General features: G+C 74.7%; 46 protein-coding genes and 4 tRNA genes. 36 read left to right on the plus strand and 14 right to left on the minus strand.

Annotated elements, in window-relative coordinates:
• The 9 genes from EBM89_RS03995 to pyk all read left to right on the plus strand — a co-directional run.
• The coding region (locus EBM89_RS03995; protein ID WP_233571522.1) for a DUF2752 domain-containing protein at window positions 1-401 on the plus strand (401 nt) is incomplete at its 5' end.
• A gap of 123 nt (window positions 402-524) precedes the next feature.
• Window positions 525-1,241, plus strand: a complete 717-nt coding sequence (locus EBM89_RS04000) for a DUF4190 domain-containing protein (protein WP_122148174.1) — start codon at window positions 525-527, stop codon at window positions 1,239-1,241.
• Between the two features lie 218 nt (window positions 1,242-1,459).
• On the plus strand, window positions 1,460-2,275 hold the full coding sequence (trpC, locus tag EBM89_RS04005; protein ID WP_122148211.1) for an indole-3-glycerol phosphate synthase TrpC: 816 nt from the start codon (window positions 1,460-1,462) through the stop codon (window positions 2,273-2,275).
• A 61-nt stretch (window positions 2,276-2,336) separates the two neighbouring features.
• Window positions 2,337-3,620 carry a tryptophan synthase subunit beta gene (trpB, locus tag EBM89_RS04010; protein WP_233571526.1) on the plus strand — a complete coding sequence of 428 codons (1,284 nt, stop codon included), beginning with the start codon at window positions 2,337-2,339 and terminating at the stop codon, window positions 3,618-3,620.
• Window positions 3,617-4,456, plus strand: a complete 840-nt coding sequence (gene trpA / locus EBM89_RS04015; RefSeq protein WP_122148175.1) for a tryptophan synthase subunit alpha — start codon at window positions 3,617-3,619, stop codon at window positions 4,454-4,456. Before trpB ends, trpA begins: the two co-directional genes overlap by 4 nt.
• 366 nt (window positions 4,457-4,822) lie before the next feature.
• A complete protein-coding gene (lgt, locus tag EBM89_RS04020; protein ID WP_122148176.1) occupies window positions 4,823-5,791 on the plus strand; it encodes a prolipoprotein diacylglyceryl transferase in 969 nt (322 codons plus the stop codon).
• Window positions 5,792-5,952: 161 nt separating this feature from the next.
• The gene (gene gltB / locus EBM89_RS04025; protein WP_122148177.1) at window positions 5,953-10,521 is read left to right on the plus strand and encodes a glutamate synthase large subunit; all 4,569 of its coding nucleotides are present in this window, start codon (window positions 5,953-5,955) and stop codon (window positions 10,519-10,521) included.
• The gene (locus tag EBM89_RS04030) at window positions 10,514-11,995 is read left to right on the plus strand and encodes a glutamate synthase subunit beta (protein ID WP_122148178.1); all 1,482 of its coding nucleotides are present in this window, start codon (window positions 10,514-10,516) and stop codon (window positions 11,993-11,995) included. Before gltB ends, EBM89_RS04030 begins: the two co-directional genes overlap by 8 nt.
• 320 nt (window positions 11,996-12,315) lie before the next feature.
• Window positions 12,316-13,752, plus strand: coding sequence for a pyruvate kinase (pyk, locus tag EBM89_RS04035; RefSeq protein ID WP_122148179.1), 1,437 nt, complete (start codon window positions 12,316-12,318; stop codon window positions 13,750-13,752).
• 72 nt (window positions 13,753-13,824) lie between these two features.
• On the opposite strand, the gene EBM89_RS04040 is transcribed toward pyk, so the two are convergent.
• Complete coding sequence (locus EBM89_RS04040) at window positions 13,825-14,205, minus strand: SHOCT domain-containing protein (protein ID WP_233571523.1); 381 nt, start codon at window positions 14,203-14,205, stop codon at window positions 13,825-13,827.
• A 178-nt stretch (window positions 14,206-14,383) separates the two neighbouring features.
• Here EBM89_RS04040 and EBM89_RS04045 point away from each other — a divergent pair, with 178 nt between their 5' ends.
• From EBM89_RS04045 to EBM89_RS04060, 4 genes are all read left to right on the plus strand, one after another.
• Window positions 14,384-15,022: an SRPBCC family protein gene (locus EBM89_RS04045; RefSeq protein ID WP_122148214.1), complete on the plus strand. Its 639-nt coding sequence runs from the start codon at window positions 14,384-14,386 to the stop codon at window positions 15,020-15,022.
• A 10-nt stretch (window positions 15,023-15,032) separates the two neighbouring features.
• A complete protein-coding gene (locus EBM89_RS04050; protein WP_122148215.1) occupies window positions 15,033-15,539 on the plus strand; it encodes a mycothiol transferase in 507 nt (168 codons plus the stop codon).
• 17 nt (window positions 15,540-15,556) lie between these two features.
• Entirely contained in the window at window positions 15,557-16,174 is a 618-nt protein-coding gene (locus tag EBM89_RS04055) for a nucleoside/nucleotide kinase family protein (RefSeq protein WP_122148180.1), read from the plus strand.
• A 174-nt stretch (window positions 16,175-16,348) separates the two neighbouring features.
• Window positions 16,349-17,329 carry a hypothetical protein gene (locus tag EBM89_RS04060; protein WP_122148181.1) on the plus strand — a complete coding sequence of 327 codons (981 nt, stop codon included), beginning with the start codon at window positions 16,349-16,351 and terminating at the stop codon, window positions 17,327-17,329.
• Between the two features lie 36 nt (window positions 17,330-17,365).
• On the opposite strand, the gene EBM89_RS04065 is transcribed toward EBM89_RS04060, so the two are convergent.
• On the minus strand, window positions 17,366-17,584 hold the full coding sequence (locus EBM89_RS04065) for a hypothetical protein (RefSeq protein ID WP_439647158.1): 219 nt from the start codon (window positions 17,582-17,584) through the stop codon (window positions 17,366-17,368).
• 68 nt (window positions 17,585-17,652) lie between these two features.
• Here EBM89_RS04065 and EBM89_RS04070 point away from each other — a divergent pair, with 68 nt between their 5' ends.
• Window positions 17,653-18,270: a M23 family metallopeptidase gene (locus EBM89_RS04070; protein ID WP_122148182.1), complete on the plus strand. Its 618-nt coding sequence runs from the start codon at window positions 17,653-17,655 to the stop codon at window positions 18,268-18,270.
• Window positions 18,271-18,273: 3 nt separating this feature from the next.
• On the opposite strand, the gene EBM89_RS04075 is transcribed toward EBM89_RS04070, so the two are convergent.
• The 4 genes from EBM89_RS04075 to EBM89_RS04090 form a co-directional block, all read right to left on the minus strand.
• Window positions 18,274-19,080: a class I SAM-dependent methyltransferase gene (locus EBM89_RS04075; RefSeq protein ID WP_122148183.1), complete on the minus strand. Its 807-nt coding sequence runs from the start codon at window positions 19,078-19,080 to the stop codon at window positions 18,274-18,276.
• A 136-nt stretch (window positions 19,081-19,216) separates the two neighbouring features.
• A tRNA-Val gene (locus EBM89_RS04080) sits at window positions 19,217-19,288 on the minus strand.
• Between the two features lie 18 nt (window positions 19,289-19,306).
• Window positions 19,307-19,377 (minus strand) — tRNA-Cys (locus EBM89_RS04085).
• A 57-nt stretch (window positions 19,378-19,434) separates the two neighbouring features.
• A tRNA-Gly gene (locus EBM89_RS04090) sits at window positions 19,435-19,506 on the minus strand.
• A gap of 226 nt (window positions 19,507-19,732) precedes the next feature.
• Here EBM89_RS04090 and EBM89_RS04095 point away from each other — a divergent pair.
• Window positions 19,733-20,869: a chorismate-binding protein gene (locus EBM89_RS04095; RefSeq protein ID WP_122148184.1), complete on the plus strand. Its 1,137-nt coding sequence runs from the start codon at window positions 19,733-19,735 to the stop codon at window positions 20,867-20,869.
• A 5-nt stretch (window positions 20,870-20,874) separates the two neighbouring features.
• Window positions 20,875-21,711 carry an aminotransferase class IV gene (locus tag EBM89_RS04100; protein WP_439647159.1) on the plus strand — a complete coding sequence of 279 codons (837 nt, stop codon included), beginning with the start codon at window positions 20,875-20,877 and terminating at the stop codon, window positions 21,709-21,711.
• 93 nt (window positions 21,712-21,804) lie between these two features.
• Here the strand turns inward: EBM89_RS04100 and EBM89_RS04105 are convergent, their stop codons facing one another.
• On the minus strand, window positions 21,805-22,233 hold the full coding sequence (locus EBM89_RS04105) for an SsgA family sporulation/cell division regulator (protein ID WP_122148186.1): 429 nt from the start codon (window positions 22,231-22,233) through the stop codon (window positions 21,805-21,807).
• A 227-nt stretch (window positions 22,234-22,460) separates the two neighbouring features.
• On the opposite strand from EBM89_RS04105, the gene EBM89_RS04110 reads away from it, so the two are divergent.
• The 20 genes from EBM89_RS04110 to EBM89_RS04205 all read left to right on the plus strand — a co-directional run bounded on the left by EBM89_RS04110 (window position 22,461) and on the right by EBM89_RS04205 (window position 42,516).
• Window positions 22,461-22,532, plus strand: a tRNA-Val gene (locus tag EBM89_RS04110).
• A 184-nt stretch (window positions 22,533-22,716) separates the two neighbouring features.
• Window positions 22,717-24,738, plus strand: coding sequence for a threonine--tRNA ligase (gene thrS / locus EBM89_RS04115; RefSeq protein WP_122148187.1), 2,022 nt, complete (start codon window positions 22,717-22,719; stop codon window positions 24,736-24,738).
• 7 nt (window positions 24,739-24,745) lie between these two features.
• Complete coding sequence (locus EBM89_RS04120; protein WP_199731969.1) at window positions 24,746-25,345, plus strand: HIT family protein; 600 nt, start codon at window positions 24,746-24,748, stop codon at window positions 25,343-25,345.
• A gap of 7 nt (window positions 25,346-25,352) precedes the next feature.
• Window positions 25,353-25,961, plus strand: coding sequence for a phosphatidylinositol phosphate synthase (gene pgsA, locus EBM89_RS04125; RefSeq protein ID WP_122148188.1), 609 nt, complete (start codon window positions 25,353-25,355; stop codon window positions 25,959-25,961).
• On the plus strand, window positions 25,958-26,938 hold the full coding sequence (locus tag EBM89_RS04130; protein WP_122148189.1) for a phosphatidylinositol mannoside acyltransferase: 981 nt from the start codon (window positions 25,958-25,960) through the stop codon (window positions 26,936-26,938). The genes pgsA and EBM89_RS04130 overlap by 4 nt, the downstream gene beginning before the upstream one ends.
• 20 nt (window positions 26,939-26,958) lie before the next feature.
• A complete protein-coding gene (locus EBM89_RS04135; RefSeq protein WP_199731970.1) occupies window positions 26,959-28,152 on the plus strand; it encodes a glycosyltransferase family 4 protein in 1,194 nt (397 codons plus the stop codon).
• Window positions 28,149-28,790 carry a hypothetical protein gene (locus EBM89_RS04140; protein ID WP_122148191.1) on the plus strand — a complete coding sequence of 214 codons (642 nt, stop codon included), beginning with the start codon at window positions 28,149-28,151 and terminating at the stop codon, window positions 28,788-28,790. Before EBM89_RS04135 ends, EBM89_RS04140 begins: the two co-directional genes overlap by 4 nt.
• Before the next feature lie 91 nt (window positions 28,791-28,881).
• Window positions 28,882-29,802: a pyridoxal 5'-phosphate synthase lyase subunit PdxS gene (gene pdxS / locus EBM89_RS04145; protein ID WP_122148192.1), complete on the plus strand. Its 921-nt coding sequence runs from the start codon at window positions 28,882-28,884 to the stop codon at window positions 29,800-29,802.
• The gene (locus EBM89_RS04150; RefSeq protein ID WP_439647160.1) at window positions 29,799-30,458 is read left to right on the plus strand and encodes an NUDIX hydrolase; all 660 of its coding nucleotides are present in this window, start codon (window positions 29,799-29,801) and stop codon (window positions 30,456-30,458) included. The genes pdxS and EBM89_RS04150 overlap by 4 nt, the downstream gene beginning before the upstream one ends.
• A 33-nt stretch (window positions 30,459-30,491) precedes the next feature.
• Window positions 30,492-31,679 (plus strand): pyridoxal phosphate-dependent aminotransferase, encoded by a 1,188-nt coding sequence (locus tag EBM89_RS04155; RefSeq protein ID WP_233571524.1) that lies wholly within the window; start codon window positions 30,492-30,494, stop codon window positions 31,677-31,679.
• Window positions 31,680-31,713: 34 nt separating this feature from the next.
• Window positions 31,714-32,337, plus strand: a complete 624-nt coding sequence (gene pdxT / locus EBM89_RS04160) for a pyridoxal 5'-phosphate synthase glutaminase subunit PdxT (RefSeq protein ID WP_122148194.1) — start codon at window positions 31,714-31,716, stop codon at window positions 32,335-32,337.
• A gap of 89 nt (window positions 32,338-32,426) precedes the next feature.
• Complete coding sequence (locus EBM89_RS04165) at window positions 32,427-33,182, plus strand: YebC/PmpR family DNA-binding transcriptional regulator (RefSeq protein ID WP_122148195.1); 756 nt, start codon at window positions 32,427-32,429, stop codon at window positions 33,180-33,182.
• An 86-nt stretch (window positions 33,183-33,268) separates the two neighbouring features.
• Window positions 33,269-33,832 carry a crossover junction endodeoxyribonuclease RuvC gene (gene ruvC / locus EBM89_RS04170; protein WP_122148196.1) on the plus strand — a complete coding sequence of 188 codons (564 nt, stop codon included), beginning with the start codon at window positions 33,269-33,271 and terminating at the stop codon, window positions 33,830-33,832.
• A gap of 128 nt (window positions 33,833-33,960) precedes the next feature.
• Window positions 33,961-34,581, plus strand: a complete 621-nt coding sequence (gene ruvA, locus EBM89_RS04175; RefSeq protein WP_122148197.1) for a Holliday junction branch migration protein RuvA — start codon at window positions 33,961-33,963, stop codon at window positions 34,579-34,581.
• Window positions 34,574-35,611 (plus strand): Holliday junction branch migration DNA helicase RuvB, encoded by a 1,038-nt coding sequence (gene ruvB / locus EBM89_RS04180; protein ID WP_122148198.1) that lies wholly within the window; start codon window positions 34,574-34,576, stop codon window positions 35,609-35,611. Before ruvA ends, ruvB begins: the two co-directional genes overlap by 8 nt.
• A gap of 129 nt (window positions 35,612-35,740) precedes the next feature.
• Window positions 35,741-36,154, plus strand: a complete 414-nt coding sequence (gene yajC / locus EBM89_RS04185; RefSeq protein WP_122148199.1) for a preprotein translocase subunit YajC — start codon at window positions 35,741-35,743, stop codon at window positions 36,152-36,154.
• Between the two features lie 99 nt (window positions 36,155-36,253).
• The gene (secD, locus tag EBM89_RS04190) at window positions 36,254-38,278 is read left to right on the plus strand and encodes a protein translocase subunit SecD (protein WP_122148200.1); all 2,025 of its coding nucleotides are present in this window, start codon (window positions 36,254-36,256) and stop codon (window positions 38,276-38,278) included.
• Window positions 38,278-39,390, plus strand: coding sequence for a protein translocase subunit SecF (secF, locus tag EBM89_RS04195; protein WP_122148201.1), 1,113 nt, complete (start codon window positions 38,278-38,280; stop codon window positions 39,388-39,390). The genes secD and secF overlap by 1 nt, the downstream gene beginning before the upstream one ends.
• A complete protein-coding gene (locus EBM89_RS04200; protein ID WP_122148202.1) occupies window positions 39,387-39,968 on the plus strand; it encodes an adenine phosphoribosyltransferase in 582 nt (193 codons plus the stop codon). Before secF ends, EBM89_RS04200 begins: the two co-directional genes overlap by 4 nt.
• 217 nt (window positions 39,969-40,185) lie before the next feature.
• Window positions 40,186-42,516, plus strand: coding sequence for a RelA/SpoT family protein (locus tag EBM89_RS04205; RefSeq protein ID WP_233571525.1), 2,331 nt, complete (start codon window positions 40,186-40,188; stop codon window positions 42,514-42,516).
• Between the two features lie 21 nt (window positions 42,517-42,537).
• Here the strand turns inward: EBM89_RS04205 and EBM89_RS04210 are convergent, their stop codons facing one another.
• The 7 genes from EBM89_RS04210 to EBM89_RS04240 all read right to left on the minus strand — a co-directional run.
• Window positions 42,538-43,635: an FtsX-like permease family protein gene (locus EBM89_RS04210; protein WP_147463443.1), complete on the minus strand. Its 1,098-nt coding sequence runs from the start codon at window positions 43,633-43,635 to the stop codon at window positions 42,538-42,540.
• A gap of 32 nt (window positions 43,636-43,667) precedes the next feature.
• Entirely contained in the window at window positions 43,668-44,315 is a 648-nt protein-coding gene (locus EBM89_RS04215; protein WP_122148205.1) for an ABC transporter ATP-binding protein, read from the minus strand.
• Window positions 44,312-45,355, minus strand: coding sequence for a peptidoglycan-binding domain-containing protein (locus EBM89_RS04220; RefSeq protein ID WP_122148206.1), 1,044 nt, complete (start codon window positions 45,353-45,355; stop codon window positions 44,312-44,314). Before EBM89_RS04220 ends, EBM89_RS04215 begins: the two co-directional genes overlap by 4 nt.
• Window positions 45,356-45,396: 41 nt before the next feature.
• Window positions 45,397-45,975, minus strand: a complete 579-nt coding sequence (locus EBM89_RS04225) for a hypothetical protein (protein WP_122148207.1) — start codon at window positions 45,973-45,975, stop codon at window positions 45,397-45,399.
• Window positions 45,975-46,304 carry a hypothetical protein gene (locus EBM89_RS04230; protein WP_147463444.1) on the minus strand — a complete coding sequence of 110 codons (330 nt, stop codon included), beginning with the start codon at window positions 46,302-46,304 and terminating at the stop codon, window positions 45,975-45,977. The genes EBM89_RS04225 and EBM89_RS04230 overlap by 1 nt, the downstream gene beginning before the upstream one ends.
• A 177-nt stretch (window positions 46,305-46,481) precedes the next feature.
• The gene (locus EBM89_RS04235; RefSeq protein WP_122148209.1) at window positions 46,482-47,069 is read right to left on the minus strand and encodes a hypothetical protein; all 588 of its coding nucleotides are present in this window, start codon (window positions 47,067-47,069) and stop codon (window positions 46,482-46,484) included.
• A 64-nt stretch (window positions 47,070-47,133) separates the two neighbouring features.
• On the minus strand, window positions 47,134-48,475 hold a 1,342-nt coding region (locus EBM89_RS04240), incomplete at its 5' end, for a DUF349 domain-containing protein (RefSeq protein WP_122148218.1).

A 48,475-nucleotide genomic window follows, 5' to 3' on the forward strand; every position in this document is an offset into this window, starting at 1 on the left:
CCCGGCTCCGTGCCGCGCGCGGGCCGCTCGCGGTCGCGGGCGCGGCGGCCGTCGCGGGAGCCGCGCTCGTCCTGCGCGACCCCCACGGCACCGGGTCGTGGGGCGTCTGCCCGCTGTACGCGCTGACCGGGCTGTACTGCGCGGGCTGCGGCGGGCTGCGGGCCACCCACGACCTGCTCGTCGGCGACCTCGCCGGCGCCTGGGCCATGAACCCCCTGTGGGTGCTGCTCGTCCCCGTCCTCCTCGGGCTGTGGGCCTGGTGGCTGACCCGGGCCGTCCGCACCGGCGGACCGGCCCGCGGGCCTTCCGTCACCGTGGCCCTCGTGGGGGCCGCCGTCGTGGTGCTGTACTCCGTCGCCCGCAACGTCCCGGCCTGGGCCGGGCTGCTGGCCCCGGTCTGATGCGCTCGCCCGCGTAGGTGGGTGAACCGGCTGGTGGGCGCCGCCCGCGCCGCCCGGCGCGCCCTAGGATGCGGGGCGGCGCACCGTCGCCCGCCGCCGCCAGACCCGCCCGCAGGAGGACCCATGAGCACGCCCGACCAGCCCACGGACCCCGCCCGCGACCCGTACGCCCCGCAGGGCGGCCAGCCGTCCCCGTACGGCCAGCCGTCGCCCTACGGCCAGCAGTACCCGTACGGCCAGGCCGGGCCGGGCGAGCAGGCGTCGCCCTACGGTCAGGCACCGGGGTACGACGAGCCGTCGCCCTCCGGGCAGCCGTCGCCGTACGGCGAGGCGTCGCCCTACGGCCAGCCCTCCCCGTACGGCCAGCCGCCGGCGTACGGCCAGCCGCCCGTCTACGGCGAGCAGGCCGCCTACGGCCAGGCGCCCTCCGGACCGGCCCCCGCGTACGGGCAGGGCTCGGCGTACGGGCAGGTGCCCGCCTACGGCCAGCCCCCGGCGTACGGGCAGCCCGCAGGCTACGACGCGTCCGGCTACGCCCAGCCGTACGGCGCGGCGCCGTACGCCCCGGCGTTCTACCCGAAGAACTCGCTCGGCATCTGGTCGCTCGTGCTGGGTCTCGTCGGCCTGCTCCTGTGCGGTGCGCTGACCGGCATCCCCGCGATCATCACCGGCGTGCTGTCCCGGCAGGCGGTGGGCCGCGGCGAGGCGAACAACGGCGGGCTGGCCCTGGCGGGGATCATCGTCGGGGCCCTGGGCACGGCGTGGGGGCTGCTGTTCTTCGTGTTCGCCTTCATGCCGGGCTTCGTCGACGGGTTCAACACCGGGTACTACGGGTACTGACCCCCGCTGCCCGGCTCGCGTCCCGCGCGTCGGCGCCGGGCGCCCGGGTGTCCACCGGCTGGCCGCGTGGTCAGGGGCGCCCGCGGGTCCCCGTACGATGGCCGAGGCGGACCGACGGCCGAGGTCACCCGTACGGGTGACGTGGTCGTCGCCGAGGAGCCCCGGGCTCCCGCGCCCCGGTGCGCGCCGCCGTCGACCTCGGGGGAGATGAGACGCCGATGGGCACCGTGCTGGACGACATCGTGGCGGGTGTGCGCGAGGACCTCGCGGTCCGCGAGGCCGCCACGCCCCTGGCCGTGCTCAAGGAGCGCGCCGCCCGGATGCCGGGCGCCAAGGACTGCGTCTCCCGCCTGCGGGTGGCGGACGCCGTGACCGTGATCGCCGAGGTGAAGCGGTCGAGCCCGTCCAAGGGCGCGCTCGCCACGATCACCGACCCGGCCGCGCTGGCCGCGGAGTACGAGAAGGGCGGCGCGTCCGTCATCTCGGTGCTGACCGAGCAGCGCCGGTTCAAGGGCTCCCTCGCGGACCTGGACAGCGTGCGCGCGGCCGTGGACATCCCGGTGCTCCGCAAGGACTTCGTCGTCACGCCCTACCAGGTGTGGGAGGCGCGGGCGCACGGCGCGGACCTGGTGCTGCTGATCGTGGCGGCGCTGGAGCAGACCGTGCTGACCTCGCTGGTCGAGCGCGTGCACTCCCTGGGCATGACGGCCCTGGTCGAGGTGCACGACACCGAGGAGGCCGTGCGCGCCGTGGACGCGGGCGCCCGGGTCATCGGCGTCAACGCGCGGGACCTCAAGACCCTGGAGGTCGACCGCGGCACGTTCGCGCGGGTCGCCCCGGCGATCCCGGCCGACGTGGTCAAGGTCGCCGAGTCGGGCGTGCGCGGGCCGCACGACGTCATGGAGTACGCCCGGGCGGGCGCGGACGCCGTGCTGGTCGGCGAGGCGCTGGTGACGGACGACGCGCCGCGGCAGTCGGTCGCGGACCTGGTGGCGGCGGGCTCGCACCCGTCGCTGCGCGCGGTCCGGCAGTGACCGGCGCGCACGGACGAGGGACGAGGAGCAGCAGGTGACGACGGGACGCACGGGTCCGCAGGTGCCCGCGGGGCAGCCGACGGAGGGCGGCCCGCTGGCCACCCACCAGGGGCCGTACTTCGGCGACTTCGGCGGGCGGTTCGTGCCCGAGGCGCTGATCGCGGCGCTGGACGAGCTCGAGGCGGAGTTCCGCAAGGCGCAGGCGGACCCGGAGTTCGGCGCCGACCTGTCCCGGCTGCACCGCACGTACACCGGGCGTCCGAGCCCGCTGACCGAGGTGCCGCGGTTCGCCGCGCACGTCGCGCCCGGCGTGCGGGTGTTCCTCAAGCGCGAGGACCTCAACCACACGGGGTCGCACAAGATCAACAACGTGCTCGGCCAGGCGCTGCTCGTGAAGCGCATGGGCAAGACGCGCCTGATCGCGGAGACCGGCGCCGGGCAGCACGGCGTCGCCACCGCGACCGCCGCCGCGCTGCTCGGCCTCGAGTGCGTCGTGTACATGGGCGAGGAGGACACCCGCCGGCAGGCCCTGAACGTGGCGCGCATGCAGCTGCTCGGCGCGACTGTCGTCCCGGTCGCCATCGGGTCCCGGACCCTGAAGGACGCGATCAACGAGGCGTTCCGCGACTGGGTCGCCAACGTCGAGTCGACGCACTACCTGCTGGGCACCGTGACGGGTCCGGCGCCGTTCCCGGAGATGGTGCGCGACTTCCACAAGATCATCGGCGAGGAGGCGAAGGCCCAGCTCGCCGAGGAGGTCGGTCGGCTGCCCGACGCCGTCGCCGCGTGCGTCGGCGGCGGGTCCAACGCCATGGGCGCCTTCAACGCGTTCCTCGACGACCCGTCGGTGCGGCTGTTTGGCTTCGAGGCCGGCGGCGAGGGCATCTCCTCCGGGCGGCACGCGGCGCGGTTCAGCGGCGGCTCGCCCGGCGTGCTCCAGGGCACCAAGTCGTACCTGCTGCAGGACGAGGACGGGCAGACCCTGCCCAGCCACTCGGTGTCCGCGGGCCTCGACTACCCGAGCGTCGGCCCCGAGCACGCCTGGCTGCACGACATCGGTCGCGCGCAGTACCGCCCGGTCACGGACGACGAGGCCATGGAGGCGTTCCGCCTGCTGTGCCGCACCGAGGGCATCATCCCGGCCATCGAGTCCGCGCACGCCCTCGCCGGGGCGATCCAGCTCGGCGCCGAGGTCGCGACGTGGGACGTCCCCGCGGGGCAGGAGCCGGTGATCCTGGTGAACCTGTCCGGTCGCGGTGACAAGGACGTGGCCACGGCCGCGGCTTGGTTCGACCTGATCGAGGACAAGCCGGTGGTCGACGCCGACGAGGGGGAGCAGCTGTGAGCGGCACGGACCAGGCGACGGGCTCGCGCACCGGGGCGACGCTGGACCGGCTGCGCGCCGGGACCGACGGCGGTCCGGGGCGCGCGGCGCTGGTCGGCTACCTGCCGCTGGGCTTCCCGGACGTCGCGGCGTCCGTGCGCGCGGCGACGACGATGGTCGAGGCCGGGGTGGACGTCGTCGAGATCGGCCTGCCGTACTCCGACCCCGGCATGGACGGCCCCGTCATCCAGGCCGCGGTGGACCACGCCCTCGCGGGCGGCACGCGCGTGCGCGACGTCTTCGGTGCCGTCGAGCAGATCGCCGCGACCGGCGCGCCCGTGCTCGTCATGACCTACTGGAACCCCGTGCTGCGCTACGGCGTCGACGCCTTCGCCCGCGACCTCGCCGCCGCCGGGGGTGCCGGGCTCATCACGCCGGACCTCATCCCCGACGAGGGCGCCGACTGGGTCGCCGCGTCGGACGCGCACGACCTGGACCGGGTCTTCCTCGTGGCGCCGTCGTCGACCCCCGAGCGTCTCGCCATGACGTCCGCCGCCTCGCGCGGGTTCGTCTACGCGGCGTCGACCATGGGCGTGACGGGGGAGCGGACCACCGTCGGCGCCCGCGCCGAGCAGCTCGTCGCGGACACCCGCGCCGCCGGGGCCGAGCACGTGTGCGTCGGGCTCGGCGTGTCCCGGCCGGAACAGGCGCGCGACATCGCCCGGTACGCCGACGGCGTCATCGTGGGCTCGGCGTTCGTGCGCGCGCTCAGCGGTGCCGCGTCGGAGTCGGCGGGGCTGGACGCGCTGGCCGACGTCGCAGCCGGGCTGGCGGAGGGCATCCGCACGGCGCGCTGACGCGGACGCCGCGCCGTGGGCGCGGGGGAGCGACCCGCCCGTGCCTGCCCCTCGACTCCGGCTGCGCCGACGTCCGCGGACCCGCACATGCGTGCCCCTCGACTCCGGCTGCGCCGACGTCCGCGCTCCCGACGTCGGCTGCGCCGCGTCACCCCCCCCGGGGCCACCGGGGCCGCACCCTGGGGCGCCCCCGGTCGCCCGGGGCGCTCCCGCGGCCTCGACGTCGTCACTCGTCGGCGAGGTCGTCACTCCTGACGGACGACCTCGACGACGAGTGACGGCCTCGGTGTCCCGGAACGGGAGCGGCGTCCTGCCCGTGGGCGGGCGGTCCGGTTCGCCCGGGATGTCGCCTAGGCTGCCGGTGTGATGATCCCCGCCGCGATCCCGAGCCCGCCCCAGGGCGTCTGGTACCTGGGCCCCGTGCCGCTGCGCGCCTACGCGCTGGCGATCCTCCTCGGCATCGTCGTCGCCGTCATCATGACGCAGCGGCGGTGGAAGGCCCGGGGTGGCGATCCGGAGCAGGTCCTGGACATCACGTTCTGGGCGGTGCCGTTCGGCATCGTCGGCGGGCGGCTCTACCACGTGATCAGCTCGCCGGACGCGTACTTCGGCGCGGGCGGCGACCCCGTGCGCGCCCTGTACATCTGGGAGGGCGGCCTCGGCATCTGGGGTGCGGTCGCGCTCGGTGCGGTCGGTGCGTACATCGGCTGCCGCCGGGCCGGGGTGTCGTTCCCGGTGTTCGCGGACGCGCTCGCGCCGGGGCTGCTGGTCGCGCAGGCGGTCGGGCGGCTGGGCAACTGGTTCAACCAGGAGCTGTTCGGCGGTCCGACGACGTTGCCGTGGGGTCTGCGCATCGACGACGCGCACCTGCCCGCGGGTTTCGACTCAGGGACGCTGTTCCACCCGACGTTCCTGTACGAGCTGCTGTGGAACCTCGCCGGTGCCGCGCTGCTCATCTGGCTGGACCGCCGCTTCCGGCTGGGTCACGGCCGCGTGTTCTGGTTGTACGTGGTCGTGTACACGACCGGGCGGCTGTGGATCGAGCTGCTGCGGATCGACCCGGCGGAGATGGTCGGCCCGTTCCGGCTCAACGTGTGGACGTCGATCATCGTCGGCCTCGGGGCGCTGGTAGCGTTCGTCCTCGTCGGACGTCGCCATCCTGGACGCGAGACCACACCCCTCCTGGCCGGGGCTGATGCGGCACCCTCCGCAGAACCCGCGACCCCCACGGATCCCGTCGTGACCGAGGCGCCCACAGCGCGGACGGCCACCGGCGAGGACGACGGACCCGCAGGCCAGGACGACGAGGTGGCGGAGCACGACCCCGCCCGCTGACCGCGGCGCCCCCGCCGTGTGACCCACCTCACTTTCTCGCGATGTGAGCACCTGTGTTTCCGGCAGGTATCGTCGCCACACTTGTAGCCCGGGCCGACGACGTCCCAGCCTCCCCCCAACGCTCTACCCGGCCCGCTCGCGGGTCCGTGAGGACGGTGCTGATGCCCGCGTCGCCTGTGCGTCCCGGTGCTTCTCCCGTGCAGCAGCACGGTCTGTACGACCCTGCCGCCGAGCACGACGCCTGCGGTTTCGCGTTCGTCGCGACGCTGCGGGGTACCCCCGGCCGCGACATCGTGGACGCCGGTCTGACCGCCCTGCTCAACCTCGACCACCGCGGTGCGGTCGGTGCGGAGGAGAACAGCGGGGACGGCGCCGGCATCCTCACGCAGATCCCGGACGCGTTCCTGCGCGACGTGGTCGACGCCGAGCTGCCCCCGGCGGGCCGCTACGCGATCGGCATGGCGTTCCTGCCGCAGGACGACGAGGAGCGCACCGTCGCGGTGCGGGCCGTCGAGGCCATCGCCGCGGAGGAGAAGCTCGACGTCCTGGCGTGGCGCGACGTCGCCGTCACCGCCGACCTGGTCGGCCCGACCGCGCGCTCGTCCATGCCGGTGTTCCGGCAGCTCGTCGTGGCGGACCCGTCGCGCGAGCTCGCGGGCGTCGACCTGGACCGCCGCGCGTTCCGGCTGCGCAAGCGCGCCGAGCGCGAGCTCGGCATCTACTTCGCCTCGCTGTCGGCCCGCACGCTCACCTACAAGGGCATGCTCACGACGGGTCAGCTCGAGCCGTTCTTCGCCGACCTGTCGGACCCGCGGTACGCGTCCGAGCTCGCGCTCGTGCACTCCCGGTTCTCCACCAACACCTTCCCGTCGTGGCCGCTGGCGCAGCCGTTCCGGATGGTCGCCCACAACGGCGAGATCAACACGGTGCGCGGCAACCGCAACTGGGTGGCCGCCCGCGAGGGCACGCTGCGTTCCGAGGTGCTGGGCGACCTCGCCCCGCTGCTGCCGGTGTGCACGCCGGGCGGGTCGGACTCCGGCTCGTTCGACGAGGTGCTGGAGCTGCTGCACCTGGGCGGCCGCTCCCTGCCGCACGCGATCATGATGATGATCCCGGAGGCGTGGGAGAACCACCAGCAGATGGACCCCGCCCGCCGGGCGTTCTACGAGTACCACGCCTCGCTGATGGAGCCCTGGGACGGGCCCGCCGCGATGACGTTCACCGACGGCACCCTGATCGGCTCGGTGCAGGACCGCAACGGCCTGCGCCCCGGTCGGTACTGGGTGACCGAGGACGGCCTCGTCGTCATGGGCTCCGAGGCGGGCGTGCTCGACCTCGACCCCGCGACGGTCGTCCGCAAGGGCCGCCTGGAGCCGGGCCGGATGTTCCTGGTGGACACCGGGCAGGGCCGCATCGTCGAGGACGACGAGATCAAGGCGCAGCTCGCCGCCCAGCGCCCGTACGCGCAGTGGGTGCGGGAGAACTCCGTCTACCTGGAGCAGCTGCCCGAGCGCGAGCACATCGCGCACTCGTCGGCGTCGGTCCGCCGCCGGCAGCGGACGTTCGGGTACACCGAGGAGGAGCTGAAGATCCTCCTGACGCCCATGGGCGCGACCGGCGCGGAGCCGCTGGGCGCCATGGGCTCGGACACCCCGGTCGCGGTGCTCTCGGAGCGCCCCCGGATGCTGTTCGACTACTTCACGCAGATGTTCGCGCAGGTGACGAACCCGCCGCTGGACGCGATCCGCGAGGAGATGGTCACGTCCATCGGCGGGGCCATCGGCCCGGAGCCGAACCTGCTCGAGGACACGCCGCTGCACGCGCGCAAGCTCGTGCTGCCGTTCCCGGTGCTGGACAACGACGGCCTCGCGAAGATCGTCAAGATCCACAAGGACCCCGCCATGGCGGGCGTGTTCCGGTCGACCATCGTCCGCGGCCTGTACAAGGTCGACGGCGGCGGTGCGGCGCTGGAGCAGCGCCTGGAGGAGATCTTCGCGGAGTGCGACCGCGCGGTCGCCGACGGCGTGAGCTTCCTCGTGCTGTCCGACCGCAACTCCGACGCCGACCAGGCGCCGATCCCGTCGCTGCTGCTGCTGTCGGCCGTGCACCACCACCTGCTGCGCCGGCACACCCGCACCCAGGTGTCGCTGGTCGTCGAGGCCGGCGACGTCCGCGAGGTGCACCACGTCGCGCTCCTGATCGGGTACGGCGCCGCCGCGGTGAACCCGTACCTGGCGATGGAGACCGTCGAGGACCTGGCGACCGGCGGCTACCTGCCGGGCGTCGCGCCGCAGACCGCGGTCAAGAACCTCATCAAGGCGCTCGGCAAGGGCGTCCTGAAGGTCATGTCGAAGATGGGCATCTCCACCATCGCGTCGTACCGCGGCGCGCAGGTGTTCGAGGCCATCGGCCTGTCCCAGCCGCTCGTGGACCGGTACTTCACCGGCACCACCAGCCGGCTCGGCGGCATCGGCCTGGACGTCATCGCGGCCGAGGTCGCGGCGCGGCACGCCGACGCGTACCCGTCCAACGGCAACCGGCTGGCGCACCGCCGCCTGGCGACCGGTGGCGAGTACCAGTGGCGTCGCGACGGCGAGGACCACCTGTTCGACCCCGAGACGGTGTTCCGCCTGCAGCACTCGACCAAGACGCGCCAGATGGACGTCTTCCGGTCGTACACGAACCGCGTCAACGAGCAGTCCAGCCGGCTGATGACGCTGCGCGGGCTGCTCGAGCTGAAGACCGGCGAGCGCACCCCCGTGCCGGTCGACGAGGTCGAGCCCGTCAGCGAGATCGTCAAGCGGTTCTCCACCGGCGCGATGTCCTACGGCTCCATCTCGGCGGAGGCGCACGAGACCCTCGCCATCGCCATGAACCGGCTCGGCGCGAAGTCGAACACCGGTGAGGGCGGCGAGGACCCGGAGCGCCTGCACGACCCCGAGCGGCGCTCGGCGATCAAGCAGATCGCGTCGGGCCGGTTCGGAGTGACGTCGGAGTACCTGACGTTCGCGGACGACATCCAGATCAAGCTCGCCCAGGGCGCGAAGCCCGGTGAGGGCGGCCAGCTGCCCGGCCCGAAGGTGTACCCGTGGGTCGCCAAGACCCGGCACTCCACGCCGGGCGTCGGCCTGATCTCCCCGCCGCCGCACCACGACATCTACTCCATCGAGGACCTGGCGCAGCTGATCCACGACGCCAAGAACGCGAACCCGCGCGCCCGGATCCACACCAAGCTCGTCAGCGAGTTCGGCGTGGGCACGGTCGCGGCGGGCGTCGCGAAGGCGCACTCCGACGTGGTGCTCATCTCGGGCCACGACGGCGGCACCGGCGCGTCCCCGCTGACCAGCCTCAAGCACGCGGGCACGCCGTGGGAGATCGGCCTGGCCGAGGCCCAGCAGACGCTCGTGCTCAACGACCTGCGCGACCGCGTCGTGGTGCAGGTGGACGGCCAGCTCAAGACCGGGCGGGACGTCATCATCGGCGCGCTGCTCGGCGCCGAGGAGTTCGGCTTCGCCACGGCCCCGCTGGTGGTCTCGGGCTGCATCATGATGCGTGTCTGCCACCAGGACACCTGCCCGGTCGGCGTCGCGACGCAGAACCCGGAGCTGCGCGAGCGGTTCACCGGCAAGCCGGAGTTCGTCGTCACGTTCTTCGAGTTCATCGCGCAGGAGGTCCGCGAGCTGCTCGCCGAGCTCGGGTTCCGCAGCATCGAGGAGGCCGTCGGCCGCGTCGAGCTGCTGGACACCCGCAAGGCCGTCTCGCACTGGAAGGCCCAGGGCCTCGACCTGTCGCCGGTCCTCGCGCTGCCCGAGCCGCTGCCGGGCTCCGCGCTGCACCACGTGCGCGACCAGGACCACGGCCTGGACCGCGCGCTGGACAACCAGTTCATCGCCCTGGCGTCCGACGCGCTGGAGGACGCCCGCCCGGTCGTCATCGAGCTGCCGGTCCGCAACGTCAACCGCACCGTCGGCACGATGCTCGGCCACGAGGTCACCCGCCGCTACGGCGGCGCGGGCCTGCCGGACGGCACCATCCAGGTGCGGCTGACCGGCTCGGCCGGGCAGTCGTTCGGCGCGTTCGTGCCGCGCGGCGTCGAGCTGCGCCTCGAGGGCGACGCCAACGACTACGTCGGCAAGGGCCTGTCCGGCGGCCGCATCGTCGTCCGCCCGGACCGCAACGCCGTCCTCAGCGGCGAGCACAACGTCATCGCGGGCAACGTCATCGGCTACGGCGCGACGTCGGGGGAGATGTTCCTCCGGGGTGTCGTCGGCGAGCGGTTCGGCGTCCGGAACTCCGGCGCGACCCTGGTCGTGGAGGGCGTGGGCGACCACGGCTGCGAGTACATGACCGGCGGCACCGTCCTGGTGCTCGGCCGCACCGGCCGCAACTTCGCGGCGGGCATGTCCGGCGGCACGGCGTACGTCCTCGACCTCAAGACCGAGCGCGTCAACGTCCAGGCGGTCGCGGCCGCCGAGATCGGGCTCGACCCGCTCGACGACGAGGACGCCGCCCTGGTGCTCGACCTGCTGCGCACGCACGCCGACGAGACGGGCTCGCCGGTCGCCGCCGAGCTGCTGGCCGACCCGCAGGCCACCCGCGCCCGGTTCACCCGGGTGCGCCCGACCGAGTACTCGCGCGTCCGCGCGGCGCTGGCGAAGGCCGAGGCCGACGGCCTCGACCCGAGCGCGCCCGGCGTGTGGGAGAACATCCTGGAGGTGGCTCGTGGCTGACCCCCGTGGCTTCTTGAAGGTGCGGGAGCGCGAGCTCCCCGCCAACCGTCCCGTCGCGCTGCGGCTCATGGACTGGCGCGAGGTGCACGAGCACCGCAGCGTCGCCGACGACCCGCAGTCCGCCACGCTGATCACCCAGCAGGCGGGCCGCTGCATGGACTGCGGCGTGCCGTTCTGCCACAACGGGTGCCCGCTGGGGAACCTCATCCCCGAGTGGAACGACCTGGTGTGGCGCGGCCAGTGGGCCGACGCCATCGAGCGGCTGCACGCGACCAACAACTTCCCGGAGTTCACCGGTCGCATCTGCCCGGCGCCCTGCGAGTCGGCGTGCGTGCTCGGCATCAACCAGCCCGCCGTGACGATCAAGAACGTCGAGGTCTCGATCATCGACGAGGCGTTCGACCGCGGCTACGTGCTGCCGCAGGTGCCGCAGCGCCTCACCGGGCACACCGTGGCCGTCGTCGGCTCCGGCCCGGCGGGTCTCGCGGCCGCCCAGCAGCTCACCCGCGCCGGGCACACCGTCGCGGTGTACGAGCGCGACGACGAGATCGGCGGCCTGCTGCGCTACGGCGTCCCGGACTTCAAGCTCGAGAAGAAGCACATCGACCGCCGTCTGGCGCAGATGGAGGCCGAGGGCACCCGGTTCCGCGCGGGCGTCGAGATCGGCCGGGACATCACCTGGGCGCAGCTGCGCGCCCGGTACGACGCCGTCGTGGTCGCCACGGGCTCGACCGTGCCGCGCGAGCTGCCGCTGCCCGGGCGCGAGCTCGACGGCATCCACCCGGCGATGGACTACCTGCACCAGTCGAACGCGCTGGTCGCGGGCAAGGTCGTCGCCGAGCCCATCGACGCGGCGGGCAAGCACGTCGTCGTCATCGGCGGCGGCGACACCGGCTCGGACTGCGTCGGCACCGCCCTGCGCCAGGGCGCGGCGTCCGTGACGACGCTGGCCATCGGCAAGCAGCCGCCCACCGAGCGGCCCGCCGGTCAGCCCTGGCCGACCGATCCGGTGCTGTTCGAGGTGTCGTCCTCGCACGAGGAGGGCGGCGAGCGCACGTTCCTCGCGTCCACCGTGGCGTTCCTCGGCGACGAGGAGGGCGGCGTGCGGCACTTGCGGCTCGCGACCACCGAGTACCTGCCGGACGGGCGCCGCGTGCCCACCGAGGGCACCGAGCGGGACATCCCGGCGGACCTGGTCCTCATCGCGATGGGCTTCACCGGCCCGGAGACCGAGGACCTGGTCGCGCAGGCGGGCGTCGAGCTCACCGCGCGCGGCGCCGTCGCCCGGTCGGACGACTTCGCCACCAACGTCCCGGGCGTGTTCGTCGCCGGGGACGCGGGGCGCGGGCAGTCGCTCATCGTGTGGGCCATCGCCGAGGGCCGTGCGGCCGCGGCGTCGGTGGACACGTTCCTGTCGGGCAGCACCGAGCTCCCGGCGCCGGTGACGGCGGGGACGGTGGCGCTGCGCGCCTGAGGGCGCGTGTGAGCACGGGACGACGGGCGGTCGGACGTCCGGTGAACTCTGGGACCTCGGTCCCGGGCGCACCGGTCCGGCCGCCCGTCGTCGTCGGTGCGGGGCCACGGTCGCCCGGCGCGCCCGGGGGTCGCGCGCGGGCGGGGTCCCGCGACCCCCGTAGGATTGGTCCCGTGCGGCTCGTGCTGCCCGCCCACCGGCCCCGGCCGGCCGACGGTGCGCCGACCCGCCGACCGTCAACCGCGCACGTCCCGGCAGGCCCGAGCCCGACCAGGACGTTCGGTCCGAACCGTCAGCCACGAAAGGCCTAGGCTTTCCCCATGCGTAGAGCGAAGATCGTCTGCACCATCGGCCCCGCCACGGAGTCCGCCGAGCAGATCCAGGCCCTTGTCGACGCCGGCATGGACGTGGCGCGGCTGAACCGCAGCCACGGCGACACCGAGGTGCACGAGCGCGTGTACAACAACGTGCGCGCCGCCGCGAAGGCCTCCGGCCGCTCGGTCGCCGTGCTGGTCGACCTCCAGGGCCCCAAGATCCGCCTCGGCCGGTTCTCCGACACCGACTCCAAGCACTACCTCAACGAGGGTGACGTCTTCACGATCACCACCGAGGACGTCCCGGGCACCAAGGAGCTCGTCTCCACCACCCACAAGGGCCTGCCCGACGACGCCCGCGTGGGCGACCCGCTGCTCATCGACGACGGCCGCGTGCTGGTCCGCGTCACCGCCGTCGAGGGCCCGCGCGTCATCACCCGCGTCGAGGTCGCCGGCCCCGTCTCGAACAACAAGGGCATCAACCTGCCCGGCGTCGCCGTCTCCGTCCCCGCCATGAGCGACAAGGACGAGGAGGACCTGCGCTGGGCCCTGCGCATCGGCGCGGACATCATCGCCCTGTCCTTCGTCCGCAACGCCGCCGACTACGACGACGTCCGCCGGATCATGGAGGAGGAGGGCCGGGTCGTCCCGGTCATCGCCAAGGTCGAGAAGCCGCAGGCCGTCGAGGCCCTGGCCGAGATCGTCGACGCGTTCGACGGCATCATGGTCGCCCGCGGCGACCTCGGCGTCGAGCTGCCGCTGGAGCAGGTGCCGCTCGTCCAGAAGCGCGCCGTCGAGATGGCCCGCCGCATGGCCAAGCCGGTCATCGTCGCCACCCAGGTGCTCGAGTCCATGACCAACTCCCCGCGCCCGACGCGCGCCGAGACCTCCGACTGCGCCAACGCGGTGCTCGACGGGGCCGACGCGGTCATGCTGTCCGGCGAGACCTCGGTCGGCGAGTACCCGATCGAGACCGTCCGCACCATGGCGCGCATCATCGAGGCCACCGAGGAGATGGGTCGCGAGCGCATCGCGCCCCTCGGCTCCACCCCGCACACCCGCGGTGGCGCCATCACCCGCGCGGCCGCCGAGATCGGCGACGCCCTGGGCGTGAAGTACCTCGTGACCTTCACGCAGTCCGGTGACTCGGCGCGTCGCATGTCGCGCCTGCGCTCGTCCATCCCGCTGCTGGCGTTCACCCCGCAGACCTCGGTCCGCAACACCCTGTCGCTGAGCTGGGGCGTGCAGACGTACGAGGTGCCGCAGGTCGAGCACACCGACGCGATGGTCCAGCAGGTGGAGTCCACCCTGCGCGCCCAGGGCCTGGCCGAGGTCGGCGACTACGTCGTCGTCGTCGCGGGCACCCCGGTCGGCGAGGTCGGCTCGACCAACACGGTCGTCGTGCACAAGATCGGTGACGACGCCGCGGGCCGCGTCGCCTGACGCACCGCAGCACCCGTCGAGGGGCCCCGCAGCCACGTGCTGCGGGGCCCCTCGCGTGTGCGGGACCGGGGTTCAGCCCGCCAGAGCGCGCTGCTTGAGCGTGCCGAACTCGTCAGCGCTGATCGCACCCGAGTCGAGGAGCGCCTTCGCGCGGGCGATCTCGTCGGCGGGGGAGCGCCCCGCCGTCTCGCGGATGTACTCCTCGGTCCGCTCGCGGGCCTGCTCCCGCGCCGTCGCGTGCCGGGCGGTCATGCCGCGGCCGCGTGCGATGACGTACACCAGGATCGACAGGTAGGGCAGCACGATCAGCGCGACGATCCACGCCGCCTTCGCCCACCCGCCGAGCCGCGTGTCGCGGAACAGGTCGCCGCACACGTGCCACAGCAGCACCAGGTACGTGAGGAACACGAACCACCACACCATCAGACCGAACCAGTCCCAGAACGAGTCCACGGCTCCACCTCCGCGCGCGGCCGGCGCGGTCGCCGGCTGCTGACCACGGTCCTCGCCCGCGGGCCCCGTGCCCTCATCCGCACGGAGTGAGCGCGTCGCCCCTCGCGCGTGCGGGGCCGCGCACGCCTGGGACCGACGGCCCTGGTGCGTGCCGGGGCGTGGTGGTTGCGTGGGCGGCATGGCGCGGACGGGTCGGGTTCTGGTCGGTGCGGCGGTCGCCGCCGCGGGTGGACTGGTGCTGCGCGACGCCGCGCTGCACCTCGGGGCGACGCAGGTCGAGCGCTCCGTGGCGCTGCCCGGTGACGGGCTGCTGCCGGACGCGCACGTGCAGGCGACCCGGGGCATCACCATCCCCGTGGAGCCCGCCGCGGTGTGGCCGTGGCTGGTGCAGATCGGCTGGCAGCGCGGCGGGTTCTACTCCTACGACGCGCTGGAGAACCTCGTCGGCCTCGACATCCGCTCCGCCGACGAGGTCGTGCCCGCCTGGCAGCACCTCGCGCTGGGCGACCACGTGCACCTGGCCCCGGAGGTCGCGCTGGAGGTGGTCGTGCTCGAGCCCGCGCAGGCGCTCGTGATCGCCGCGACCACGCCGCCGGGGGAGAACGGCCCCGCGCCCTACGACTGCACGTGGGCGTTCGTGCTGCGGTCCGGTCCCGACGTGGGCACGACCCGCCTCGTGACCCGGGAGCGGTACGTCTCGCGTGGCCCGGGCGGGCGCGCGCTGATCGAGGCGGTGTCGGCCGTCAGCACGCTCATGAGCGAGCGGATGCTCCGCGGCATCCGCGACCGGGCTGCAGGTCAGGCGCGCGACGCCTAGCGTGGAGGGCATGAACGGCATCGACGTGCTGACCGAGGGCTTCGGCCGCCTGGACGACCTGGTGGCGACTGCGACGTCCGACCTCACCGAGGACCAGCTCGCGGAGCGGGTCGGACCGGAGGCGAACACGGTCGCGTGGCTGGTGTGGCACCTCGCGCGGGAGCAGGACGCGCAGGTCGCCGCGCTCGGCGGGACCGAGGAGGTGTGGACGGCGGACGGCTGGGCGGAGAAGCTCGCGCTGCCGCTGGACCCGTCCGACAACGGCTACGGGAACACCCCGGAGCAGGTCGCCCAGGTCCGGGCCTCGGCGGACCTGCTCGTCGGCTACGCCCGCGCCTCCACCGCGGCGTCGCTCGCGTACCTGCGCGGCCTGTCGGACGCCGATCTGGACGACGTCGTGGACCCCGGCTGGGACCCGCCCGTCACGCGCGGCGTGCGGCTGCTGAGCGTCCTCGACGACGCCGTGCAGCACGCCGGTCAGGCGGCGTTCGTGCGCGGCCTGCTGCTCGACCGCTGAGCCCCGGACCGTCCGGCGTGCGGGTCGAACCCGTCAGCCCCGCCGTGGTGCGGGACCGGCTGGTCGAGCGGGTGCTCGCCGCGGGACCGCGGCCCCGGGTGCTGCTCGACGGCTGGGCCACCGCCGACCCCGAGGCGCTGGCGACGTCCCTGGTCGAGCCGCTGCGCGCCGAGGGGCGCCCCGCCGTCGTCGTCCGGGCGGCGGACTTCCTGCGTCCGGGCGGCGTGCGGTTCGAGTACGGGCGCGAGGACCCCGATGCGCTGCTCGACCTCGCCCTCGACACCGGCGCGCTCATCCGCGAGGTCCTCGACCCGTGGGAGTCCGGGACGGCGTACCTCCCCGCCCTCTGGGACGCCGAGCACGACCGGTCCGCCCGGCGGCGCACCGAGCCCGTCCCTGACGGCGGCGTGCTGCTGCTCGCCGGGGAGCTGCTGCTCGGCCGGTGGCTGCCCGCCGACCTCACGGTGCACCTCGCGCTGCGCCCCGACACGCTCGCCCGGCGCTGGGGAGACGCGGGGCGGTGGCGGCTGCCGGCGGACGCCCGGTACCGCGACGAGGCCGACCCCGAGGGCACGGCCGACGTGGTCGTGCGCCTCGACCACGCCGACCGGCCGGGCTGGGTCGTGTCCCGCTGACCCGGTCGCGGCGTGCGTGGGGGGAGGGCGGCGCGCCCCTCGCGCGGTGGACGGGCAGGCAGCGGCCGTGCCGGCCGGGTGGTGCCACGTCGCGGCGCTGGTCACCCTGCTCCTGCGGGTGCATGCTGGACGGGTCGCGCGCACGGGTGCCGCGACGGGACCGGGAGGCGGACGATGGCGGCGGCGACCGAGCGACGGGGCAGGGACGACGGGGCCCGTGGTGGAGCGACCGGCGCGACCACGCCCGAGTTCGACGCGTTCGGCCCGTGGGTCGACCCCGTGCGCGAGCCGGACGACGTGCCGCCGCTGTACCGGGACCACCCCGTCGACCTGGCATCGAGCCGTCTCGTCCTCAAGGTGCCGCGCGACATCCTGCGCCGGGACGCCACCCCGGACATGGACCTCTACGACCACCTGCTCGTCCTCGGCCCCGACCGGCTCACCGTCCTCAGCCGCCGCACGGGGCCGGTCGCGCGCGGGTACGACGTCCGGGAGGTCCCGTACGACCGGGTCGCGGCCGTGCGCACCAGCGTCGAGCTGCTGGACGGGCGCCTCGACGTCCTCCCGCTCACCGGTGAGGCGCTGACGATCCGGTTCAGCGGGTCCTCGGCGGACGTGGTCGCCGGGTTCGTCGACCTGCTGCGGGTGCTCGCCTGGCCGGTCCCGACCTCCGGCGACCCCGCACCCCGCGACCCGACCCTGCGGCACCGCGCCCTCGGCCGCCTCGACCGACGGGCGCTCGGCGAGAAGGAGATCGGCCTGGTCTCCGCCTACCGGGAGGTCGCCGACCACGAGCCCGGCCTGCGGGCCCTCGCGGCGCACCCCCGCGCCGTCGTCGTGCCCGGCGGGGGCGCGCTCGCCCGCGTGGCGCACCTGCTGCGCCCGATGACCGTGCACGCCGCGATCGTCGCCTCCGACGGGCGCGAGCTGCAGGTGTTCGGGCGCCGCGCCTGGCTCGCCCGGGGGCGGACCCCGGTGCACTCCGAGAGCCGCCTCGTGCTGCCGCTCGACCGGCTCACCACCGCGACCGCGACCCCGCACCCGGCGTACCCGGACGTCACCGTGGTCACGCTGCGTGCCGCGGACGCGACGTTCGACCTCCCGGTCCCGGCCGGTGCGGCGGCGGCCGAGATCCTGGCGACGCTCGCCCGCTGACCGGACGCGCCCCGGACGCCGGGCGGGCGCCCCGGGTCAGCGGCCGTCCGCCCAGCGCAGCACCCGCAGCGCCCACGCTCCACCCGCCCAGAGCCCGTCCGGGTCGCGCGCGGCCAGCAGGCGGGCACCCCAGCCCTCGTGCGCCACGCGGGTACGCTCGGCGGCGACCTCGTCGGCGGGTGCGTCGGCGAGGTCGCGCAGGGTCTGCCAGCGGATCGCCGGGTCCCCGTCGAGCAGCCACGCGACGACGTCCACGCCGCCCAGGCTCGGCCTACCCTGGCCGCGTGGCGCGGGCTCGCGAGGATCACGGACGGGAGGGGCCGGTGGACGACGCCCTGGACCTGCGGTACCCGTTCGACGGCCGGTGGCAGGTGCGCAACAGCCCGGCGGACCGGGTGCCGAGCCACGGCACCGGGGTCCTGGCGAGCGCGTACGCGATCGACTTCGTCCCCGTGGACGCCGCCGGGCGCTCGGGGTGGGTCACCGTCGCGACACTGTTCCTGGCGGAGCCGCCCGAGCGGTTCGTGGGCTTCGGTCGGCCGGTGCTCGCACCGCTGGCCGGTGTGGTGCTCGCGACGCGGGACGCGGTGCCGGACCACGCCGCGCGCCGCGGACTGCTCTCGTTGGCCGACGCGCTCGGTCAGCGGCGGCGGCTGGCCGGGGGGTGGCAGGCGCTGGCGGGCAACCACGTGCTCCTCGGCCACGACGGTGTGGTCGTCGCGCTGTGCCACCTCCAGCGCGGCAGCGTGTCCGTCCGGCCGGGGCAGGTCGTCGCGGCGGGGGACGTCGTGGGCCGGTGCGGGTGCTCGGGCAACAGCACCGAGCCGCACCTGCACCTGCAGGCCCTGGACGACCCGGACCCCGCGCGGGCGCGGGCGGTGCCGGTCACGTTCGGCGGTCGGCTGCCGCGCGGCGGCGAGGTCGTGGAACCCGCGCCCTGAGCGTCAGGGGCGCCGGAACAGCCCCGCCCACAGGAAGTCCTCGCCGAACGTCGGGACGTCGCCGTCGGTCGACGGGCGCATCCGCCGCAGGTCGACCTCGGTCAGCCACCCGAACGCCCGCCGCAGGTCGTCCGCCGCGTACGCGAGCCCGCCCCCGAGGTGGCCGTCCCGGTACAGGTCGAGGTCGTCGGCCTCGGTCCCGCTGCGCTCGTCGGCACCCTCGGCGGGGTCGTCCCCGGTCGCGAAGCACGCGAGCCCGAACCGGCCGCCGGGGCGCAGCGTCCGCTCCAGCAGCGCCCGGTAGGACACCCGGCGGTGCGGCGGCAGGTGGTGGAAGCAGCCCGAGTCGTAGACCAGGTCGTACGGCTCGGTGGGCGGCTGCCAGCGGAAGATGTCGGCGCGGGTGAACTGGACCTCCACCCCGGCGGCGGACGCGCGCTCGGCTCCCCACGCGACCGCGGTCGCGGACAGGTCGAGGGCGTCGACCTGGCAACCCTGCTGCGCGAGCCACACCGCGTTGCGACCGGGGCCGCAGCCGAGCTCCAGCACGCGGGCCCCCGGACCCAGCGGGAGCGTCCCCGCGGCGTGCCACGCGACCAGGCTCTCGTCCGGGGCCCAGCGGAAGAACGGCACCGGACGGTCCCGATCGGCGTAGAAGCCGTCCCAGAAGTCCGCGCCGCCGCGGTCGGACCACCGGTCGGCCCGCTCGGCGAACAGGTGGTCGAGCAGGGCGAGGACGTCGGTGACCGTGTGCACGGAGCGACCGCGACCGACAGGTGCGTCGGCGGGCTCCGGGGCATCGGGGAACATGGCTGACCTGCACCTCCGTCGGCGGGAGCCTCCAGGCTAGGGCCCCCGGCCCGGCGCCGGGCGGGACCTCTGGCCAGGGGCGCGGGGATCCCGGGAACGACGAAGGCCCCAGGTCCGGGGACCTGGGGCCTTGCTGTGGGCGATACTGGGATCGAACCAGTGACCTCTTCCGTGTCAGGGAAGCGCGCTACCGCTGCGCCAATCGCCCGTGGTGCTACTTACTACGAGGTGGAGACGGGATTCGAACCCGTGTATACGGCTTTGCAGGCCGCTGCCTCGCCTCTCGGCCACTCCACCCTGAGACTTACGTCCGCAGCGACCGAACTGACGGTCGGCCGGGAGTGTCTGCCTCCGAGCGGACGACGGGATTCGAACCCGCGACCCTCACCTTGGCAAGGTGATGCTCTACCACTGAGCCACGTCCGCACGCCTTGTCCCACCGGTTCTCACCGGCGTTCCTTGGTGCGTCGAGAACATTAGCCGACTTCCGAGGCGAGAGTCCAATTGGCTCCCGGTGGGGGTGCGGACCCGCGTGATCACGCGGATCCGCACCTCGTGACCGGCGTGCGTGCGGGGGTATCCGTGCAGATCAGCGGGTGTGACCTGCGCCGCACCGCACATTCCCGGGAGCGGGCCTGGCTACCGTGGGCGGGTGCCGAGCCCCCTGTCCGCGTCCCCGAGCGCCGTCGCATGGTCCGGCGGACGCGTGCTGCGGGACGTGGTCGAGCACGTCCCGGACGTCGCCCGCGAGCCGGGACGACTGCGCGCGCCGGGGCACTGGGTGCTGGTGGGGGACTTCGAGGGCACCGTGGCGGCGTGGCGGTTCCGCACGGCCGAGCCCGCTCCGGCCCCCGGGTCGGGGACCGCGTGGCAGGGCCCCGCCGCCGACGCCTGGGAGTCGTCCCTCGACGAGGCGGGCTACGTCGCCGCCGTCCGGGCGGTCCGGGAGGCCGTCCGGCAGGGCGAGGTCTACCAGGCGAACGTCTGCCGGGTGCTCGCGGCCCCGCTGCCGGCGCGGGACGGCCGGGAGCCCGACGCCCGGGCGCTCGGCGCGCTGCTGGCGGCGGGGAACCCCGCGCCGTACGCCGCGGGCGTGCACGTCCCGGCCGGGGGAGCGGTGCCGCCGGTGTGGGTGGTGAGCGCGTCCCCGGAGCTGTACCTGCGGGTCGCGGACGGGTGGGTCACCTCCGCGCCGATCAAGGGCACCGCCGTCACGGCTGCCGGTCTCACCGCGAAGGACCGCGCCGAGAACGTGATGATCACCGACCTCGTGCGCAACGACCTGCAGCGGGTGTGCGAGCCCGGCACGGTCGAGGTGACGACTCTGCTGGGCGTGGAGGAGCACCCCGGTCTCGTGCACCTGGTCTCGACCGTGCGCGGGCGCCTGGCGCCGGAGGTGCGGGACGCCGCGGACCTGTGGGCGCGGCTCCTGGGGGCGACGTTCCCGCCGGGATCGGTGTCGGGGGCCCCGAAGGTCGCGGCGCTCGACCTGATCCGGCGCCTGGAGCCGGTGCCGCGCGGACCGTACTGCGGCGCGGTCGGGTGGGTGGACGTGGACCCGGACGGGACCACCCGGGCGGAGCTCGCCGTGGGGATCCGGACGTTCGTCTGGTCGGACGGGGTGCTGCGCTTCGGGACCGGCGCCGGGATCACGTGGGGGAGCGACCCGGACGCCGAGTGGGCGGAGACCGAGCTCAAGGCCCGGCGGCTGGTCGGGCTCGCCTCGTCGGGGCACCTCGGGCGGGGTGCGGGCGGGGGCGGTCCTTCCACGTCGTGGGTGGCACGATGACGGGCGTGGACGTCCTGTGGGCCGGTGGGTGGCTGCGCGACCCGGCCGAACCGGTGCTGCGCGGCGACGACGCCGGCTTCGCGACCGGGCTCGGCGTGTTCGAGACCTGCGCGGTCGTCGGCGGGCGCGCGTTCGCGCTCACCCGGCACCTGCACCGCCTGGCCGCGTCCCTGGCGGCGCTCGGGCTGCCGCCGGTCGACCTCGACGAGGTGCGCGCGGCGGTCGCGGCGGTGCTGGATGCGGGGGGCGACGGCCTCGGACGGCTCCGGGTGACCGTCAGCCCGGGCGCGCCCGGCGGGCACGCCCGTCCGTCGCTGGTGGTCACCGGCGGGCCTGCTCCCGTGCGCGGTGCCCCGCACGTCGTCCGCTCGCCCTGGGTGCGCAACGAGCGCTCCCCGCTGGCGGGGCACAAGTCCACGTCCTACGCCGCGGACGCCCTCGCGCTCGCCGCGGCCGTCCGGGTGGGCGGCAACGAGGCGCTGCTCGCCGACACCCGCGGCGCGCTGTGCGAGGGCACGGGCTCGAACGTCTTCGTGGAGCGCGACGGCGAGCTCCTGACCCCCGGGCTGGCGACGGGCTGCCTGCCGGGCGTCACCCGTGCGCTCGTCCTGGCCTGGTCCGCAGAGGCCGGGCTCCCCGTGCGCGAGGCGGGCCCGGACGAGCTGCCGTGGACCGTGGTCGAGGACGCCCGCCAGGGCCGCGTCGGACTCGCGCTGACGGGGTCGCTGCGCGGCGTCGTCGGTGTCGAGGTCGTCGAGGGCGTGGCCGTGCCGGTCGGGCCGCTGACGGCGGAGGTCGCGCGCCGGTTCCGGGCGCGCGCGGCCGACGACCTCGACCCGTAGCTCCGGGCGGGCCCGGGTCCGGGGCGGACCCAGGTCCGGACGTGCGACGGCCGCCGCGCCCCGGAGGGTGCGGCGGCCGTGGTGTCGCTCGGGTCAGGCGGTGAGGAGCGCCGCGATGAGCGCGGCGATCTCCCCCTCCATGCGCTCGCTCTCGGTGCCGAGCGCGACGAGCTGCTCGGTGGCGGTGAGGAACCGCTCGAGGGGCTCCGACGGCGAGGCGAGCAGCGCGCTGCCCTCGATGCCGGTGAGGGAGACCAGGGTGAACATGGGGTCCTCGTCCCGCCACACCTGCACGTCGCCGCTGCCGGCCGGGTCCTCGGCGTCGGCGAGCATGCCCTGGAGCAGCAGCTCGCGGCCGAGCAGCCAGACCGACGTGGACTGGGGGCTGGTGAAGACGGCACGGACCGTGTAGGGGTCGCTCACGCGGTACGACAGCTCGGCGGTGACCGGCAGGACGCTGGCATCGGAGCTGATGAGCTGCATGGCGACGGACTCGACGACGTCGTACGAGCGCTGGGTCACCGCATCCTCCTTCACACACATCTCGCGAGAAGACCACTATGACAGTCGGGACGCCAGGTGCCGAGGTCGGGGAGCGACTTTCACCCGGTGGGACGCATCCCTCCTCCGGGAGCGCCGTCGGCGCTCGTCGGCGGCGCCACCCCGACGGTGCAGGTGGGGCGGTGGCGAGGCCGATCCGGGGGCCGTTTTCGCGTCCGGGCTCCGGTCGGGTAATGTCTTCCCCTGCCGGGCGATTGGCGCAGTGGTAGCGCGCTTCGTTCACACCGAAGAGGTCACTGGTTCGAACCCAGTATCGCCCACCGGCACGCAGGCCCTCGGTCCCCTCCGGACCGGGGGCCTCCGTCGTCCCCGGGGCCGGTGCGCCCCCCCGTCGACGCCTGCCGACGCGACCTGCGCCGCCGTGGGTCCCCGCGGCGGGTGAACCGGTCGGTAGCATCGTCGGCGGACCCCGAGCGCGAGGCGCGGGACCGACCCGAGGAGACCATGCACGTGTCCGAGCTCATCACCCTCACCGTCGACGGCACCAGCACCACGGCCGAGGCGGGGACCACGGGCACGGACCTGTTCGCCGCGCGTCGCGAGGTGGTCGTGGTCCGGGTCGACGGCGAGCTGTGGGACCTGTCCCGTCCGCTGCCCGACGGCGCCGTCGTCGAGGCCGTCACCATCGACTCGCCCGACGGCCTGGCCGTCCTGCGCCACTCCGCCGCGCACGTGCTCGCGCAGGCGGTGCAGGAGGTCAACCCGAAGGCGAAGCTCGGCATCGGGCCGCCGGTGACCGACGGCTTCTACTACGACTTCGACGTCGAGACCCCGTTCACCCCCGAGGACCTCAAGGCCCTCGAGAAGGTGATGACCCGCATCGTCAAGGAGGGCCAGACCTTCCGACGCGTCGAGGTGACCGACGACGAGGCGCGCGCGCTGGCGGCCGACGAGCCGTACAAGCTGGAGCTCATCGGCCTGAAGTCCACCGCGGACAGCGCCGGTGAGGGCGCGTCGGTCGAGGTCGGCCAGGGCGGGCTCACGTACTACCAGAACGTGCGCGGCGCGGGTCGGGAGACCGAGACGGTCGTCTGGCAGGACCTGTGCCGCGGCCCGCACCTGCCCAGCACCAAGCTGCTCGGCAACGGCTTCCAGCTGACCCGCTCGGCCGCCGCGTACTGGCGCGGGTCCGAGAAGAACCCGCAGCTGCAGCGCGTCTACGGCACGGCGTGGCCGACCAAGGACGAGCTCAAGGCGTACCTGGAGCGCGTGGCCGAGGCCGAGCGCCGCGACCACCGCCGCCTGGGCACGGAGCTCGACCTGTTCTCGTTCCCGGACGAGATCGGCTCGGGCCTGGCGGTGTTCCACCCCAAGGGCGGCATCATCCGGATGGAGATGGAGGAGTACTCGCGGCGCAAGCACGTCGAGGCGGGCTACTCGTTCGTCAACACCCCGCACATCACCAAGCAGCAGCTGTTCGAGATCTCCGGGCACCTGGACTGGTACGCCGACGGCATGTACCCGCCCATGCAGCTGGACGAGGAGCGCGACGCCGCGGGCAACGTCACCAAGCAGGGGCAGAACTACTACCTCAAGCCGATGAACTGCCCGATGCACAACCTGGTCTTCGACTCCCGGGGGCGCTCGTACCGCGAGCTGCCGCTGCGGCTGTTCGAGTTCGGCACGGTGTACCGGTACGAGAAGTCCGGCGTGGTGCACGGCATGACCCGCGCGCGCGGCTTCACGCAGGACGACGCGCACATCTACTGCACCCGCGACCAGATGAAGGACGAGCTCACCAGCCTGCTGACGTTCGTCCTCGACCTGCTCAAGGACTACGGCCTGGACGACTTCTACCTGGAGCTGTCCACCCGCAACCCGGAGAAGTCGGTCGGCGAGGACTCCGCCTGGGAGGAGGCCACCGAGACGCTGCGGCAGGTCGCCACGGAGTCCGGTCTGGACCTGGTCCCGGACCCGGGCGGCGCCGCGTTCTACGGCCCGAAGATCTCCGTGCAGGCGAAGGACGCGATCGGCCGCACCTGGCAGATGTCGACCATCCAGCTGGACTTCAACCTGCCGGAGCGGTTCGACCTGCAGTACACGGCCGCCGACGGCACCCGGCAGCGCCCGGTGATGATCCACCGCGCGCTGTTCGGCTCGATCGAGCGGTTCTTCGCGGTGCTGACCGAGCACTACGCGGGTGCGTTCCCGGCCTGGCTCGCGCCGGTGCAGGTGCTCGCGGTGCCCGTCGCGGAGCCGTTCGAGCCGTACCTCGAGGAGGTCGTGCAGCAGCTGCGGGCGCAGGGCATCCGCGCCGAGCTCGACCGCTCCAGCGACCGGTTCGGCAAGAAGATCCGCAACGCCAGCACGCAGAAGATCCCGTTCGTGCTCATCGCCGGTGGCGAGGACGCGGAGGCCGGGGCGGTCTCGTTCCGGTACCGCGACGGCCGCCAGGAGAACGGCGTGCCGGTGGCCGAGGCCGTGCAGCGCGTCGTGACCGCGGTGCGCGAGCACGCGCAGGTCTGAGCGCCGCGTGACCGACGACCACGACGACCCCGCGGGGCCGGCGGCCGAGGAGGCCGCCGGCTTCGCGGGGGTGCCCGACGGGTTCGGCCGGCTGTGGACGCCGCACCGGATGGCGTACATCGGCGGGGAGAACAAGCCCACGGGCTCCGGCCCCGGCGACGGCTGCCCGTTCTGCCGGGTGCCGACGCTGTCCGACGAGGAGGGTCTGGTCGTCGCGCGCGGCGCCGTCGCGTACGTGGTGCTCAACCTGTACCCGTACAACGGCGGGCACGTCCTCGTGGTGCCGTACCGGCACGTCGCGGACTACACCGACCTCACGGACGCCGAGGTGGCCGAGGTCGCGGACCTGACGCGGACCGCCATGCGGGTGCTGCGAGCGGTGTCCGGACCGCAGGGCTTCAACCTCGGGATGAACCAGGGCGAGGTGGCGGGCGCCGGGATCGCCGCGCACCTGCACCAGCACGTCGTGCCCCGCTGGGGTGGCGACAGCAACTTCCTGCCGGTCGTGGGGCGCACGCGCGCGCTGCCGGAGCTGCTCGCGGACACCCGCGCGCGGCTCGCGGCGGCGTGGCCGGCGACGACGTCGGCGGGGGACCAGAAGGGATGACCGGCAGGTGCTGAACCGACTGCGCGGGGCGATGACGCGGATCTTCACGCCCGTCGCCGACGCGCTGCTCAAGCGCGGCGTGTCGCCGGACGCGGTGACGATCACCGGGACGGTGGCCGTCGTCGCCACGGCGCTGTGGCTGCTGCCGACGGGGCACTTCCTCGCCGCGGCGCTGGTCATCGCGTTCTTCGCGCTCACCGACAGTCTGGACGGGGTCATGGCGCGCCGCGCCGGGCGCTCCGGGCCGTGGGGGGCGTTCCTCGACTCGACGCTGGACCGGTTCGGCGACGCGGCGATCTTCACCGGCCTGGTGCTGTGGTTCGCGGGCGAGGGCGACTCGACCTGGGGGCTGGGCGCCGCGCTGGCGTGCCTGGTGCTCGGGTCCGTCGTGCCCTACGCCCGGGCGCGCGCCGAGGGCCTGGGCATGACCGCGCAGGTCGGCATCGCGGAGCGCGCGGACCGGCTGGCCGCGGTGCTGGTCGCGACGGCGGCGGTCGGCGCGGGCCTGCCGCAGGTCGTGCTCGTGGTCGTGCTCGTGCTGCTCGCGGTCGCGTCGCTCGTCACGGTCGTGCAGCGGATGGTCACCGTGCGGCGGCAGGCGGTGGGCGCGGCGTGAGGCGCCCCGAGATCGACCTCGCGCGGTTGTTCGCCTTCGCGTGGCGGGTGGTCGGCAAGATCCCCGACCCGGTGGTGCGCGGGCTGTTCCGCCTGGTCGGCGACGTGCTGTGGCTGCTGCGCGGCGCGGGCGTCCGCCAGCTCGAGGCGAACCTGCGCCGGGTGCGCCCGCAGGCCCGCCCGGAGGAGGTCCGCCGGCTGTCGCTGCTGGGCATGCGCTCCTACATGCGGTACTACGGCGAGTCGTTCGCGCTGGTCGGCGCCGCGCCGGACCAGATCGACGCCCGCGTGCGGCTCGTCAACGAGGACGGCGTGCGCGCGACCATCGCCGACGGCCGCATGGTCGTCATGGCGCTCGGCCACCTGGGGAACTGGGACCTCGCCGGGGCGTGGGCCACCCGCAACCTCGGCCGCACCGTGACGGTCGCCGAGCGGCTGAAGCCGGAGGCGCTGTTCCAGGAGTTCCTGGCGTTCCGCGAGTCCCTGGGCCTGGAGATCATCGCGCTGGACGGCGCGGGCGGCGGCGGGGTGTTCCGTGAGCTCGTCCGGGCGGTCAAGCAGCCGACCGGCGGGTTGGTGCCGCTGCTCGCCGACCGCGACCTCACGGCGCGCGGCGTCGAGGTCGACCTGTTCGGCGAGCGCGCCCGCGTCGCGGCGGGCCCGGCGGCGCTGGCCGTCGCGACCGGCGCCCCGCTGTGCGCGACGACCATCACCTACGAGCGGCTGCACGGCGAGCGCCGCCGCGCCGCGGGGACGGCGTGGGGGATCGTCATCGAGTTCGGCCGCGTGCTGACCGTCCCGGACGACGTGCCCCGCGCCCAGCGGGTCGCCGTCCTCACCCAGGCGTGGGTGGACGACCTCGGCGCGGGCATCGCCCGCGCCCCCCAGGACTGGCACATGCTGCAGAAGGTGTTCGTCGCGGACCTGGACCCGGAGCGGTACGCCCGGACCCGCGCGGCGGCTGGGGAGGACGCGTGACCGCCGCGCCGGAGCGCCCGCTGCGGGTCGGCATCGTCTGCCCGTACTCGTTCGACGTGCCGGGCGGCGTGCAGTTCCACGTCCGGGACCTCGCGGAGGCCCTGATCGCGCGCGGGCACAGCGTGTCCGTGCTCGCCCCCGCCGACGACGAGACGCCCATCCCGGAGTACATGACGTCCGCCGGCAAGGCCGTGCCCGTCCGGTACAACGGCTCGGTGGCGCGGCTCGCGTTCGGGCCGATCACGGCCGCGAAGGTGCGCCGCTGGCTGGAGGCCGGGCAGTTCGACGTGCTGCACCTGCACGAGCCCGCGACGCCGTCGCTGAGCATGCTCGCGCTGTGGATCGCCGACGGCCCCGTGGTCGCGACGTTCCACTCGTCGCTGGTGCGGTCGCGGTCGCTGCAGATCGCGTACCCGCTGGTCCGGCAGTCGCTGGAGAAGATCGGTGCGCGCATCGCGGTGTCCGAGGACGCCCGGCGCACCCTGGTCGAGCACCTGGGCGGCGACGCCGTCGTCATCCCCAACGGCGTGTACGTGGACGCGTTCGCCGCCGCCGAGCCCGACCCGCGCTGGACGGGCACCCCCGACGCCCCGACCGTGGTGTTCCTGGGGCGCCTGGACGAGCCCCGCAAGGGCCTGCCCGTGCTGCTGGACGCCGTGCCCGCGCTGCGGCAGGCGTTCCCGGGCATCCGGGTCCTCGTCGCCGGGCGCGGCGAGACCGGCCCCGAGGAGGCCCGCGCGCTGCTCGGCGACGACGCGGTCGCCGTGGAGTTCCTCGGTGGGCTCAGCGACGAGGACAAGGGGCGGCTGCTCGCGTCCGCGGACGTGTACGTCGCCCCGCAGACCGGCGGCGAGTCGTTCGGGATCGTGCTGGTCGAGGCGATGAGCGCGGGCACGGCGGTGCTGGCCTCGGACCTCGGCGCGTTCAGCCGGGTGCTGGACGACGGCGAGGCGGGCGTGCTGTTCCGCACCGGCGACGCCGCCGACCTGGCGCGCACGCTGACCGACCTGCTGCGGGACCCCGAGCGGCGCGCGCGGGTCGCGGCCGCCGGTGCGGCCGCGGTGCACCGCTACGACTGGTCGACCGTGACGCACCAGGTGCTGACCGTGTACGAGATGGCGGTCGAGGGCAGCGCGACGCCCGTGGGCGAGGACCCGTCCTCGCGCCGCGGCGGCCGGCTGCCCGGGCTGCGACGCCTGCGAGGTGACGTGTGAGCTGGTCCGAGACCGCGGTGATCGTCGTGGCGGTCGCGCTGCTCGTGCTGTGGTGGTCCTGGGTGGCCGCGTCCCGCATCGACCGGCTGCACCGCAAGGTCGCCGCGTCCCGCGCGGTCGTGGACACCCAGCTGCTGCGGCGTGCCTCGGCCGCGTCGACGCTCGCCGCGTCCGGCGTGCTCGACCCCGTGAGCTCCGTGCTGGTCGGCGAGGCGTCCTGGGCGTCCATCGCCGCCGGGGACCCGCAGGTCGGCGGCATGGCGCGGCTCCCCGAGGAGCTGCGCGGCGCGGGGCGGGCGCGCGGGGCGTCGGGTGCGGGGGAGGACCGCGGGCTCGTGGAGAGCGAGCTCTCCTCGACCCTGCGCGAGGCGCTGGACGACGCCGAGGAGGTCGCCGCGCTGCGCGAGGAGCCCGGCGCCGCCGAGCTGCTCGACGCCCTCGGGGACGCCTGGTACCGGGTGCAGCTCGCCCGCCGGTTCCACAACGAGGCCGTCGCCCAGGCGCAGCGGATGCGGCGCGGCTGGGCCGTGCGCACCCTGCGGCTCGCCGGGCGCGCCCCCATGCCGCAGACGCTCGAGCTCGACGACTCCTGGCCGCCCGCCCTGGGCCGCCCGGGGCAGCCGCCGACCGCCGCCTGACGGCTGTGGACGAGGCGACCGGGCGGTCGCCGCGCGTGACTACGATGGCGGTGGAACCCGTCCCCCTCAGGACCGAGATGCGAGGCACCCCGTGACCAGCGAGACCAGCCAGCCCACCCCCTCCGACGCGCCCGCGGTCGGCACCGCCCGCGTCAAGCGCGGCATGGCGGAGATGCTCAAGGGCGGCGTCATCATGGACGTCGTCACCGCCGAGCAGGCGAAGATCGCCGAGGACGCCGGGGCCGTCGCGGTCATGGCCCTCGAGCGGGTGCCCGCCGACATCCGGGCCCAGGGCGGCGTCGCGCGGATGAGCGACCCCGACCTCATCGACGGCATCGTCAGCACCGTGTCGATCCCGGTCATGGCGAAGGCCCGCATCGGCCACTTCGTCGAGGCGCAGGTGCTGCAGAGCCTCGGCGTGGACTACGTGGACGAGTCCGAGGTGCTGACCCCGGCCGACTACGCGCACCACATCGACAAGTGGCAGTTCACCGTGCCGTTCGTCTGCGGGGCGACCAACCTCGGCGAGGCGCTGCGCCGCATCACCGAGGGCGCGGCGATGATCCGCTCCAAGGGCGAGGCCGGCACGGGCGACGTCTCCAACGCGACGACGCACATGCGCACCATCCGCGACGAGATCCGCCGCCTGTCCTCCCTGCCCGAGGACGAGCTGTTCCTCGCCGCGAAGGAGCTCCAGGCGCCGTACGACCTCGTGGTCGAGGTCGCCCGCGCGGGCAAGCTGCCGGTCGTGCTGTTCACCGCCGGTGGCATCGCCACCCCCGCCGACGCGGCGATGATGCGCCAGCTCGGCGCCGAGGGCGTGTTCGTCGGCTCCGGCATCTTCAAGTCCGGCAACCCCGCCGAGCGTGCCGCGGCCATCGTCAAGGCCACGACGTTCTACGACGACCCGGACGTCATCGCGAAGGTCTCCCGCGGCCTGGGCGAGGCGATGGTCGGCATCAACGTGGACGACGTCCCGGTGCCGCACCGCCTGGCCGAGCGCGGCTGGTGACGCTGCCCCTGCCGACCGACGGCCCGCCGACCCCGACCGGGGTGGGCGGGCCGTCGCCGTCCGTCCCCGGGTCGCCGTCCGACGCCGCCGCCGGCGTGCTCGGCGACGGCTGGGTGCTCGGCGACGACGGCCTGCGGTACCGCCGCGCCGCGCGGGTGCTGCTGCTGGACGCGGACGACCGGCTGCTGCTGGTGCGCGGGCACGACGTCGACCAGCCGGAGCGGTCGTGGTGGTTCACGGTCGGCGGCGGCATCGACCCGGGGGAGTCCGCCCCGGACGCCGCCCTGCGCGAGGTCCGCGAGGAGACCGGGCTCGTCCTGGACCCCGGCGCGCTCGTCGGCCCGGTGCTCACCCGGACGGGGATCTTCGACTTCTACGCCCAGCGCTGCCGCCAGGACGAGGAGTTCTTCCTCGCCCGCGTGGACCACGCGCTCGACACCGACGCGGTGGACCGGGTCGGCTGGACGGCGCTGGAGCAGGACGTGCTGGACGAGCTGCGGTGGTGGGACCTCGCCGAGCTCGACGTCGAGGGGGAGACCCGTGAGGTGTTCCCCGAGGGTCTCGCGGACCTCGTCCGGGGGCTGCTGACGGGCTGGGACGGGGTCGTCCGGCACCTCGGCGACCAGGTGGACGACGCCGGGGTTACCGGGGAGTAACGTCCGGGCGCCGTTCTCCGTTATGGTCTGCCGGTGCCCATCTCGACGTCGCCCGCCACCCGCATCCACCGCTCCGGCATCCGCACGCTCATGGAGCTCGCGATGCGCGACCCGGAGGCGATCCGGCTGGAGATCGGCGAGCCCGACGTCCCGACGCCCGCGCACGTCGTCGCGGCCGCGGGCCGGGACGCCGCCGCCGGGCACACCGGCTACACGTCCAGCACCGGCACCCCCGAGCTGCGGGCGGCGCTGGCGGAGAAGGTCCGCCGGGTCAACGGCCTGGAGGTGACCGCGGAGGACGTCGTCGTCACCCACGGCGCCATGCACGGCCTCGCCATGGCCATCGCCGCGCTCGCCGGCCCGGGTGACGCCGTCCTGCTGCCGGACCCCGAGTTCCCGAACTGGCGGATGGCGGCCGTCGCCGCGGGGGTCGACGTGACGACCTACCCGGCGCACGCCGCGAACGGCTTCGTCCCCACGCTCGCCGACATCGAGGCCGCGATCACCCCGCAGACGCGGGTGCTCGTCGTCTGCTCGCCGAACAACCCCACCGGCGCGATGTACCCCGCGGACCTGCTCGCGGGCGTCGTCGAGCTCGCGCGCCGCCACGACCTGTGGGTGTTCTCGGACGAGTGCTACGAGGCCATCACCTTCGACGCGCCGCACGTCAGCCCGGCGTCGTTCGACACCGACGGGCGCGTGGTGACCTTCTTCAGCTTCTCCAAGACCTACGCCATGACCGGCTGGCGCCTGGGCTACGTCGTCTCCCGGGACGCCGGCGTCGTGGACCTGCTCGGCCAGGTCGCGGAGGCCACCGTCGCCTGCCCGTCCTCGGTCAGCCAGCGCGCGGCCCTCGCCGCCGTCACCGGCCCGCAGGACGACGTCCGGACCGCCGTCGCGTCGTACCAGGAGCGCCGGGACGCGGCTGTCGCGCTGCTCGCGGCGCGCGGGGTGCCGTGCGTGCGTCCCGCCGGGGCGTTCTACCTCATGGTCGACGTGTCCGCCGCGACCACCGACTCCGAGGCGTTCGCGCTGCGGCTGCTGGACGAGCGGCACGTCGCCGTGTCGCCCGGCAGCGCGTTCGGCGCGGCGGGTGAGGGCATGGTCCGCGTCTCGCTGGCCGCCGAGCGCGGCGCGCTGCTCGAGGGCCTGGGTCGGCTCGCCGACCTCGTCGGCGCGTGGGGCGAGGTCGCGGTGCCCGCGGCGGTCGCCACGCCGTGACCGACCGGTCCCACGGCATTCGTAGGATGAACGGGTGAGCACCTCCAGCGCACCCACCGTCGGCGTCCTCGCCCTGCAGGGCGACGTCCGCGAGCACCTGGCCGCCCTCGACGCCACCGGCGCGCGCGCCGTCCCGGTCCGCCGGGCGTCCGAGCTCGACGCCGTCGACGCCCTCGTCCTGCCGGGCGGCGAGTCGACCACCATCGACAAGCTGCTGCGCGCCTTCGAGCTCGACGGCCCCGTGCGCGAGCGCCTGGCCGCCGGGATGCCCGCCTACGGGTCCTGCGCCGGGATGATCCTGCTCGCGGACCGCATCGTGGGCGGCATCGACGGCCAGCGGACGCTCGGCGGGCTCGACGTCACCGTGCGGCGCAACGCCTTCGGGCGGCAGGTCGACTCGTTCGAGACGGACCTGCGGATCGACGGGGTGCCGGACAGCGAGCGGACCCCGGTGCACGCCGTGTTCATCCGCGCGCCCTGGGTCGACGAGGTCGGGCCCGCCGCCACGGCCCTGGCCCGCGTGGAGTCCGGGCCCGCCGCCGGTAGGATCGTCGCGGTGCGCCAGGGCTCGTTGCTCGCGACGTCCTTCCACCCGGAGGTGACGGGCGACACGCGGGTGCACCGGCTGTTCGTCGAGATCGTCCGCGACGCCCGGTAGGGGCGGGAGCGCGCGGCCCGCTGCCGGGACGCGCACGACACCCGCCACCGGGACGGACCGGGGCGTCCGCGGGAAACGAGAGGGAAGCGATGTCGGGTCACTCCAAGTGGGCCACCACCAAGCACAAGAAGGCCGCGATCGACGCGAAGCGCGGCAAGCTCTTCGCCAAGCTGATCAAGAACATCGAGGTCGCCGCGCGCACCGGCGGCGGTGACCCCGCGGGCAACCCGACGCTGTTCGACGCCATCCAGAAGGCGAAGAAGACCTCGGTCCCCAACGACAACATCGAGCGCGCCGTCAAGCGCGGCTCCGGTGCCGAGGCCGGCGGGGCCGACTACCAGACGATCCTCTACGAGGGCTACGGCCCCGGCGGCGTCGCCTTCCTCGTCGAGTGCCTCACCGACAACCGGAACCGCGCCGCCGCGGACGTGCGCGTCGCGTTCACGCGCAGCGGCGGCCAGATGGCCGACCCCGGCTCGGTCGCGTACCTGTTCTCCCGCAAGGGCGTCGTCATGGTCCCCCAGGAGGGGACCAGCGAGGACGCCGTGATGGAGGCCGTGCTCGAGGCCGGTGCCGAGGAGGTCAACGACGCGGGCGACCAGTTCGAGGTCCTGTCCGAGGCGACCGACCTCGTGCCCGTGCGCACGGCCCTGCAGGAGGCCGGCATCGAGTACGACTCCGCGGACGTCGTGTTCTACCCGGCCACGCAGATCGAGGTGGACGCCGAGGGTGCCCGCAAGATCCTGCGCCTGATCGACGCGCTCGAGGACTCCGACGACGTGCAGAACGTCTACGCGAACTTCGACGCCTCCGACGAGGTCATGGCGGAGCTCGAGGACGACTGACCCTCACGCGCCCTGACGCCCCGCCGCCCGACCCCGGGCGGCGGGGCGTCGTCGTGCACGGGCCGCCGCCTGGGAGGATGGACGGCATGCGCGTGCTGGGGGTGGATCCGGGGCTGACACGGTGCGGGCTCGGGGTGGTCGACGGGCTGCCCGGCCGGAAGGTCCAGATGGTCGCCGTCGGCGTCGCCCAGAGCGCCCCCACCGCGGACATCGACCAGCGGCTGCTGCTCATCGCCGGGCAGATCGACGAGTGGCTCGAGGAGCACGCCCCCGACGCGCTCGCCGTCGAGCGGGTGTTCGCGCAGCACAACGTCAGCACCGTGATGGGCACGGCCCAGGTCGCGGGCATCGCGATGCTCGCCGCCGCACGCCGCCGCATCCCGGTGGCGATGCACACCCCGTCCGAGGTCAAGGCCGCCGTGACCGGCAACGGACGTGCGGAGAAGGTCCAGGTGCAGACGATGGTCGCCCGGCTGCTGTCGCTGGACGCCCTGCCGAAGCCCGCGGACGCCGCCGACGCGCTCGCCCTGGCGATCTGCCACCTGTGGCGGCCCGCCGGCGCCGTGGGTGCGCCGCAGCGCGCCCCGGGGTCGATGACGGCCGCGCAGCGGGCGTGGGCGGCGGCGGAGCAGGCGTCCCGCCGCCGCTGAGCGGCCGCTGAGTCGGCACCGTCCGCCAGAGGCGAGTCGGGGGCCCGGGGCGGGCGGGCGTGTCGCGTTCGTACAGGTGTTCGGGGGCGTGGCAGACTGGCGCGCGTCGTCGACCGGAAGGACCCTCTGTGATCGCCTCGGTGCACGGGACCGTGCAGGCCGTGCGGCTGGACGCCGCGGTGGTGGAGGTCGGCGGGGTGGGCATGCTCGTGCAGGCCACCCCCGCGACGCTCGCCGGGCTGCGCGTCGGCCAGACCGCCACCCTGCACACCTCGCTGGTGGTGCGGGAGGAGTCGCTGACGCTGTTCGGCTTCGCCGACGACGACGAGCGCGAGGTGTTCGAGGTCCTGCAGTCCGTCAGCGGCGTCGGGCCGCGGCTCGCGCTGGCGATGCTCGCGGTGCACACCCCGGACGGGCTGCGGCGCGCGGTCGCGGGGGAGGACCTGGCGGCGCTGAAGCGGGTGCCGGGCATCGGGCAGAAGGGCGCGCAGCGCATCGTGCTGGAGCTCGCGGACCGCCTCGGCGCGCCCGCCCCCGTCGGCGTGCCCGGCTCGGGCGGCGGCGCCGCGGCGCCCGCCGACCGCCGTGACCAGGTCGTCGAGGCGCTGGTCGGTCTCGGCTGGAACCAGAAGGCCGCCCAGGACGCCGTCGCGACGGTGCTCGACGGCAGCGACGAGCCCGTGGGCGAGGCCGAGGTCGCGGGCGTGCTGCGCGCGGCCCTGCGCGAGCTCGGCGGCGGCCGTGGCTGACGAGGCGCTGGACGCCGAGTCCGTCGTCCGGCCCGGCGCGGACGAGCTGGAGCGCGCCGCCGAGGCGGCCCTGCGCCCGCGGCACCTGGACGAGTTCGTCGGCCAGAAGGTGGTCCGCGAGCAGCTGTCGCTGGTGCTGGAGGCCGCGGTCGGCCGCGGGCGCGCGCCCGACCACGTGCTGCTGTCCGGCCCGCCCGGGCTCGGCAAGACGACGCTCGCCATGATCATCGCCGCGGAGCTCGGCACGTCGCTGCGCGTGACCAGCGGCCCGGCGATCCAGCACGCGGGCGACCTCGCCGCGATCCTGTCCTCCCTGGAGGAGGGCGAGGTGCTGTTCCTGGACGAGATCCACCGGCTCGCCCGGCCCGCCGAGGAGCTGCTGTACGTCGCGATGGAGGACTTCCGGGTCGACGTCGTGGTGGGCAAGGGCGCGGGTGCGAGCGCGATCCCGCTGGCGCTGCCGCCGTTCACCGTCGTCGGCGCGACGACCCGGGCTGGACTGCTGCCCGCGCCGCTGCGGGACCGGTTCGGCTTCACCGGGCACCTCGACTTCTACGCCGACGACGAGCTCGAGAAGGTGCTGCTGCGCTCCGCCGGGCTGCTCGGGGTGCCGCTGGCGCACGAGGCGGCCGCGGAGATCGCCTCGCGGTCGCGCGGGACGCCCCGCATCGCCAACCGGCTGCTGCGCCGGGTGCGGGACTGGGCGCAGGTGCGCGGCGACGGCACGCTGTCCCTGGCGGCGGCGCGCTCCGCGCTGGAGGTCTACGAGGTCGACCGGCTCGGCCTCGACCGGCTGGATCGCGCGGTGCTGACGGCGCTCTGCACGCGGTTCGGCGGTGGCCCCGTGGGGCTGACGACGCTCGCGGTGGCGGTCGGCGAGGAGCCGGAGACGGTGGAGACGGTCGCGGAGCCGTTCCTGGTGCGCGAGGGCCTGATCGGCCGGACGCCCCGCGGGCGGGTCGCGACGGCGGACGCGTGGGCGCACCTCGGGCTGGACGCCCCGGCGCCGTCGGGCACGCTGTTCGGCTGACACGCTGCTCGGCTGATCGGGCCGGGAGAGCGCGATCCGGGAACCGCCACGCCCGCGCGGTCGTTAGGAGGCCGGAGCCGTGGCGAATAGACTGCGGCGGACGTCTGAACCGATCAGGAGCTGTTCTTCGTGGACCCCACCTTCCTCATCATCCTCGTCGTCGGTCTCGGCGCGATGTTCCTGCTGTCCAGCCGGCAGCGCAAGGCGCAGCGCGAGCAGCTGAGCTTCCGCGACAACCTGCAGCCCGGGCAGAAGGTGATGACCGGGTCCGGCATGTACGGCACCGTCGTCGAGGTCGACGGCGACGAGGTCACCCTGGAGTCGCCCACGGGCGCCCAGACGGTGTGGATCAAGGCCGCCATCGCGCGCCTGGTCGACCCGCCGGTCGAGGAGGACGAGGTCGAGGAGGACGCCGACCTGGACGACGCCGACTGGCGCGACGAGCCGGGCGCCATCCCGCCGGGCCGCATCGACGTGCCGGACGACCTGTCCTCGCTGCAGCCGAAGCGTGAGGACGACGGGCCCGAGGACCAGAAGAAGTAGTCGACGGGCGCTGGCCCCCGCAGCAGCGGGGGACCGGCCACCCACCACCCGCACCGCCCGGCGAACCCGGGCGGTGCGCGCACGAGAGAAGACGATCCGTTGGCCCCACCCACCCGTCGCCGGCACCCGGCGCGCACGCTGATCACGCTCGCCGTCCTCGTGGCGGCCGTGTTCGCCGCGATCTTCGCGGGCACCAAGTGGTCGGACGCGACCTGGTCCCCGAAGCTCGCCCTCGACCTCGAGGGCGGCACGCAGCTGATCCTCGCGCCGGTCGCCGAGGACGCGTCGAGCGTGTCGTCGGAGACGATCAACCAGGCGATCCAGGTCATCCGCCAGCGGGTCGACTCCTCCGGCGTCGCCGAGGCCGAGATCACCAGCCAGGGCGGGTCCAACATCGTGGTCGCCCTGCCGGGCCGCCCCAGCGAGGAGACCCTCGACCTGGTGCGCACGTCCGCGCAGATGGAGTTCCGGCCGGTCCTGACCTACGCGGCCCCGCAGCCCACGACGGCGGACGGTGCCACCGAGGCGCCGACCGACGGCGCGACGGACGCGGCCACGGCCGACCCGTCGGCGGCCCCGGAAGCCACCCCGGCTCCGACCGACGCCGCCACCGGTGACGCCTCCGCCGACGGCGTCGTGTCCGGCACCGTGCCCGGCACCGCTGCCACGGACGACCCGACGGAGCCGACGGCGGAAGCCACGGAGCCCGCGACCGACGGCGCCGCGGGTCCGACGTCGCCGAGCGACGCCGCGTACTACATCACCCCGGAGGTCGAGGCCGCGTTCGCCGCGCTCGACTGCACCGACCCGAACAACCTCACCGGCGGGCAGTCCGGCCCGGCGGACGAGGCCCTGGTCACGTGCGACCCGGACGGCACCGTCAAGTACATCCTCGGCCCCATCGAGGTCGAGGGCGCCCGCATCGCCAACGCCTCGTCCGGCCTGCAGGTCACCTCGACCGGCGCGGTCACCAACCGCTGGGCCGTGAACCTCGAGTTCGACAGCGAGGGCACCACGCAGTTCCGCGACGTCACCGAGCGCCTGCAGGGGCTGCAGTCCCCGCAGAACCAGTTCGCCATCGTCCTCGACGGCCTGGTCATCTCGGCGCCGAGCCTGGACCCGGGCGTCATCATCTCGGACGGCAAGGCCGAGATCTCCGGCACCTTCACCCGTGACTCCGCGACCGCCCTGGCCAACCAGCTGAAGTTCGGTGCGCTGCCGCTGAGCTTCGACGTGCAGAGCGAGGAGCAGATCTCCGCGACGCTCGGGTCCGAGCAGCTCGAGAAGGGCCTGCTCGCGGGTCTGCTCGGCCTGCTGCTCGTGGTCGTGTTCTCGCTGGTCCTGTACCGCGCGCTCGGCCTGGTGACCGTCGCGTCCCTCGGCATCGCCGCGGTGCTCACCTACGGCGTGATCACGCTGCTGTCCTGGACGCAGGGCTACCGCCTGTCGCTGCCCGGCGTCGCGGGCCTCATCGTGGCCATCGGCATCACCGCGGACTCGTTCATCGTGTACTTCGAGCGCATCCGCGACGAGCTGCGCGAGGGCCGCACCCTGGTCGCCGCCGTCGACCGCGGCTGGGAGCGCGCGCGCCGGACCATCCTCGCGTCCGACGCGGTGAACTTCCTCGCCGCCGTCGTCCTGTACTTCCTCGCGGTGGGCTCGGTGCGCGGGTTCGCGTTCACGCTCGGCCTCACCACGCTCATCGACCTCGTCGTGGTGTTCCTGTTCACGCACCCGGTCATGCTGCTGCTCGCCAGGACGAAGTTCTTCGGCCAGGGCCACCGGCTGTCCGGCCTCGACCCGAAGCGCCTCGGCGCCACGGGCGGGACCCGGTACGTCGGTCGCGGCCGGTTCGTCACCGAGCCCAAGCCCGGCGCCACCGGTGCCGCGTCGCTCGACGCCCCGACGTCCACGCTCGTGGCGGCGGTGCCCGGCGCGGGCGGCACCATCGCCGAGCGCCGCGCGGCCGCCCGTGCCGCCGAGGCGCAGGCCGCTGCGGGGGAGCAGCCCGCCGAGGAGGGTGCCGTCGCGACCGACGACGCCGTGACGGACACCAGCCCGCCCGACGACCCGGGTGCCAGCGGCACCGGCGACGACGTGCGGACCGAGGGGAAGGACGCCTGATGGCCGTCAACTTCGCCCAGTGGGGCAACGACCTGTACACCGGCCGACGGTCGTACGACATCGTCGGTCGCCGGCGGATCTTCTTCCTCGTCGCCGCCGTCCTGGTGGTGCTCTCGGGGATCCTGCTGGTCAAGCCCGGTCTGCACGCGGGCATCGAGTTCCGCGGCGGGTCCGAGTTCACCGTCTCCGGCGTCCAGGACGTCGACCAGCAGGCCGCGCTCGACGCGGTCGCGGAGGTCTCGCCGGACGAGGTCCCGCGCGTCAGCAACGTCGGCACGTCCGCGATCCGCATCCAGACCGTCGAGCTCACCAACGAGCAGGTCGACCAGGTGCGCGCGGCGCTCCAGGAGGCGTACGACGTCTCCGAGGACGACGTCGCGAGCTCGTTCATCGGCCCGACCTGGGGCCAGGACGTGTCCAGCAAGGCCGTCACCAGCCTCATCGTGTTCCTCGTGCTGGTCAGCATCGTCATGACCGTGTACTTCCGGAACTGGCGGATGGCCGCGGCCGCGATCATCGCGCTGCTGCACGACCTCGTCGTGACCGTCGGCGTCTACGCCGCGATCGGCTGGGAGGTCACGCCCGCGACGGTGATCGGCTTCCTGACGATCCTCGCGTACTCGATCTACGACACCGTCGTGGTGTTCGACAAGGTCCGCGAGAACACGGCGGGGATCACCGACCAGACCCGCGCCACCTACGCCGAGCGCGCCAACCTCGCCGTCAACCAGACGCTGGTCCGCTCGATCAACACCTCCGTGGTCGCGCTGCTGCCCGTCGCGGCGATCCTGTTCATCGGCGCGTTCGTGCTCGGCGCGGGCACGCTGCGGGACATCGCCCTGGCGCTGTTCGTCGGCATGCTGGTCGGCGCGTACTCCTCGGTGTTCCTCGCGACGCCGCTCGAGGTCGCCCTGCGCGAGCGGGAGAAGCCGATCCAGGAGCACACCGCCAAGGTGCTGCGCCTGCGCGCGGCGGAGGCCGCGGGCACGGGCGCCGAGGACGGCGCGCCGGAGGCCGCCGCGGCGGGCGCCCGGTTCTCCGGGCAGGTCCGCCCGGGCGGGCACCAGGGCGTGGCCGCGCAGCCGCGCCGCAAGAAGGGCGACCGGCGATGAGCGCCGGCCGGCACTCGGGCACGACGGAGGAGACCACGGTGGAGCTCACGGGAGAGGCCCTCGTGGCCCGCATCGACGAGCTCGTGCGCGACGTCCCCGACTACCCCACGGCCGGGGTGGTGTTCAAGGACATCACCCCGCTGCTGGCCGACGGCGCCGCCTTCCAGGCCGTGGTCAAGGAGATGGCCGCGCGCGTGCCCGGCCCGGTCGACCTGGTCGCGGGCATGGAGGCGCGCGGGTTCATCCTCGCCGCCCCGGTCGCGCTGGAGCTCGGCGCGGGCTTCCTGCCCGTGCGCAAGGCCGGCAAGCTGCCCGGCCCGACCGCACGGCGGGACTACGAGCTCGAGTACGGCGCCGCCACCGTCGAGCTGCACCCGTTCACGGTGCCGAAGGGCGCGCGCGTCCTAGTCGTGGACGACGTCCTCGCGACCGGTGGCACGGCCGCCGCGACCGTCGAGCTGCTGGAGGAGTGCGGCGCCGAGGTCGTGGGCCTGTCGTTCCTCATGGACCTGACGTTCCTGCCCGGGCGCTCCCGCCTGGCGGGGCGGCCGGTCGACGCGCTGCTCGAGGTCGGCTGACCTCCGGACGACGGCGCGAGGCCGGGGCACCCCACGGGGTCCCCGGCCTCGCTCGTCCCCGGGCGCGGGGCCGGACGGGTGACCTCGGGGGTCCGCCGGGGCCCTGGTACGACGTGCCCCGCGCAGCGCCGTAGAATCGTCCGGATCAGCGGCGCGGCCGGGGCCACCCGGTCCGGCCGAGGGCGAGGCCGGGGGACCGGCACGGCGGGAGGCGCGCATGGCGGACCAGGTCAGGACGTCGGTCCCGGACTCGCGGCCGGAGGCGCCCGCCACCACGGGCGGCACCAGCCGCGTGCGCTCGCGCCTGGCCCGGTTCGGGCAGGGGCGCGGCCCCGCGCAGTCCTCCCCGGTGATCGAGCCGCTCCTGCAGGCCGTCCGCACCAACCACCCCCGGGCCGACCTCGGCCTGATCGAGCGGGCGTACGTCACCGCCGAGCGCGCGCACCGCGGGCAGCTCCGCAAGAGCGGCGACCCGTACATCACGCACCCCGTCGCGGTCGCGACGATCCTCGCCGAGCTCGGCATGACCCCGCCGACGCTGGCGGCCGCCCTGCTGCACGACACCGTCGAGGACACGTCCTACTCGCTGGAGCAGCTGCGCACCGAGTACGGGCCCGAGATCGCGATGCTCGTCGACGGCGTCACGAAGCTGGACAAGGTCACGTACGGCGACGCCGCGCAGGCCGAGACGGTCCGCAAGATGGTCGTGGCGATGTCCCGCGACATCCGCGTCCTCGTCATCAAGCTCGCCGACCGGCTGCACAACGCCCGGACCTGGAAGTTCGTCCCCGCGGCCTCCGCCGAGAAGAAGGCGCGCGAGACGCTCGAGATCTACGCGCCGCTCGCGCACCGCCTCGGCATGAACACGATCAAGTGGGAGCTCGAGGACCTGTCGTTCTCGACGCTGTACCCCAAGGTCTACGACGAGATCGTGCACCTGGTCGCCGAGCGCGCCCCGGCCCGCGAGGAGTACCTCGCCGTCGTGCGGGAGCAGGTCGGCGCCGACCTGCGGACCTCGAAGATCAAGGCGACCGTCACGGGCCGCCCGAAGCACTACTACTCGATCTACCAGAAGATGATCGTCCGCGGTCGCGACTTCGCGGACATCTACGACCTGGTGGGCGTCCGCGTCCTCGTCGACACGGTGCGGGACTGCTACGCGGCGCTCGGTGCGCTGCACGCGCGGTGGAACCCGGTGCCGGGCCGGTTCAAGGACTACATCGCGATGCCGAAGTTCAACCTGTACCAGTCGCTGCACACCACGGTGATCGGCCCCGGCGGCAAGCCCGTCGAGATCCAGATCCGCACCCACGACATGCACCGCCGCGCCGAGTACGGCGTCGCCGCGCACTGGAAGTACAAGGAGACCGCCAAGGGCGGCGCAGGCGCCGATGCCGACGGCAACGACATGGCGTGGCTGCGCCAGCTCGTCGACTGGCAGAAGGAGACCGCCGACCCCTCGGAGTTCCTCGACTCCCTGCGGTTCGAGATCGCGGACGGCGAGGTCTTCGTCTTCACGCCCAAGGGCGACGTCATGGCCCTGCCCGCCGGCGCGACGCCGGTGGACTTCGCGTACGCCGTGCACACCGAGGTCGGCCACCGCACCATGGGCGCGCGCGTCAACGGCCGCCTCGTGCCGCTGGACTCGACGCTCGAGAACGGCGACGTCGTCGAGGTCTTCACCTCCAAGTCCGAGACCGCCGGGCCGTCGCGCGACTGGCTCGGATTCGTCACCAGCCCCCGCGCGCGCAACAAGATCCGCCAGTGGTTCACCAAGGAGCGGCGCGAGGAGGCGATCGAGCACGGCAAGGACGCCATCGCCAAGGCGATGCGCAAGCAGAACCTGCCGATCCAGCGCCTGCTGTCGCACGAGTCGCTCGTCGCCCTCGCCAACGAGATGCGGTACGCCGACGTCTCCGCGCTCTACGCCGCCATCGGCGAGGGCCAGGCGTCCGCGCAGGCCGTGGTCCAGCGTCTCGTGCACGGCATGGGCGGGGAGCCCGCCGCCGAGGAGGACATGGCGGAGGTCGCCCGGCCCGGGCAGACCACCCGCCGCCCGCGCAGCGGCGACCCCGGCGTCGTCGTCAAGGGCGTGGACGACATCTGGGTCAAGCTCGCCAAGTGCTGCACCCCCGTCCCCGGGGACGAGATCGTCGGCTTCGTCACGCGCGGCCAGGGCGTCTCCGTCCACCGGTCCGACTGCATCAACGTCACCCAGCTGCAGTCCCAGCCCGAGCGCATGGTCGACGTCGAGTGGAGCACGGGCAGCGGCGCGCTGTTCCTCGTGCAGATCCAGGTCGAGGCCCTCGACCGCAGCCGGCTGCTGTCCGACGTCACCCGGGTGCTGTCGGACCACCACGTCAACATCCTGTCCGCGTCGGTCTCCACCTCCCGGGACCGGGTCGCGATCTCCCGGTTCGTCTTCGAGATGGCCGAGCCGTCGCACCTCGCGTCCGTGCTGTCCGCGGTGCGCAAGGTCGAGGGCGTGTTCGACGTCTACCGGATCACCGGGGCCAAGGCGGCCGAGGAGCCGGTCGCGGGCGCCTGAGCACCGCCCGTCCCGACCGGGTCACGGGACGCGCAGCTCCCGGACCGGGTCGCGGCGTGCCGCCAGCACCGCGGGGCCGACGGCGGCGGCGCACGCCACCAGGACGACCAGGGTCCCGACGGCGACCACCAGCGCGGGTCGGGGCGCCCCGGACGGTGCCGTCAGGTGCAGCCAGACCCACGTCCCGGCGCCCGCCACCGCGCAGGCCACGGTGGCCACCAGGGCGGTCTGGGCCAGGACGAGCCCGGCCACCAGCGCCCGCGTGGCACCGAGCGCGCGGCGTCGGCCGAAGTCCTTGCGCTGCAGCACCACCAGGACGAGCAGGATCGCGGCGACGGCGACCGAGGCGCCGGCCACGCTGAGCACGAGGGTCGCGCGCTCGGCCCGCAGGAGATCCCCGGAGACCGCCATCCGGACCTGGGCGAGCGCGGCCGCCGTCTCGATCGTCAGCAGGTCCGGCCCCGGCGGGGCGGCCAGGTCGCGCGCCAGCGTCTCGAGGACGAGCACGTCCTCGACGTGGGCGACCTGCGCGACGACGACCGTGATCGGCCCCGGGTCCGCCGCGGTCCCGGTGAGCAGCACGAGCGGCTCGAACGCGGCGAGGTGCTCGGGTACCTCGAGCGCCCCGGTGACCGGCACCACCGCGCCGTCGGGGTCCCGCAGCGCCCCGGCCGCGCGGCCGCCGAGGCCCAGGTCGGCGGCCGCCTGGGCCGAGACCACCGCCTGCGGTCCCGCGACCGCGAGGTCCCGCTCGGACGAGAACCCGCGCCCGTACGCCGTGCGGGCGGCCACCGGGGTCCCCGACGGGAGATCGGCGTGCACGAGGTCCACCGGGGCCCCGAACCCGGTGACCTCCTCGACGACGTCCACCCGGTCGAGCGTGTCCACCAGCGCGGGTGGCAGCGACCACTCCGGCGACGTCACGCGCAGCACCACCGTCCGCAGCGCCACCTCGTCCAGCCGGGTCAGCACGGCGTCCCGCACGGCGACGGCCCGGCCGGACGACAGCAGGACCGCCGCGCACGCCGTCGCGACCACGAGTGCGACCAGCACCGTCCCCGCGCGGTGCCGGCGGGTCCCCGCGGCGGCCTCGCGCAGCACGGCGAGCGGAGCCGCCACCGTCGGACGGTGACCCCGACGCGCGGCGCTGGTCACAGGCGGAACCGGCGGTCGCACCGGCGCTCGACCTCGGGGTCGTGCGTCACGACCACCACGGTGCCTCCGGCGCGGGCGTGCGCCGTCAGGGCGCCGAGGACGACGTCGGTCGTGGCCGGGTCCAGGTTGCCGGTCGGCTCGTCGGCGAGCAGCACCGAGGGCTCGCCGAGCAGCGCACGGCACAGCGCGACGCGCTGCGCCTGACCGCCGGAGACCTGACCCGGCACGCGCCCGGCGGGGACGTCCACACCCAGCAGGTCCATCAGCTCCCGGGCGCGTGCCCGGGACCGGCGGGGGTCGAGTCCCTGGTAGAGCGCGGTCTCCGTGACGGCGTCCAGGACGCGGCGGGTCGGGTCCAGCGCCGCGTCCTGGAACACGAAGCCGAAGTGGTGCGCCCGCAGCGCCGACCGCTCGGCGTCCGGCAGCCGGTGCACCGGCCGCCCGCCGAGCAGCACCTCGCCGCCGTCCGGCACCAGCATCAGGCCCAGCAGGTGCAGCAGCGTCGACTTGCCGGAGCCCGAGCGCCCGGTCACCGCCGTCACGCTCCCCGGCGGGCAGACCAGGTCCACGTCGTCGACCACGGCCGGCCCGGGGCCGTAGCCGAACCGGAGCCGCGACGCGGTGAGCGTCCGGGGCTCGATCATGCCGCGGCCTCCTCGGGCAGCAGCGCCGGCAGCCGGACCTCGTCGCCCGCCGCGATCCCCTCGACCACCGAGGTGCCCTGCGCGCTCGCCCGGACCATGACCGGGACGCGCACGCCCGATGCCGCGACGACGTAGGTGCCGTCCGCGTCCGCGGCGAGCGCCGCGCTCGGCACCGTGACGCCGGTGACCGGGGCCAGCACGGTCAGCGTCGCCCGGAGCGGGGCGATCTCGTCGCCCACCGGCAGCGCGTCGCACCGGTCCGTGCACACCGGGAGCCCGTCGGTGCCGGACAGCACGGCCCGCGCGGGCTGCTCGTCGTCACCGGGGTGCACCACGTCCACCACCGCCGACCAGTCCGGGCCGTCGTCGCGGGGGATCGTCACGGCGGCACCGGGCCGCACCATCGACGCCTGGAGCTGCGACAACGTCACGGAGAAGTCCGGGGCGGGCGCCAGCACGCGGACCGCGCCGTCGCCGTCCGCGAGCAGGGCACCCACCTCGACCCCCTCGTACGCGACCGCCGCGGGCAGATGGGGGAGGAACACCACATCGGCGAGGGCGACGGTCCCGGTCACCGGGACGCCCAGCGCCCGCTGCCACGCCCGGACGGCGGAGGCCGTCGCCGCGCCGAACCGCCCGGTCGGCTCACCGCGCAGGTGCCCCAGGTGCGCGAGCATCCGCTGCACCTGGGCGACGTCCTCACCTCGGTCGCCGGCACCGAGGTCGCGGTACGCGGGCACCTCACCGACTGCGACCACCACCGGGCGCTCGTCCACCCGGAACAGGACGGTGCCCTGGTCCACGGTCGACCCGGACCCGGAGTCCAGCCGCGTCACCACCCCCGCGGCGCGCGTGGTGACGGCACCCTGCTGCGGCCAGGTCAGGGAGACGGCCACGGTGAGGTCCTGCGCGACCTCGCCCTCGACCGCGCCCACCAGGGCGAACCCCGGAGCCGTCGTCGCGGGTGGGGCGCCCGCGACGGTCCGCAGGGACCAGCCCCCGGCGGCGCCGACGGCCAGCACGAGCGCGGCGACGGCCACGAACCGTCGCCCACGGGGTGGGGCGCCCCGGTCGCCGGCTGTCACAGGGGAGCCGGGCGCAGCGGCTGGGGGCACTCGGCGCCCTCCGGCACCACGAGGTCCCACAGCGAGTCCACGTCCCCTCCGGCGTCCTGCTCGGCCTGCAGGGCCTCGGTGAACGGGTGCCACAGCACGTCATCGGTGGCGAAGAGGGCGTCGACGAACGACTGCTCGGAGACGGGGTCGCTGGTCGGGTAGCCGTGCTCGGCGAGGCAGCGGCCGAGCTCGACCATCTCGGCGTAGTAGGTGCGGGCGGTGTCCTCGGTCCAGTCGGGGATGTACAGGTCGTCGGCCTCGGCGAGGCAGCCGCCGAGGTCGACCTGGGCGAGGGCGCCCTGACCGGAGGCCGTGGCCAACCCGAAGCCGTTGTCGGACGTGACGTGGATGTCCCAGCCCTGGTCAGCCATGCAGGCCACGACGTGCCGCTGGTACTGGTTCATCGCATCCAGGGTCAGCACCACGGCGCCGTCGTCGTCGGGTTCGTCCGACTCGGCTCCTGGGCCGGTCGCGCAGCCGGTTGCGGCCACGAGCGCCAGGGCCACCGCCCCGGCGGCGATCCCGAGGCGGCGCACGTCGACCATCAGCTGCAGTACCCGCGGTACTTGACGAGCCACGCCGAGGAGATGACCCAACCTCCGCTCTTGGAGAGCTTCGGGTTCCAGTTGATCTCCTGGTACTCGCCCGACGTGAAGGTCTCGATGTAGTCCTTCGTCGACGACCAGTGCATGTGCGCGACGGTTCCGCTCGAGCCAGACTCCGTGCGGATGTGCGAGGCGCCGCACGACAGGTCGCGCCGGACGGTCGCACCCGAGGCGTCCGCGCCCGTCGCGCCGACCAGCAGCAGCGCTGCGACCAGCGCTGTGACGCGACTTGCTCGGACCAGTGGACGGCTCTGTCCGTTCGACGACATGGCAATACCCCTCTCGTACACCGGGGCCGGTTGCTCCGGACGGGTCAGAGACTGCTCCCCCCCACCCCGGGGAGCGCCGCGCCCTGCGTAGGACCCGTCGGGCGCCGTCCGTGGTAGTGCGGAGGGCCGGTGCGGTCCGCTCACCATCCGGACGACCGAGACCCCGACCGTGCCCGATCAGGCTGCGGCGAGGGTGGGCCGCCCGGTGATCTCGGAGAGCAGCAGCGTCGCCTCCCGGACCCCGCGCCGCCCGGCCGCGGACGCGACGTCCGCGTGCAGCAGGTCGAGATCGAGCCCGACGTCCCGCAGCCGGGGGACGAGCGTCCGGGCGGTGGCGGCGGGCGCCAGGAGCAGCAGGTCCCGTGCGGTGCGGCGCGGGGAGGTGACGCGCACCCCGCCGAGCGGTGGCGCGTCGTGCGGGGACAGGTCGGCCTCGGTCACGACCCGACCGGGGCGCGGGCGGGGCGCGCGCGTGCCGCGCGGCGCGGCGACGTGGACGGGGCCGTCGGGTGGCGCCGTCGGGCTCGCGCCGAGGTGGACCCAGGCGGCGCTCTCCCGGGTCACCACGCACCCCGGGGGCACGAGCGGGGCCAGCGCGACGGCACGGGTCACGGGGTCCGCGACGACGCCGGCGGGCAGCGCGACCCCGTCGCGCAGCGGGACAAGGTGGCCGTCGCGGAGCAGCACCTGCCACGCGACGGGGTCGAGGTCGTCGCGGCGGATCAGCAGGGTGCGGGGGTCGGGTCGGCAGTCGCGAGCGCTCATGGGACGACGATGCCGGTCGGTCCGCGCCTCGCGCGAACCGACCGGCATCACCTGTGGACGAGCGTCAGCCGCGGGACTCGTCCGCGGCGCGCTGCACCTGCTCCAGCCAGGCCCGGCGGGCGTCCAGCGCGGCCTGCGCGTCGGCGACCTTGCGGGCGTCGCCGCCGGCCTGGGCCTTCGCGAGGTCGGCCTCGAGCTGGGCGATGGCGTTCTCGAGCTGCGCGAGGGCGCCCTCGGCCCGGGCGCGGGTCTCGGGGTTGGTGCGGCGCCACTCGGCCTGGTCGGCGTCGCGGACCTTCGCCTCGACGGCGCGGATGCGGGCCTCGACGCGCTGGATGTCGGCGCGCGGGACCTTGCCCGCGGCCTCCCAGCGGTCCTGCACGGAGCGCAGCGCGGCCTTGGCCTGCGCGAGCCCGCGCGACGGGTCGATGGCCTCGGCCTCGACCAGCAGCGCCTCCTTGACCTCGAGGTTGGCGCCGTACTCCCGGTCCGTGGCGGCGTTGAGCTCGTCACGGGCGTGGAAGAACGTGTCCTGGGCGGCGCGGAACCGTGCCCACAGCGCGTCGTCGTCGGCGCGGCTGGCGCGACCGGCGGCCTTCCAGCGGGCCATGAGGTCGCGGTACGCGCCCGCGGTGGCGCCCCACTCGGTGCTGCTCGAGAGGCGCTCGGCCTCGCGGACGATCTCCTCCTTGGCGGACTTCGCGGAGGCGTTGCGGGACTCGAGCTCGGCGAAGTAGTGCCGACGCTCGCGGTCGAACGTGGTGCGGGCGTGCGAGAACCGCTTCCAGAGCGCCTCCTCGGACGTGCGGTCGACGCGCGGGCCGGAGCGCTGCGCGTCCTTCCACTCGTCCAGCATGGCGCGCAGCTGCTCGCCCGCGGGCCGCCACTGCATGCGGGCGGGGTCGGTCGCGGCGATCTTCTCGGCGCGCTCGACGATCTGCTCGCGCGCGGCGAGGGCGGCCTGCCGCGCGGCGGCCCGCTCGGCCTCGACGGCGGCACGGCGCTCGGCGGCGACGGACCGCAGGCCGTCGAGCCGGGTGCGCAGCGCGTCGAGGTCGCCGACGGCCGCGGGCTCCGCGACCTCCTCGGTGAGCTTCGCGAGCGTCTGGTCGATCTCCTTGACCGCGAGGTCGGTGGCCTGCAGGCGCGCCTCGAAGACGGCGACCTTGGCCTGCAGGTCGAGGAACCGGCGCACGTAGAGCGCGACGGCCTCGTCCGCGGAGGCACCGGGGAACTGGCCCACGGCGCGCTCGCCGGCGGCCTCGCGGACGTAGACGGTGCCGTCCTCGTCCACCCGGCCGAACTCGGTCGCGGCGGCGGCCTCGGCGGAGTCGTCCACCACGGGGACCGGCACGACCGGGGCGGCGGGCACGGGCGCCGCGCCGTCGGCCGGGGCCGGACGCGCG

It is taken from the genome of Cellulomonas triticagri, assembly GCF_003696205.1.
Taxonomy (GTDB): Bacteria; Actinomycetota; Actinomycetes; order Actinomycetales; family Cellulomonadaceae; genus Cellulomonas; species Cellulomonas triticagri.

Coding starts and splice junctions, on each gene's coding strand:
- EBM89_RS04000 (WP_122148174.1), top strand. CDS start 525: ATGAGCACGCCCGACCAGCCCACGGACCCCGCCCGCGACCCGTACGCC.
- trpC (WP_122148211.1), top strand. CDS start 1,460: ATGGGCACCGTGCTGGACGACATCGTGGCGGGTGTGCGCGAGGACCTC.
- lgt (WP_122148176.1), top strand. CDS start 4,823: ATGATCCCCGCCGCGATCCCGAGCCCGCCCCAGGGCGTCTGGTACCTG.
- gltB (WP_122148177.1), top strand. CDS start 5,953: ATGCCCGCGTCGCCTGTGCGTCCCGGTGCTTCTCCCGTGCAGCAGCAC.
- pyk (WP_122148179.1), top strand. CDS start 12,316: ATGCGTAGAGCGAAGATCGTCTGCACCATCGGCCCCGCCACGGAGTCC.
- EBM89_RS04045 (WP_122148214.1), top strand. CDS start 14,384: ATGGCGCGGACGGGTCGGGTTCTGGTCGGTGCGGCGGTCGCCGCCGCG.
- EBM89_RS04050 (WP_122148215.1), top strand. CDS start 15,033: ATGAACGGCATCGACGTGCTGACCGAGGGCTTCGGCCGCCTGGACGAC.
- EBM89_RS04060 (WP_122148181.1), top strand. CDS start 16,349: ATGGCGGCGGCGACCGAGCGACGGGGCAGGGACGACGGGGCCCGTGGT.
- EBM89_RS04075 (WP_122148183.1), bottom strand. CDS start 19,080: ATGTTCCCCGATGCCCCGGAGCCCGCCGACGCACCTGTCGGTCGCGGT.
- thrS (WP_122148187.1), top strand. CDS start 22,717: ATGCACGTGTCCGAGCTCATCACCCTCACCGTCGACGGCACCAGCACC.
- EBM89_RS04165 (WP_122148195.1), top strand. CDS start 32,427: ATGTCGGGTCACTCCAAGTGGGCCACCACCAAGCACAAGAAGGCCGCG.
- ruvC (WP_122148196.1), top strand. CDS start 33,269: ATGCGCGTGCTGGGGGTGGATCCGGGGCTGACACGGTGCGGGCTCGGG.
- secF (WP_122148201.1), top strand. CDS start 38,278: ATGGCCGTCAACTTCGCCCAGTGGGGCAACGACCTGTACACCGGCCGA.
- EBM89_RS04200 (WP_122148202.1), top strand. CDS start 39,387: ATGAGCGCCGGCCGGCACTCGGGCACGACGGAGGAGACCACGGTGGAG.
- EBM89_RS04205 (WP_233571525.1), top strand. CDS start 40,186: ATGGCGGACCAGGTCAGGACGTCGGTCCCGGACTCGCGGCCGGAGGCG.
- EBM89_RS04215 (WP_122148205.1), bottom strand. CDS start 44,315: ATGATCGAGCCCCGGACGCTCACCGCGTCGCGGCTCCGGTTCGGCTAC.
- EBM89_RS04225 (WP_122148207.1), bottom strand. CDS start 45,975: ATGGTCGACGTGCGCCGCCTCGGGATCGCCGCCGGGGCGGTGGCCCTG.
- EBM89_RS04230 (WP_147463444.1), bottom strand. CDS start 46,304: ATGTCGTCGAACGGACAGAGCCGTCCACTGGTCCGAGCAAGTCGCGTC.
- EBM89_RS04235 (WP_122148209.1), bottom strand. CDS start 47,069: ATGAGCGCTCGCGACTGCCGACCCGACCCCCGCACCCTGCTGATCCGC.